Origin of the sequence: Vibrio sp. LaRot3, from assembly GCF_027587025.1 — a bacterium.
Taxonomy (GTDB): Bacteria; Pseudomonadota; Gammaproteobacteria; order Enterobacterales; family Vibrionaceae; genus Vibrio.
Window position 1 is genome coordinate 1 of record NZ_JAPPTI010000017.1, and the last position, 56,491, is coordinate 56,491.

Below are 56,491 nucleotides of genomic sequence, written 5' to 3' on the forward strand. Positions count from 1 at the left end.
GAACGACCACACCACCCACATCAAACACGATAAGCACTTAACCGTCGATAACGACAGTTTTGCGTTGGTGAAAAACAATCAACACACCATCGTAAAAGGTGAAGACCGAACCAAAGTAACTAAAGACACAACCCAAGTGGTTAATGGGTCGTTAAACCAAAAGATAGGTACCAACTACGCACTCCAATCAGGCACAGAAATTCACCTTAAATCAGGCCATAAGCTAGTCATGGAGGCCGGCAGCGAAATCACTATTAAAGCTGGCGGAAGTTTTGTGAAAGTCGATCCAGCGGGCGTCCACATTGTTGGGCCAACCATCAACCTAAACGCAGGAGGAAGCCCAGGTAGCGGCAGCGGCTATGGTGGCAACGAAGCAATAGCACCAAGAATTGTTGAAGAGTTAGTTGCGCCCGAGGAGCTAGTACTTGCTAAATCGACACCGAAATTAATACAACAAGTTCAGGCCGATGTACGAACAGAAATGCCAGTTACAACCATCTGCCCAAACCATACTGGAGAAGACTGTCCAAACTGCAGCTGTCCATGTGAGGAAGGATAATGACCATCTATCTCGATAGGAAAATCAATGATCAAGCTGTTACTTGGTACGCTATTGTTTGCTATTACCGTGGAATGCAGGAAGAAGTGTACCGCTTAGGTTCTCAAAATAATATCGAGCCGCTCTACCTCGATACGGTTCTTTCATCGCTCCTAGCTGAAAGCCCACTTGTTATTCAACTGAAACCAGATCTGTCATTGGCTAGCCATTTACCTAAATCAAAAATGCTATTGCTCGCCGCACCAGCAAAATTGTCGTTTCAAGAGGTGATAGACGATCTCAGGTTGAAACTAATTATTCGCTTCTCCGGAGATCAGCAAGGCTTATTTCACTATTACTCTCCTAGCGTATACAGCTATTTTCTAAATGCTTTATCAACGCAAGATACCGATAACTGGTTGGGCTTGTTTATGACGGCAAAATTTTATTGTCAAAAATTCCGTCAACACGCTCAATGGCAAGCGAGTCCTATTTCTGAAAGCAAGGCTTCATCAAATATTTGGTCAATCACTCCGTCACAAGAAGTCGCTCTGACTCAGATGGTGGAAGACAAGGCAGTCGATAACTGGCGTAAGTTTGAAAAACTATCCAAAGTAAATTGGAGTCAACAACATGCAGTGTCTCAGTTTTGCGCACAACATCATATTGAGGATGAGCAACGTACATTTTTTGTAAGAAACATATTTCACAAATGGGACGTCAGTCCAGATATTCTAAATTTTAACCCTCACGTAATTATTAACCTCCCTCAAGAAGAGAAAATAACCCAACTTGAGTCAACTTTGGCAAGGAATACTGACTATGGCCGTTAAGTACGCATCTAATCACGCTTGCGACGGAAAGACATTTCTAATTGAAGTCACTGGAATTAAACATAGCCCAGAACAAGACTTTCAGTTTTATGACTTAACGGACATGGTGCAACAAGAGAGCCTAGAAAAAAAGAAGAAGATTGATCCTGAATTAGAAGACTCTACGATTTACAGTTGGCATTGGTGCCAACAAAAAGAAAACCGTAATGTCTGGTTAAAAGTAGATGCTGAAGGCGGGCCAATAAAACTTCCGCTATTTCAAGACGTATCATCCGTCGAGCGACAATCCAAGAATCAACGCTACTCAATGCAGTCTATTCTCCCGCTAACGTTACTGCCCACTTATGACGATAAGTTAAAGGAAAAAGACCGACTTGCTCCCGTAAGAAACGGCTACTTCTATATTTTCTATAATGGCAAAGCATGGAGAGAAATTGAAATTCGAACTCAAGATGATTATACGGTCGAATTTAGAGATATTGATTTATTTAAGTATCGACAAGGGAAAGATCAACCTTTCCTTGATGAGCAGCGTAAAGCCGTTGGGAAGACCTTAAAAGAGATCTGGGTACCATACAAAGACAATGGCCGAAATGCCAAGGTACAGGTTGCGTTTTCAGAAGTACCATGGAGTGCACCTTACTTAAACAACTTAGAATCAGACGAAAAAGCACTAGCAAATCGCTGTGAAAGCTTTCAAAGCTTAGTATCAGATCCACTAGAAGAAAACACCATCCCTCCAATTCGTGTTCGAGAACCTGAGCTTGAGTTTTTGTTGGCAGAACCTTCGAAGCTAAATCGCAGCTTAGATGGAAGCTGGCTAACTACCCAATTTAGGGCCGTGACGGAAAACATATCTCAATGTCGAAATGATGGCAAGAAAGCGAAAGAGTCGATGTTTCGTCAACTTTACCATGTTAATGAATATGAATATGGTATGAAACAATCAGCTTTACAACAGGAACTCAACCCTAAGTCCATTAACAAAGAACAGTGGAAGACTAAACCTAGTAAAGATTATCTTGAAGACGCTAAAAAACGTCGACTAAGAACGGTTACACTCGACGACCCATTATTCGACCTCAGACAACGTTCTTTTCTCGTAATGGCAGCAATAGGCTATTTGCAACAAGTCTATGTCGACATGAGCAAACAAGAATATTATGCCTGCGCGGAACTAGTACAAAAGTTTGTATTCCCTAAGAAGTTTGGTAAAAACGAAAACACTTGGCATAAACACAAAAATGATATCAATGGTGATTTAGGAGGAAGGTTCCATAGAACTTTGCGGACAATTGAGCGGGATATATGCCGGATAGACGTAAAAGGCCTACAAAAGCATGTAGAGACGGTCATGAATGATAATCGATTAGCTTTTGTACTAAAAGATATGAGCGCACTAAACGATATTAATGCATCAGCCGCCCACCGTATAGCCGGTTACGGCATGTCAGCACTGAGTATCGATATAAACAGCCTTGACCAAATGTCTAACCCTGACCCGTTATCTAAAAGCCCATGCTTGGAAACTGTAGCGAAGATACTCTCAGAAGATAGCCAACACGCCTTACACGAAATTCTGTTTCCTCCTAAAGATGCAGTAACTCTTGAAGATACATACATACCACCAGCCCCTTTTAATGATGGGACAGGGACTGCGACCCCAGAATCCCTCGCACTATGGGGCAAAGATGATTTTATAGTGAATGAGGAACAGCTTCACGTCATGGATTTAGCCTTTATGACAGAAGCAAATGATAATGGAGAAGATAACTTTGGCGTTGTACGCCGTGCAGCAAACGTACTAGATGGAATTTTGAGAGGTTACTTTGATGCCCTACAAGCATTAAGCGAAGATCTCTCCAAGCATGCAAAAGTTATTCAATTCAATAAAGCCTATGCTCCTGTTTTAGGGCTTTTAAAAGCAACCAATTCTAAACTTTGGGGAGAAATGGTCTATACACCTGTGGGCGGGGCAGAGCTAAAAGGTACGGTGTTAGGCGTGCATGGGCATGGTCTAAGCTACGGACTAACCGCACAAGAGGCACAGACAGTAAGAACAAAAGGTAAAAACGCGCCAATGGCACGACTTCACGACAAATCAGGAAACCTCATTGCGTCAACGGGAAGAAACTCATTCAAAAGTAACGACATCATTTCAGGTATTAACGGCGATTTAGGCAAAAAGAGTGCACTAAAAGTGGTGGTATTGCCGCACGACAGTACTCTAGCCGAGACCTTCAATAAGGAAAGCACCCAAAGAACATTTAAGCATTTGCAGAGTGATTCCGTCAGCATTAGCAATGCCTATGAAAGGCTCAAAGTACCATATTTTATTGTAGTTATAGAAATGATGAACCTGAAACGGAGTTTCGAAACAGTATTGTACGACCATGGAAAAATCAAAGATGCGTACACGCAATCCGTATTAGCCAGTGGAATAATAGACTTAACCCTTGCCATAGTCCACGCTTCTAACCTATATACAAACAATGCATCTACACTAGCGACTGTATCGAATAACACCGCTTTTAAAATGTCAAATAAACTTGTTGATAAATTTACATTTAAGGCAGGCGCAGTCAAACTGGTTGGAAAACTTAGCTATCTTAATGCATTCAGTATCGGAGCTGGTTTCCTTACTGCGGCGATTGCCGGCTGGGATACCATTAAACTGTACCAACACAATGATCTCGATGCCAGCTTAGCAATGGGTATGATCACGGCAGGTACCTTAACCACTACTGTAGCTACTGGTTTTTTCACCACCAGTTCTCCATTTTTATTTGGTATGGGTCCGGTGGCTTGGATAGGTATTGCAATCGCTCTGGTGGGTTTTATGCTTTATCAATGGTTCAAAGACAGCCCGATAGAAACTTGGCTTAAAAATGGGCCTTTTGGCCAAGACCCATCCGATGATTACGCCCATTTACAAGACAACGATATCGCCTTTAACCGATTCATCGGATTAGTCTTTCATCTGACATCGAGCATACATAGGTTAGACTCACAAACCCCATTTTCTACCCAAATTAACAACCTGATGAAAAGCAAAGGCGCTACGCATGTTGTACTATTAGAAACGAACATCGCGTCACTGATTCAAAACACAAAACAAACCACCAGTTTTTTCGCTAGAGAATCAATTTTTGCCATAACCCGGGATCTCACCAAAGCTAACGGTAATAATGAGACCATCAAGCCAATAAAAACTAACCGATACAATAGCCCAATTATCGACATCATTAAGTACGACGCAGGGTATGCATACTTTTTAAGAAATGAGATAAAGAAACCTCAAGAAGCTCCAATGAAGTACAGTCCATCAACAAGAATATCGAAAATAACGCGTTATGGTCATGGATTTATCATTAGAGCCACCATTAAAGTTGGTAATTTAACGCTACCAACACCACCGTTAGAAGAAACACAATCGACAGCGATACCACTTGAGCCTAACTTTAAGAATGACAAACAATGGTTACAAAGCATTGTACTGATTAAATAAAACATTAGGTATATAAATGACAAAAGAAAACATCAACAGTTGCTATAGTATTTATAACTCCAAAAAAATTATGAAACAGCAACCAAAAATGAACAGTAGTTTCCTCCAAAGGTTACTAACTAAAGGTCAGAAATTTGATTTTTCAATTGCAAATTCCAATATACCGATTTCATTCATTGAAGATTTTAAACCTTCCGACATTAGTTCAAAAAGTAAAAATAATGAAAAAAAAACATTCTGGGATGAGGAAAAACTATACAATGAAAGTTTATCTCCCTTATCTCAATTATATTTTATCATTGTTGCTCTAGTTAAAGTGTCACTGATTTTTTTTATACCTTTATTCTACTTATTATCTCTTACAGCGGCAGTTGTAGATAATAGTATTGATAGTCAAGTAGAACAATTAACAAATATAACTATTTATTGGTTCATTCCCTGCATTTTATATTACACTCACTACAAAATGCTTAATCGGGGCTACTTTTTCCTTGCTCCATTTTTAAAGAGCAGATTAAATTTTACTCTAAATAGAAAAACCGGAATGGTCACTCTATATAAAAAACGAAACGAAGTTCAATTCTCACATCCTTTTATTGAATTTGATTGTGTGCTTATGTCTGCACCTACCCCACAAGGCCACTTAAACTACAGCTTAATGTTGGTCCATCGTTATCATGAATACTCTACTGGTGTGCCATTACACAACTTTGTTGGCAGCAACCAGCTCGTATCCGAGTACGCGCTCGTCTGGAATATGATTCAGCGCTATATGGATACCAGTCAGCCAATGCCAGATGTATTGGCATTAGAGCAATCTAGAGACAAAGACCCTGTTACTGCAGCACATGATAAGAAGACCAATCGCCCCCCTCGCTATTGGCGCGATATGACCGATGAACAGTTTGCTGAAACGGTAGAGAAAATGAGAGAGAAGCAAAAAACAATTCCGGCAACAGGGCCAACTATAAACATATTTGCTGAAACCCCTTCTCATACATGATCTACCATTGCATATGTTGCTGAATCGAGATCGAAATTAGGAACAAGCTAACAATCAAATGACTAAGAAGAAAAATGAACAAAGCTAGAAATAACTTTCCGTTCTTTGCTGGAGAAAAAACACCTAAAGAGTTCAGCCATGCCATGGTTCTAAGCCCTTTTCCGATTAGAACAGGAATAAAGAAAAATAACTATTGCGAACAATTGCTCAGTAAAAATAACAACTATATTGAGATTGGCGGAGTCGCTGGTTTGATATTTCAAACTCAGATAGTTTGGCTAATGTTTTTGATATCTTTCGTTATCGTATTTATTCCCGTTTATATCATGCTTGGAGGGATAACCTCAATGTATGAGCTTGCTTACGAAACTAAATTCATTAACGGCATACCTAATAGGACTTTTAGCTACTTCGAGTTTGGTAATGCACTTTTCGCTCTGTTCGGCCCCTTAATTGCTACTTTGGCCATTATTTTCTTAGTTATCAAGAATACAAATAAATCACTACTCAGAACCATTCCTTTTCGCTTTAACCGTCAACGACGTGAAGTCATGTTTTCAAAATGGAATAAGGCCAAAAAACAAACTCAAGTTAAGTTTTTTAAATGGGAAGATATCTGCGCGATGGTTGGCCAAGGGTCAGCTGTGACTACTGTTGGTGTAATATCATCTTCTGCGCTAGTGATAGCAGCTGATGATAACAGCAAATACGGTAACTTTTGGTCTAGCATGACACTCAATGCTATTAACAAGATCGATGCCACTTCAACTTGGGAAATGATTCGTAGCTACATGGAGGAAGGTGAAGAGGCTGTGCCTGAACCAGAGCCTCTGACTTATGCCCATTTACTCAAACAACATTGTGAAGCCAATAACATCAGCCCAAGTGAAGTAACTGGTGGTACCAAACTATGGTGGTACCTCAATGGCACCATGTTGGGCATTTGGCGCACCAATCGCTTAATGAAGAAGATGACTGTTCACGCAGAAAGCTTTCCCGAGGTTGTCGAGTGGAGCAAGCCCTTACCGAAATCTAAATGGGCCAAGCCAAGCGAAGAGCTCGAATTTTACAACCGAATTATCTCACAAAACGAATACGCCAAAGGCCATACTATTTTGTCCATCGGTAATGTCCGTGAAAAATATGGTCATTTAGCACCAAGTAAGCAAAGCGAAGTCCAAGCAGAAGAGACTTTTTAAATTTGATGGCTTCAATGCCGCTACGCTTTGGTTTCACCCCAAATAAGGAACAATTCTTCAACTTCCGTAACTTAGGTTGGGCTAACAGTCATTCGACTGTCGTTTAACCTAATAGGATGGCTCCATTCTACCTATTCAACATCTAAGTAAAATGCGGGTAACAGAACCAACACCGACATGATAGACCAAGAAATGGCGGTGCCAATTAGCAAACCGAAAGTAAGTAGATCATCATGATTGGCCATCACAAACAACGAAAATGCACTGGCAACGATGGTGTTTGAGATAACTAACGGCCTAGATGCAGACGCTAATTTCTTTGAAATTTCGGTGCTGTGATCTTTTTTATTCTTGGATGAGGTAAATGGATGGCTCAGCTTTGTTGGGCGCAAAATTTGTATCACCGCATCAACGATTAGGTAAATCAGCACTGGCGCAAACCCAATTAAACCTACGGTAAGCGGCATCATCGCCATGGCCAACGAACCCAAGGTCGCACCAAGTGTCATCGTCAACACAAGTAAAATCCACATTAACGAAGAGACAAACCCTTTACCTTGCCCCTTAATCAAACCACATAATAAAACACCAGCGAACAGCAGTGACGGCCAAGATACCAAGGTAGAGTTCATTGCCTCATGAGTGACAGTCAACATGGCCAACCCACCGGCCATCAGCAATGTAGCAACAATAAACCCTATCGACCATAGCTTAGGTCTCGCTAGTATGCGTTGTATCGTTTTGCTCAATCCTTTGTCGAGCCAATCAGGTTCAGTCTTTTTTTGGACGAGAGACGGAGCAAAGGCCACCAGCAGTAACAACAATAATCCCTGAGTGACAAGCATCACCGCAATACTTGCTATTGCAAAGCTGTAACCAATGAATGGCCCAATCAGCAAAATTAGCGCAATCGCCCAAATAGTCACTAACCCAATTGAACCCACGTTAGATGTGAGTATCTTCGCTGACGAGCTCATGCTTGGCTGAGGCGTTTCTTTTACAGAAAACTGAACAGCGCTGGTAATCGATACTGCAATGACTAACAGCACAATTTGCAACGTACTAAACAGGGGCAATCCAAGTTGACTGAGCACAATTAAAGTCGAACACAAACCTACGGCGCAAACTAACATAGTAATCAACGTGAGCAACAAGCTACGGCACAACCACCACATTAATAACATTACGGTCGCCATCACTGATACCCATAGGTATAGCGGTTCCTGCAATAGCCAACTAGTGATTTCACCTTGCTGAGAAACTAAATACAAACAAGCAGTCAAACTCACCAACACACATGCAAGCAACCAATATCGGCAACCAGCGACGAAACAGAAAAAGGCAGAATTTGAGGTGTGATTTGACGAAGCAGACGTCCATTCAGCGTGCATGAGCCGTATCCTTATTTCACTACGGTGAGCAAATAAAGACACTCATATTACGTATTAATAGAATCCTGACGACACAACAGAGGGAGAGTTTTTGTCACTTAACGAAGCTTTACTTCAACTAAAAGAGTCACTCAAGCCAACTAGCATGTACCCTGCGGCAAAGAATACCATTACCCTACGGCAACAGACTTACGACGATAGTCTTTTGGACTGCAAGCATACTGCTCTTTGAATTTTTTAGAGAAATGACCAACGTGCTTGAAGCCAATCTTATTAGCAACTTCTTGTACTGATAGCTCCCCTTCCGCCAACAGTTCGCTGGCTTTGGCCATGCGTTTACTATACAAAAAGCCATAAACGGTATCGCCAAACACCAGTTTAAAGTTACGTTTTAGCTTGTTGTCATTAATGCCTACTTGGCGCGCTAGGTCTTGCAGTGAAGGCGGCTCTTGCATGTGTTCTTCAATGATTCGAGCAGCATTTTGAATGCAATCCATATCACGAGATGTCATGCCATCACACTGTTTCACTGGGTGAGTCAGGTTGTGGTAGAGAATGGCTAATAGCTCCATCACCTTACCTTGTAGGTAAAAGTTATTGGCAGATTTACTCAGCTTGGAACGGAAAATGTCATCCACCACTTTCACCATAGGCGCAGTCACAGATACAAGATCGTATTTATTGCATACATTATTAGGATCGACATTTGCGCCAATCAAAGATTCATACAAGGCTTTCGGCACGCAAAAATTTAAGAACTTGGTGCGCTTATCATTGTAGTGAAACTCAAACTCTCCACCCTGACAGACAAAGAACAAGGCTTTTTCTCGAGTAATGGTGACCGCTTTCGCTTGCTCTGGAACTACTAAGTCCATTTCACCTTGTAAGATTAAACAAGCGCCATAGAAGTCTTGAGCTTGCTCTTTGAAACGAGTTGGTGCTTTAAATGTCACGTCACTCAAAGTAACCGACATCCCCTCAGCTAAGTCAAATATGTAACCAGCGCCATCGCATACACTTTCTTCTAAGGTCACTTTAGAGGTTGCAAACTGAGCCAATTGATCATCTTGGGCGCAATCGAGAATGTCGTACATACGAAACGGCGTAGTATCAATGTCAACAAGCTCCATAGTCAGCTCTCCATGCCTGATAGTTAAATCAATAGATGAGCTGAAAACTATAATAAATGAGAATAATTATCAATTAATTTCAGACGATATCACGCACTACCGCATAAGAAATGTCCTCTTTACGGTACGCATAGATAGATTTGAAGCCAAATGGCTATGTCTCATAAACGGCTTATCACTCGGCTAATCACCAATAGTGAGCCCTTAGCTTAACTCAATAACGAATCCTGAATTACAAACACCAACTGGTCGAAGACTGATGATCACACCACAATACTTGGTATGTTTCGCAGCTAGACAATAGATCCTCGTGTTGACCTACCGCTTCAACCTTACCGTTGTTCATCACAACAATTTGATCCACATGGGTGATACTCGATAAATTATGCGCCACCATAATCACGGTCTTATTTTCAACCAAGTGGCTAACCGCTTTCTTCACTTTAAGTTCGTTCTCCGCATCTAACGCTGCGGTTGCTTCATCCAGCAGTATTAATGGCGATTGTTTTAACAATGCACGAGCGATAGAAATACGCTGCTTTTCGCCACCAGACAGTTTGGTCCCACCTTCACCAACTTGAGTATCCAAGCCTTGCGGTAAAGATTGAATAAACTCCCAGCACGATGCCATCTGACAGCAGCGCTCAATCTCAACAGTGGAAATGGATGGATTCCCCATCGTCAAATTATTCAATATGCTGTCATCAAATAGATACACTTGCTGAAATACCACACTGACCAACTGAGCTATCTGAGTTTGGTTTAAGCCATTAATGGGTTGCCCTGATAGCAATATTCGCCCTGATTGCACATCCCAGAATCTTGCCAGTAGATGAATCAAGGTTGATTTACCTGAGCCTGATGGCCCAACGATCGCAGTTACCGAATTAGGCTTAACCGTAAAACTGACTTGGCTGAGAACTTGTTGCTGCTGATATGCAAAACTGACGTTTGTTAGCTCTACTCCCGAGAAAGGATTTGAACCATTATTCGAACTCTGCTTAGGGGAACTCTCAGTAATGTTATCCAGTTCAGGCTCAGACAATACGCCTGCAACACGATCCATCGCTGACTGGAAGAACTGCCACTGAGAAATCAAAATCCCCGCCTGCATGATCGGACGATAAAATTGCGTTGAAAGCAGCAAAAACAGCAACAGAACGGACACGGTCACTTGCCCATCAAGAACCCAGTAAATGCCCAAACTGATCAGCAAAGCAAAGCCTGATTCAGCTAACACAATGAATGCGGCAGGGGCTAATGTTGCACGTTTTTCAAAGCTAAGGTGCGCATCTCGTGCGGATTTTGACTTCTCGTCTAGCGATAAAATCTCTCCCTCAGCGCAACCATGAGCTCGCAAGATTTTAATACCTGCGATGTAATCAAAAATAGTATCCGTTAACTCATCTCCCGCTTGGTACAACTGCGCTTTACTGGCTAAAGAAGCTTTGTTGAACCAATAGAATGCACCACATGCTAATGGAATGCCTGCCGCCATGCTTAGCGCTAAACGCCAATCAAAGTAGGCTAAACCAAGAAGAATCACGCTTAAAGTACATAGCACGGCCATTAAATGACTCACAACATGAGAAAAAGCGTGCTCTACATGGTCAACATCTTTAAGCAATGTGTTGTTCAATGTACCAAGGTCGATGCTTAGTAAACGGCCCATCGGAATGTTAGTCAACTTGCTCAACAAACCATTTCGAGTTTTTTCCCCAACGAGCGTCGCTAAGTAACTTTGTTTGAGGTTAGCGATACGAATCATCACCATCCGCACCAGCACACAAACCGCAATGGCTAAACAGTAATAAGGCCAAGTTTCGGGCAGTTGGTTGTCAGCAATCAATACCGATAACAGCTGAAAAACCAATAGATAAGGCACAAGCGCAAACAATGCATCCAATGCGACCCACAGGGTATTAACCAGCATCGGGCGCAGCGAAATCCCCGTTAACTGTTGATAACGTTTAAGCATGTTGCGCCTCCGGTTGTTTCTCTACCATTTGCGACGGCTTAATTTTCCATTGCTTAGCGGTTTGTTGCGTGTTCCATAACTGTGCGTAATGTCCCTGTTGCGCTAGTAATTGCTGGTGCGACCCACACTCAACCAATAAGCCGTCATTAAGCACTAAAATTTGATCGGCATTGACCACTGTAGAAAGCTGGTGTGCAATCACAACGACCGTTTTACCTTGGGCTAACTCGCTAATAGCGGATTGAACTAGCTTTTGATTGGTCGCATCGGCATGCGCTGTCGGCTCATCCAACACTAGAATAGGCGCATCTTTTAGCATCGCCCTTGCAATGGCGATACGCTGTTTTTGCCCGCCGCTCAGTGAGACACCATCACTCAATAGCGTGTCATAACCTTGGGGTAATTGTTCAATAAACTGATGAGCATTGGCCGCTTTCGCTGCCGCCTCTATTTGCTGAAATGAATACGGCTTACCCATAGTAATGTTGTCTCGGATGGTCAGCTTAAACAAATGCGAATCTTGAAAAACCAACGACATCTGATCCATCAACTGCGCCTCTGAAAAATCACTTAGTGGCTGATCATCAAGATAAATTTGACCACGACTTGGGTGCCACATTCTGGCTAATAGATGAATTAAGGTCGACTTACCCGCCCCAGACCCACCGACAATCGCAGTCACGGTATGAGGCTTGAGTTCAAAACTGATGTTTTGCAGCGCTGATTTGTTTGTTTCTGAATAATGAAAACAGACTTGCTCAAACCGTACCTGATGATTGCTTACCTTAGGCTTAGAAGCCAATTGATTAGAATCATTAGCTTGTGCGATCACTGACTCTTGCGGCAATTGCTCAATCTTGATTAATCGCCCGACGCCTTCAAAAACTTGCCCCAGATAGGTACTCAGCAAGGTTAGATTAAACAACGGCTCCAACATACCGACACCAAGCAACAAACAGATAATGAACTGGGCAATGGTCAACGAACCATCAAGGCAAAAATAGAGACCAATCGGTACTAAAACCGCTAAGCCACTATTTAGAAAAGCTTTGAACGCAGCCATTGGCCAAGCCGCCTCTTTTATCCACTTAGCTAAATATTGTCGATGCTGATCTAAGCCTTGCTCCAACTTAGTATGGCGAGTTTGCTGCATGGCAAACAAGCGAATCACGGGCATCGCTCTGGCGAACTCCGTCACCGCACTGTTGAGCTGCTCCAAGTTATGGTGGTATTGCTGGGCTTTCTCTTTATAACCACGAAACATCATCGCTTGGCTAATGGCAGCAAGAGGAATGGGAATTAGCGCAAATAAAGCCATGCGATAATCTATAAAACAGAGCAAAACAAAAGTGGTCAAAGGCACAAACAGCGCTGTCACAAGATCAGCTAACTGATGCGCAAGAAACACTTCCACTCTGTCGATGTCTTCTGCCAACACCTTCTTTATCTCGCCGCTACTGGTTTGATTAAAGTAACCTAGCGGAATGCGGCTCATGTGCCGAAACAAGCGTGTCCTAATCTGATACTGAATATGAAAGGCGCTGGAATGGGCTAAATAGGTAGATAGCAGTAAACAGCCGTAGCGCAGTAACATGGCCGCCAAAGCTAAGCTAGTAAACCACCAAATAGCTTGTTGATCAGTCACTTGAGTAAGTAAGCTGTCAGCAATCAAATAGACAAAATAGTAAGGCGCAAGAGAAAGCGTCGCTGCAATCGCTGCCAAGCAGACGGAACAAATCAAAATCCATCGATGTTGATGACAAAATTGCAGTAGCCAAGGCAACGCTGAGGGGGAAGATGACGAAGACATCCTTTCCTCCAAATAGAAATAAAAACAGCAGTGATAAGCCATGCTTACCACTGGAAAGAAATCGGGCTTTCAAATCGAATGATGAAAGCCCTTATGATTAGAAGTTAGCGCTTAAATCGACACCAAATCGCACTGGGTCACCATAATTGCTAAAGCCTGTCCCACCCCAGTTAACCGAATAGGTTTTGTATCGCTCGTCGGTGATGTTCACGCCCCAGAGTCGAATTTCAAAGTCATCTCGGTAATTGAATCGAACATTGGCATCAACCACAAAGTAAGGGTCTTGGAAGTTGTTACCTTGCTTATCTAGTGCCATTTCACCATAGAAGCCAACTCCGAGGTTTGGAGTAAACGTCCAGTTGTCGCCAATTTCACCGTAATAGGTCGCTTCAACATTGACCGTATGCTCCGGTGCAAATGGAATGCGTGCGCCTTCAGAGTAACTCGCTCCCGTGTAGCCATCCACTTGAGTGACCTTGGCATCATTGAAACCAAAGCTCAGTGCCGCTTCCCACACATCATTAATGAGTGCGCTGATTGAGCCTTCGATACCACGTGAGCGGACTTCTTTAATTGGTGCAATCGCATTCGCCCCTGTCGTCGGGTCTTGATAAGCGTATTGCAGGTTATTCACACGCATATCGAACACGTTAATATCGGCGATGATAGTACGATCATTCCAATAGCTCTTATAACCAAGCTCGTACACTTCGCTGGTTTCAGGATCATAAGGTAAGCCATGACCTAGATTGCCCGAGCTGTCGCTCGCTTCCGCAATCCATGAACCACCACCACTTAACATGCCTTCACCATAGCTCGCATAGACGGTGTGATTTTTGCCGAAATCTTTGCTGATGGCGAAGTTAGGTAAGAACTCAGAATAGTCTTTCTCGTAGCTGCCCTGCGTTTCAAATGGGAAACGGAACATGCTGTAGAACTGAGAGTCGATCTGGAAATCTTCTTTGGTGTAACGTGCGCCTGCTTTTAGTGTCCATGTCGGCGCAAAACGCCAACTCGCATCCATATAAGCGGTGTAAGTATCTCGGGTATACTTACCAGCGGTCTTGGTAAGCTGCATTTTGTTTAGATCCATCTCGGTGAAGTTGTTGTTATCTTCATGAGAGCGATAAAACGCAGCGCCAAATGTCCAATCAACAGGTAACGCACCTAAGTTAGAATTTAAACGCAGTTCTTGGAAGGTATCTTTTTCACGAATATAGTTATCAAGATAAGCAGACCCAGCGGGAGGCGTGACCACTAAATCGGCATCGAAACGGCCATAAGTATCAATTTCACGAATACCCGTAACTGAGCTTAGTTGCCAATTTTCTAACCCTGTCCAAGTAACATTCAAGGCTGCACCTTTTGAGGTTTGATCGAACAAACCTTCGATATCGGTAGCCGTTTTCAGATCATCACCACGCTCGGTCTTCGGATCATCTTTCACATATGGATATACGCCACTTTCTAATGTGGTGTGGTCAAGGTAAAGGTTCGCTGTCCAGTCACTGCTTGGAGTCCAATGCAGGCTTAACATGGCCGAACGTTGCTCTTTAGGATCTACCGATTTATTAAGGTGAGTATTCTCAACAAAACCATCTCGAGATAAGTAATCTAACGTAACTTTCGCAGTCAACACGTCTTCAATCAGCGCCGTACCCGCAGTCACCGTTCCGCTTTGTTGATCGTAGTTAGCAACACCTAACTCAAAGGACGCAGAAGGATCATTGCCCTGTTTTTTGGTGGTAATAACAATAATACCGTCACGAGCATTACTGCCATAAGTGTTACCTTGGGGCCCACGTAAGAACTCAATCGACTCAACGTCTTTCAACAATAGGTTGAGGCCATATAAACTGGTCTGCGGTACACCATCAACGTAAATTGGCACGTTACTTTGCTCTAAGTGACGTGGTAATCCACGCACTTGAATGTAACTGTAATCGCCCGGTAGCTCTGGTAACACAATGTTTGCGATAGACTTAATCGCATCCGCTACGGTCTTATAACGGTGCTTTTCAATATCCTCAGCAGAGAGATAGTCCATGCTTTGCGAAATATCTTTCATGTCCTTTGCTACACGAGCAGCATGCACAATAACCGTCTCGTCCGCTTGCGGTGCGGCGACGCTTTGTCCATAAGCAAGTGTTCCTAAAATAGCGGCTGCTAGTACTGCTTTATTGTTCACCTAGAGTCTCCCCTAATGACTGGATGATGTGAGATGGCAGTAATGTAAATGAAAACCATTTTCGACTAAATGGAGAAACTAGCAGTAGCGGGAGACAAAACAGCACTAGAGGAATTTTAGTGATATTTGATATTCAATCAGGCGTATTAAAACAAGCTAACACGCCTGAATAGATTAGTATAAAAGCCTTATTTTCAAGCAAATGCTTTGGCTATCTCTTGCACCACAGGAATGACAGATGCCGCAAGCAACAAGGCCATGCTGTAGTTAAACAGCTTGAGATTTCGCTCGGTTTGCAGGAATTTTTTCAACCAAGCGCCAAACATTAACCAGATGCCAACACTAGGAACAGACAACACTAAGAACGTTAAAACTAGAGTCGCAGTCTGAGTCGCAAACGCCTCTCCTGTCGTTGTAAAAGCGGCGATAGCCCCTGTAGCAACAACCCATGCTTTGGCATTGACCCACTGAAACAGTGCGCCTTTTACAAAACTCATTGGCTTCGCATTTTCTGTGGCCTTGAGGCCACCACTTGATGTAGCAATTAACCACGATAAATAGAGTAAATAGGCCGTGCCTACAACCTTAATGACTAAGTGCAAACTGGGAAACAACTCGAATATATAACCAAACCCAACACCCACCAGCATTAGCATGAAAGCAAAGCCGACACAGATACCACTGAGTAAAGGTAAGCTACGTTTTACGCCAAAGTTAAGCCCTGAGGTGAGCACCAAAATGTTATTTGGACCTGGCGTAGCCGAAGAGGCAATAGCAAACAATACCAATGAATAGAAGTAATCCATCTCGCCCCCTAAACGTATATCGTGCCTTTGAGGTACAACACGCCCGTGCCTGACACCAATACACGATCACCCACAAGTTGGCAGTGCAGTACTCCACTACGCTTAGATGCTTGTAAAGCCACCAAATTCTGTTTACCAAGTTGCTCTGCCCAGTAAGGCGCAAGTCCAGTGTGAATCGAGCCTGTCACCGGATCTTCATCACCACCGTTAGCAGGCCAAAAGTAACGTGAGACAAAATCGTACTCACTCCCCTTTGCTGTCACTACCACATCATACGGCGCAAGCTGTTTAAGCTGGTCTGAATCGTACTCTACGTCGAACACATCTTGCTCGCTGGCCAACACCGCCACATAGGCTTGTCGATTCCTTAGCACTTTTACTGGAGCTCGAGACAGCCCATCTAACAATGCACTCGGTGTTTCTTCAATCTCATCTGGCTTTTGATTCGGGAAGCTCATTTCAATTCGGCCATTTTGCTTTTGCTGCACAAAAAGATTCCCGACTTCTTGAGTCAAATATTCGATTTCGCCAGTAACACCAAGCTGATTAAACAGCACAAACGATGCGGCCAACGTAGCATGACCACAAAAATCAATTTCAGTCAGAGGAGAAAACCAACGAATTTGATATTGATTGGAAGAGCTTGTGTAACCAAGCTTTTGATTAACAGGAACAATAAAAGCCGTTTCAGATAGGTTATTTTCTGCGGCGATGGATTGCATCAGCTCCACGCTAGGCCATTGCGTTACCGGTACAACTGCTGCTGAATTGCCCTTAAACTGCTGATCGGTAAATGCGTCGACAACATAAATATCTAGCTCTAACTTTGACATAGCGATTCCTTTCAATGTTCAAATGCAGATTGGTATCCAGACATTCAGTCTATCGAATTCACGCTAGTCATACCGAGCGTAGTTTATAAAACCATTAGTATTTTCAACTACTCCCGCACGATTAGACTGGGTAAACCTTCTCGAACCGCTCTAACACTAGATCAGAAGATGTATCGAACTCTGCGCCAATTTGTTGAGCATATTGAGTAAAAAATTTCACATGGGCATCATGCCACCATTGATAGCTACGATCGCCTTCCCCCTCAGCATACGCAAACTCTGGTGTAACTTGATCGAACGGGCAAACATCCACCTGAGTCAACTTAACGATGCACACCGGGTTCTCTTGCCAATCTAAAATTACGGTTAACCGACCGACTTGTGGCAATGGCTCACCTTCTATCTCATAACCTTGCTTTAAACTGCATGAAGCCGTCTTTATACCCTGATCGATCAGCTTGGCACATTGGTTTGCATTGTATTCATCAGCACAAAAATACTCAGCTACGGTTTGTGGGATTTGACTGCGCTGTTCGGTGGTTAACTGAGACAGATACTGTTCTAAAAATTGCTGGTGATGCGGCTTCATGTTTCTTCCTTGGTTACAAATCATCATCGACCTGATAATGAGCCACGATTATAAACTATTGATTCAATGAAAAAAGGAGCATTTTACTGCTCCTTTCAAACCGTGACGTCTTTGATCATCAGCTAACTTCGTAATACGCGCTCTATCTCGCTGATACTGGATGGGTCATCGATGGTTGATGGAACGGTGTAAGACTCACCATCAGCGATTTGACGAATAGTGCGACGTAATATCTTACCGGAGCGTGTTTTCGGTAATCGCTCTACTACCAAAGCATGTTTGAAGCAGGCCACTGCACCAATAGAATCACGCACTTTAGAGACCAATTCGCCCTCTAATTGCAGCGAATCAATGCTTATCCCGTCTTTTAGCACCACAAAGCCTAATGGTAGTTGACCTTTCAAATCGTCATGGATGCCTACGACCGCACACTCAGCGATGGCTGGATGTGCACCAACGATTTCTTCCATCTCGCCGGTGGATAGCCTATGCCCGGCTACGTTAATCACATCGTCAATTCGCCCCATAATAAACAAATAACCATCTTGATCGAGATAGCCTCCATCACCTGACACGTAGTAGCCCGGAAACTGACTTAAATAGCCTGATTCAAAGCGGTCATGGTTGCGCCATACGGTGGGTAAACAACTTGGTGGCAATGGGCGTTTTAAGGCGATATAACCTTGCTGATTGGCCTGCGCTGACTCGCCTAGCTCATTGAGGATTTCTACTTGATAGCCGGGAATAGGTTTGGTGGCAGAGCCTGCTTTTACCGGCATCATTTCAAGCCCCGTCGGGTTGCCCGCTATCGCCCAGCCAGTCTCCGTTTGCCACCAATGATCCACCACAGGTTTGTCCGTTTGTGATTCTACCCAATCCAGTGTTGGCGGATCGAGCCGCTCCCCTGCCATAAAAATCGTTTTTAATTGGCTGAGATCGTATTGGTTTAAATAATCCCCTTGAGGATCTTCTTTTTTGATCGCTCGAAATGCTGTTGGAGCAGAGAACAGCGCATCGACTCGGTACTCTTCGCACACTCGCCAAAATGCGCCCGGATCAGGTGTACGAACTGGTTTTCCTTCATACAAAATCGTTGTGCAGCCATGAATCAACGGGGCATAGACAATATAAGAATGGCCGACCACCCAACCCACATCGGATGCCGCCCAAAACACACCATCTTGCGGCATGTTGTAAATCGTGCTCATCGAATATTTCATCGCAACAGCATGACCACCATTATCTCGCACCACACCTTTTGGCTTACCTGTCGTGCCTGAGGTATACAAAATATAAAGCGGATCAGTGGCAAGTACTGGGACACAAGCATGAGGTAGCGCATCTTGATAGGCTTGTTGCCAGTCAATGTCACGGTCTTGATTTAGGTCTGCGATTACTTGTGGTCTTTGCAATACAAACACTGTTTCCGGCTTCCAGCGGCTATCCATAATTGCTTGGTCGACCATAGGTTTGTATGGCAGTACTTTGTTAATTTCAATCCCGCAAGAGGCCGTCATGATCACCTTAGGCTCAGCATCTTCAATTCGCACGGCTAATTCGTTAGGCGCAAAGCCACCAAACACCACCGAATGGATAGCCCCCAGACGAGCACAAGCAAGCATGGCCATGGCCGCTTCTGGAATCATCGGCATATAAATCACCACACGATCGCCTTTATTCACGCCTTGCTTAGCCAACATGCCAGCAATCTTCGCCACTTGATCACGCAATTGTTGATAGCTAAAAGTTTGCTTTGCTCCGGTTACCGGCGAATCATAAATCAAGGCAATGTTGTCACCTCGCCCCTGCTCGCAGTGGTAGTCCAACGCCAACCATGAAGTATTGAGCAACCCATCGGGAAACCAACGTTCAATGCCGTTTTCGTCCGTGGCTAAAATGGTATTGGGTGGTTGAAACCAGTCGATCTGCTCGGATTGCTGCCGCCAAAATTGCTCAGGCTCGTTTTTAGCCCAAAGATATTCCTTGTGATACTCAGACATAGTGCTTCCTCCAGTATGTCTCGATACTGCTCTAACTTGGTTTTGATACTGCTTTATCGTTATGAAAATACGTCGGAGGGAACACGCACAACGCCCTCCATCAATATTCGGGCACTGCGGCTCATAGTCACTTTTTCAATTTGCCATTGCTGATCTTGCGAACACGATGCTTGTGCGCCAACTTTGAGCGTTCCGGATGGATGACCAAAAGTAACGGTTTCTCGTTCACCACCTCCCGCAGCCAAGTTCACTAACGTGCCGGGAATTGCGGCAGCAGAGGCTATTGCTACTGAGGCTGTTCCCATCATGGCATGATGCAATTGCCCCATCGAAAGCGCGCGAACCAATAAGTCTACTTGCTCTCGTTCAACCTGTTTCCCACTCGAACTCAGATAACTTTTGGGCGCAGAGACAAACGCGATTTTCGGCGTGTGCTGACGAGTCTTGGCTTGCTCTAAATCTTCTATCAGACCCATTTTTAATGCGCCATGTGCTCTTATCATTTCAAAGCGATCTAACGCAGCAGCATCAGCATTAATCTCCGGCTGTAGCTCAGTGCCTTGATAACCGAGAGCCTGCGCTTGAATGAAGATGGTTGGGATGCCAGCATTGATTAATGTGGCCGGAAACCTTCCTACATCAGGCACATCAAGTTCATCCACTACATTACCTGTCGGGAAAAGGCTGCCTTCAGCCGCAGGACGGACAAAATCAACTGGTACTTCAGCCGCCGGAAAGGTCACCCCATCTAACTCGAAACTGCCCATTTCCTGCACCTCCCCATCGACCATGGGAACGTGCACGACTATGGTCTTTTCAATATTGGCTTGCCAAATACGCACTTGCGCAATTCCGTTTTCTGGCACTCGCTTAGGATCCACCAGACCAGCATGCACAGCGAATGGCCCAACCGCAGCGGACAAGTTTCCGCAATTACCGCTCCAATCAACGAATGGCTTATCAATGGCGACTTGTCCGAATAAATAATCCACATCATGATTTGGCTGACTACTCTTCGACACAATCACGGCTTTACTAGTGCTCGACGTTGCCCCACCCATCCCATCGATCTGTTTCTGATACGCATCAGGGCTACCAATTATCCGCATCAACAGCTTATCGCGCGCTTCCCCTGCCACTTGGGCTGGTGCTGGCAAATCTTGCAGCCGAAAAAATGCCCCTTTGCTGGTTCCACCACGCATATAGGTAGCAGGAATTCTCAGCTGAGATTGTTGTGACTGCTTAATTGACTTTTCCATAACGCTACCCTAAGCCGCTAAGAAGTCTTGGGCGAAACGCTGTAATACGCCGCCGGCTTGATAAACGCTCACTTCATCTTCTGTATCTAGACGGCAAGTCACTGGAACATCCATCTTTTCGCCATTCGCCCGAGTGATAACCAAAGCCAAATCAGCCCCCGGAGTGATGTGCCCCACTACGTCATACAACTCTGTGCCATCTAGCTGTAATGTATGGCGGTCTGTCCCAACTTTGAATTGCAATGGTAATACCCCCATTCCGACCAGATTGGTTCGATGAATACGTTCAAAACCTTCGGCCACAATGGCCTCTACTCCCGCAAGACGCACCCCCTTTGCTGCCCAATCACGAGACGAGCCTTGACCATAATCAGCGCCTGCCACAACGATGAGCGGTTGCTGACGGTTCATGTACGTTTCAATCGCCTCCCACATGCGAGTCACTTTCCCTTCAGGCTCTACACGGGCCAATGACCCCTGCACAACTTTCCCTTGTTGCTTAACCATTTCATTAAACAATTTTGGATTGGCAAAGGTTGCTCGTTGAGCGGTCAAATGATCCCCCCTATGGGTGGCATAGGAGTTAAAGTCTTGTTCGGGCAATCCCATTTTTGCTAAGTACTCACCGGCCGCACTGCTTGGTAAAATCGCATTAGAGGGTGATAGATGGTCAGTGGTAATGTTGTCACCCAAAATGGCTAACGGACGCATAGCCGATAGGGTTCTTTCTCCGGCGAGTGCTCCCTGCCAATAAGGCGGCCGACGTATGTAAGTACTCATTTCTCGCCAATCGTACAGCGGGCTTTCACTTCGCTCTGCATCGTCCAATTTGAACATCTGAATATAGACTTGCTTAAACTGCTCTGGCTTAACGCTTTGCTCGACCACGGCATCAATTTCTTCATCGCTCGGCCACAAATCACTTAGGTAAATTGGCTCTCCTTGAGCATTTGTCCCGAGTGCATCACGCTCTATATCAAATCGAATTGTCCCCGCTAGCGCATAAGCAACCACTAATGGCGGCGAAGCTAAAAACGCTTGCTTAGCATAAGGATGAATTCGGCCATCAAAGTTTCGGTTACCCGAAAGCACAGCGGTTGAATACAAGTCACGGTCAATGATCTGCTGCTGAATGGCTGGGTCTAATGCACCACTCATACCATTACACGTTGTACAGGCATAAGCGACGATGCCAAAACCAAGCTGTTCTAACTCTTTCAACAAGCCAGATTCTTGCAGGTAAAGCTTGGCGACTTTCGAGCCGGGAGCAAACGAAGACTTCACCCAAGGCTTACGCACTAAGCCAAGTTTATTGGCCTTTTTCGCCACTAACCCTGCCGCAACAACATTTCGAGGGTTACTGGTGTTGGTGCAGGAGGTAATCGCAGCAATGATCACAGCCCCATCTGGCAATTGATCATCGGGTAGCTCTTGCTGCCATTCGCCCGCAATACCTCGTTGCGTAAGCTCCGAAGTGGGTAAACGACGATGTGGATTGGATGGTCCCGCGAGATTGCGTGTCACCGCTGATAAATCAAATTCAAGTACCCGCTCATATTGGGCAGTGTTTAGATCATCCGCCCATAAGCCCACTTGTTTGGCGTAGGTTTCCACCAACTGCACCTGTTCATCGTCTCGCCCTGTTAACTTCAAATAGTTGAGGGTTTGCTGATCGATGTAAAACATGCCAGCGGTGGCGCCATATTCTGGCGTCATGTTTGAGATGGTTGCACGGTCACCAATGGTGAGATCGCTCGCTCCTTCACCAAAGAATTCTAAATAGCAGGAGACCACTTTTTGATGACGCAGAAACTCGGTAATCGCCAATACGATATCAGTCGCAGTAATGCCCGCTTGGCGCTGACCTGTGAGTTTTACCCCGACAATATCGGGCAGACGCATCATTGACGGGCGACCAAGCATCACGGTTTCTGCTTCTAAGCCACCCACACCGATTGCGATGACACCAAGAGCATCGACATGCGGGGTGTGACTATCTGTACCAACACAGGTATCAGGATACGCCACACCATCTTTGGCTTGTACAACCGGAGACATCTTCTCAAGGTTAATTTGATGCATGATGCCGTTACCCGCCGGAATCACACTTACATTCTCAAATGCGGTTTTACACCACTCGATAAAGTGAAATCTGTCCTCATTGCGGCGATCTTCTATAGCGCGATTCTTTTCAAAAGCTTTCGCATCACAGCCCCCGTGTTCAACTGCTAGGGAATGGTCGACGATCAGCTGAGTTTCAACCACCGGATTAACTTTGGCAGGGTCTCCCCCTTGTTCCGCTATCGCATCACGTAGGCCAGCTAAGTCAACCAATGCAGTTTGGCCGAGAATGTCGTGGCACACCACCCGAGCCGGATACCAAGGAAAATCTAAATCACGCTTGCGCTCTATTAGCTGCCTTAAACTGGCTTGCAGTTTGTCTGGCTCGCAGCGACGAACCAATTGCTCAGCCAATACTCGTGAAGTGTAAGGGAGAGTTTGATATGAATTAGGCGCGATATCATCAACCGCTTGGCGCACATCGAAATAATCTAAATGAGTGCCCGGCAGCGCCTTTCTGTATAGACTATTCATGCTCATGGCTTTGCTTCCAATTTGTTATTATCGCCACCGGCAAGCGGTGGCATTCGCCGTTTTGAATCAAGAGTTATTGGCGTTGCTCGATAGGCAACCACTCTTGATGCTCTGGGCCAGTGTAATCAGCACTTGGACGAATAATTCGGTTATTCGCGCGTTGCTCGTACACGTGTGCAGCCCAGCCGGTTAAACGGCTCATGACAAAAATTGGGGTAAATAATGGGGTTGGAATACCCATAAAGTGATAAGCCGATGCATGGAAAAAATCCGCATTACAGAACAAGTCTTTCTCACGTTTCATGACCGATTCAACCCGCTCAGACACTGCGTATAAATGCGTGTCGCCAACCTCTTGAGACAACGCTTTTGACCAACGTTTGATCAGCGCATTGCGTGGGTCGCTTTCTCGGTAAATCGCATGACCAAAGCCCATGATTTTGTCTTTGTTGGCCAACATTCGCAGAATGTTTTGCTCCGCTTCATCTGGCGTTTGCCAATTTTGAATCATTTCCATCGCTGCTTCATTTGCACCGCCGTGTAAAGGACCACGCAAAGTGCCGATGGCAGCGGTAATGCAAGAGTGAATGTCCGATAAAGTCGAGGCACAGACACGGGCAGCAAAAGTGGAAGCATTGAACTCATGTTCCGCGTAGAGAATCAGCGAACAATGCATGACCTGTTTGTGCAGCTCACTCGGGGATTTATCCGTGAGCAACTTGAGAAAATAGCCACCAATACAATCTTGGCTTTGATCTTCCGTATCCACTCTTACGCCGTCATGGCTATAGCGATACCAATAGCAAATAATGGCAGGAAAGAGCGCCAACATGCGCTCAGTGGCGACCAACTGTTGGGAAAACTCGGTTTCTTGTTCTAAGTTACCTAGCATAGAACAGCCTGTGCGCATTACATCCATCGGGTGCGCATCAGCAGGAATCAGCTCTAACGCCTGCTTAAGCTGCGAGGGTAAACCTCGAAGGCTGAGCAAATAGGTTTTGTAATTATCAAGCTCTTGCTGATTAGGAAGATGGCCACGCAGCAACAAATGGGCGACCTCTTCAAATTGAGCGTTATTGGCTAAATCAGTAATGTCATAACCTCGATAAGTTAGACCGGTTCCTGATTTTCCGACAGTGCATAGCGCAGTGCTACCAGCGCTTTGGCCACGAAGGCCTGCTCCGTCTAGTACTTTAGAAGGCATGTTGAACTCCTTTTCTGTCTGGTGCGGGCTCTCTTTGGAGCATTTCTGTTTAATTCAGTAATCGCACTCAGACGGTTTCACGTTTATTGGATTTGGTGTTAATTAATGGCTTGCCTAGTTATTTTGAAAACAGCTGGTCGAGCTTATCTTCATATTGGTGATAATTAAGATGGGCATACAACTCAGCACGAGTTTGCATGGAGTCAAGTACCGCCTCTTGATTCCCCTCAGTTAGCAGGTGTTGATAGACCATCTCTGCGGCTTTGTTCATCGCCCTGAAAGCACTCAGTGGGTAAAGCACCATATCCACATTCGATGCGGCTAACTGCTCACAACCATATAATGGCGTTTGGCCAAACTCGGTAATGTTGGCCAAAATCGGCACATGCTTACCCGTTGCAGACTGCAAAGCATTAGAGAACTGAGTGTATTGGTCTAGTTGATTCATCGCCTCAGGGAAAATCATATCCGCGCCCGCTTCAACACAAGCAATAGCACGCTCGATGGCGCTATCCATCCCCTCTACTGCTAGGGCATCTGTGCGAGCCATGATCACAAAGTCATGATCCACTCTGGCATCGACCGCAGCTTTTACTCGATCAGCCATTTCTTGTTGGCTAACAATGGCCTTGTTCGGCCTATGACCACAGCGCTTTTGCGCCACTTGGTCTTCAATATGCACAGCGGCTGCGCCCGCTTTTTCTATCGATTTAATGGTGCGTGCAATATTAAATGCGCCGCCAAACCCCGTATCAATATCCACCAATAACGGTAGATCGCAGGCATTGGTGATTCGGTCTACATCTGCAAGCACATCATTAAGGGTGGTTATGCCTAGATCGGGTAATCCATAAGAAGCATTAGCAATACCGCCGCCTGATAGATAGATCGCTTGATGGCCAACGTTTTTTGCCATCATGGCGCAATACGGGTTCACCGTACCGACAATTTGTAATGGTTGATTGGTTTCTACTGCGAGTCGAAACTTCGCCCCCGGAGACTGACTCATGGCTACTTCCTTATATTTGTTGTTCAATCAGCTTGCGACTGCCTGATATATGGCGTCGCATTAACATTTCAGCGAGTTCTTCATCGCGATTGCGAATCGCTTGAAGAATAAATTGGTGTTCCGCTAGCGCCTCTTTCGGACGAGATTGTGCACGCGGCGATTGGTAACGGTACATACGCAGCAAGTGATACAGCTCATCGCACAATAAGCCGATAAGCTTTTGATTACGGCTGGCTTTTATGATGCGGTAATGAAAATCAAAGTCTCCTTGCTGCTGAAAGTAAGAAGCGCCCTCGACTTGTTCAATATGATTGGAATGCTGGGTAAGCAATAGTTCTAACGCTAGAATTTCATCTTGCTGTATGTGCCTTGCAGCTAAGCGTGCGGCCATCCCTTCTAGCGCTTCACGCACAGCATATAACTCAACTAGTTTTTCTGGGGTTAAGGTAATGACACGAGCCCCTACATGGGCGATACGCTCAATTAAGCCCAACCCTTCAAGACGCATGATCGCCTCACGCAATGGCCCACGACTGACTTGGTAATGCTTAGCCAACTCTGGCTCAGAAATCTTACAGCCTTGCGCTAAATCGCCATTCACAATCGCTTCAATTAAGCTTTCGGTCAACGTCACCGACTTGGTGTTTTCTTTGTCGCCATTACCCTTTGAATCAAGGCTTTTTAAATCACTAGGCTTTAAATTGAGTTCACTGTTCATCTTGTCTATTTAGCCTCTAAGACCACTCAGCCCTGAAGATACTCAGAACAAAGTGTCAACAATCTCTTAACTTGTTTACAAAATAGACGATTAATAAGCGACCTTTCAAGTAAATTGTCGACAATTTAGACTAAGGTATAAGGCGCTAAAACTTGGAAAATGAAAGTGACTGAAGGAGGTATACAGAGAAATGAGTAACAAAAAGCCTCTTTGAGAGGCTTCTAGACTATCAATGTTTTCGCTAAGTTAATGTTCTATCGCTTCTTCCATTGCAAATACGACAAGACACTCAACAATGCGAAAAACGCAGGATCGCTCCAACCAAAACCGACAAAGATACCCGTCACTGCTGCGTAAACCGTAATAATCACCCCAAGCACATTGGTGATTAGCAATGCTTTAAGCAGCTGAGTCATGGCCAAGCCTGACTCAATATTGCGCATCGTTAAGCTCACTGCGGCAACGCCACCCAAGAAAATCGACGTATGTTGAGATAGAAAGTAAGCATATTTATCATTAATCTCTACCCCATACATCGGCCACATCAGGCTAGGAATAAAAAACAGTGCGATGGCAAACGCGGTATAAATAACACCATGGGTGGTAAGAAATTGTTTGTTGTTCATTGCGATACTCTCTTATCTCATATCTCTTTGCTGACTACGATTTACAGTGTTAATCAATACTCTTAGTGAGTAGAAATCGGTCCACGGTTAATGGTACTTAATGGCTGATTAATATCGAAAATCACGCCACGAATGTTTGTCACGCCCATTTGAGTCAAACGTTCAGTGTGCATCGCTAAGTAAGCTTGCGCCGTCGCTTGGTCCTCAAATAAGTATACGCCGCCACCTAATTTGTCTTTTTCACTCTCAGTCCAAATCTTCCAGATCATGCCCGGTTCATGGTTAATTGACTCAGCAAGCCCCACCAATGCGTTCGCCATCTCTTCACCGAATGGGCCCTGAAAATCGAAATCTACTTGTAATAATTTAGTCATCGCTATGTTCCTCTGTTACTTCACATCAAAAAGTTTCACTTAGGACAGCAGTGTTTTCTTTGTTGTCCTCCGTTTGGATGAAATGATTATTACCTTTATAAATTAGACAAAAAAGTTCATAATTTCGCCATTAACTGTCGAATAAATTGACCAATGAGACTAAAAACCACCTTAGAACAATGGCAAACACTGCATCACATCGAGCAAGCAGGAAGCATCCAAGCCGCTGCACACACTCTAAATAAGAGCCATACCACACTGATTTATTCAGTGAAAAAACTTGAGCAGCAGTTGGGCATTGAGTTGGTTACGGTTAAAGGACGCAGAGCTGTGCTTACCGAGCATGGTAAGACGCTATTGAGACGTGCAGATTCAATGCTTGAGCAAGCGCATGAACTTGAGGTAATGAGTGCGCAACTCAACAGCGGTGTCGAGCCTGAAATCACGATTGCGATTGATCACTTGTGCGACCCTCTCTGGCTTTACCAACCAATGAGCAAGTTTCTTGAGAGTAATAGTGCAACTTCCATTCAGGTCGTTGAAACCTCATTGTCCAAAACGACTGAAATGGTAGTCAATGAGCAGGCCGACATTTCTATAATCAATTTACCTATTACCAACTACCCTGCCGAGGCTTTCGGAACTACCACTATGGTGCCTGTCGTTGCAACACACCACCCACTAGCAGCAAAGGAAAACCTGCAATTGACGGACTTTGCCACCACTTGCCAAATTGTGGTGCGGGACTTAGGCCAAGGTTTGGAAACGAGACGTGATGTGGGCTGGCTTAAGTCGAGACAGCGCATCACGGTAGATAACTTTGATCATGCACTACGTGCTGTAGAACAAGGCGTTGGTTACTGTCGCCTGCCAGAACATCTTGTTCAGTATCGAGAGAACCCCAATATTAAAGTGCTACAAATAGAGCAATCTCAACGTTATCAGGTTGCTTTGCATCTCACTCTCCCCAAAGGCGTCAATACTGGCCCTGCGGCGACAGCGTTATATCAACAGCTGTTAGAAACGGTGAAAAACAGACATTAAAAAAGGCGCATAATGCGCCTTTTTTAATTGTTTGAAGTTATTTTAAGCCAAGTGCTTTTTCTAAACCTAAGCCATAGGCTTCATCAGCTTGGTATGCGTGCTCAATGTGTTTCTGTTGAATGAATTCAGGAACACCCGCAATAGAGCGTGCCGTATTGTCGAATAACTGCTGACGCTGCTCATCATTCATCAAGCGGAACAAGTCACCCGCTTGGCTAAAGTAGTCTTCATCAACACGGTGATCGTAATGATCAGCATCACCCGAGATACGAAGTGGTGGCTCAGAATAGTCTGGTTGTTCTGCCCACTCTTGCTTATGGTTTGGCTCATAACCAATGGTTGAACCATAGTTACCGTCCACTCGCATTGCACCATCACGATGATAGCTATGTACTGGGCAACGAGGCGCGTTAACCGGAATTTGAAGGTGGTTCACACCCAAACGATAGCGCTGTGCGTCGCCATAAGCAAACAAGCGACCTTGCAGCATTTTGTCTGGTGAGAAGCTAATTCCCGGAACCACTGCCGCAGGGTTAAACGCTGATTGCTCAACTTCAGCATGGAAGTTTTCTGGGTTGCGATTTAACTCAAACTCGCCCACAGGGATCAACGGGTAATCTTTTTGCGACCATACTTTGGTTAAATCGAATGGATTAAAGTTAACTTCATCCGCTTCTAGCTCTGGCATGATCTGTACATACATCTTCCATTTAGGGAAGTCCTGACGTTCAATCGCTTCATACAAATCACGTTGGTGACTTTCGCGGTCTTTACCAATCATTTGCTCTGCTTCTTGGTCGGTCAGGTTTTTAATGCCTTGCTGAGTTTTGAAATGGAACTTAACCCAAAAACGTTCGTTTTCAGCATTGATGAAACTAAAGGTATGACTACCAAACCCATGCATGTGACGGTATGAAGCAGGAATACCACGATCACTCATTACGATCGTCACTTGGTGGAAGGCTTCAGGCAAAGATGTCCAAAAGTCCCAGTTGTTAGTCGCACTACGCATGTTAGTACGCGGGTCGCGCTTTACAGCATGGTTAAGATCTGGGAATTTTAGCGGGTCACGCAAGAAGAAAACTGGCGTGTTATTACCTACCAAGTCCCAGTTACCTTCTTCGGTATAGAACTTCAACGCAAAACCGCGAATATCACGCTCAGCGTCGGCTGCACCTCGCTCACCAGCCACTGTGGTGAAGCGTGCAAACAGATCTGTCTTCTTGCCGATTTCAGAGAAGATTTTAGCGCGTGTATATTGGCTAATATCATGGGTTACCGTGAAAGTGCCGTAAGCACCGGAACCTTTCGCGTGCATACGACGCTCAGGAATCACTTCACGATCAAAGTGAGCCAGTTTTTCAAGAAACCAAACATCTTGAAGCAATTGCGGGCCTCTTGGCCCTGCGGTCATGACATTTTGGTTATGCGCTACAGGGCAGCCCGCAGCAGTAGTGAGCTTCTTACTCATAGTTATTTCCTTCCAGAGATATTTATTGCTTTATCGGCGATTTCCGCCTTGTTTATCTTTAGAAGATTAGACCTAAGTTAGCGCTTTATAAAACTAGATATTCTTATTAATTCAATAGGTTTTAGCTATGGTTTAAATTAAAGTAAAATCAATGAATTACAATGAGTTAGACATATTCACCCGATCACTAAATTGATAAATAAACCATTCACTAGAGCATCAGAGAAAGCTACCTCTCCCCATGAGTTATTTTCCCAATTTCTATCGACAGTTCATTCATTAACTCAGTGATTTTCTCCAGCTTTTCTTCACTTATGCTTTCAAGCAGTTTGCCTGCTACCATCGCATGGTGAGGGCGGATTTTGTCAATGGCCTCTAAACCCTTTGCTGTCACTTCAAATAAACTTGCTTTTCGGTGTAATGGATTATCGATCGCTTGCAAAAGGCCATCTTTCACTAGTTGATTTGCTGTTCTCTGAACACTCTGTCTACTGATCCCCATCCGATGAGCGATCGCTGTTTGAGTTAAAGGTTGTTCCAGTACCGCCCCCAACACTTGCCAACGAGTTGCCGTTATCCCCCCATGACTTGCTATACTTTCAGCCAGTTCAAGAACACGACCATTTAGAGCAAAACTTGCGAATGCCAAGTTACCAAGGACTTTTTGCTTTTCACTCACTCTTACAACCCTCCATAAAACGAAAAAACGCACTCGCATCTTGGTGCTTAAATAAATCAAACCAAGCGCTTAAAGCCATTTCGCTATACACCTCTAATTGACGAAATACTTCCACACTAAACTCAACTGGAGCAAGACCTGACGCAGTAATAATATTTCCGTCAGATACTGCTGGCACATCTCTGTACAGATGAGCACCTTGATAACTCTTTCCTTCTAAGAAAGCTTTCATGTTGCTAGTGTGCTCAACATCATTGAGCAGACCGTTTCGCGCCAACATAGCCGTAGCTCCGCAAATCGCCGCCATGGGTATTTTCGCCTTCTTATATTCAAATGTTTTGGGGGCAAACACATCGATTTCATGCGAATTGTCTGCTCCTGGCAAAATTAGTATAGCGCTATGTTTTACATCGAGTTGTTCCAAGGAGATATCGGGCAAGATCGTCATCCCACCCTTAGTTCTGATCGGTGCAAGACTCTTAGCGACAGTCACAATTTGGAACTGTTCTTCTCCACGTTGAAACTGCGAAGAATTGATATGAGCGCTGAGCAAACCGATCTCCCAATCGGCCAATGTCGGGTAGACGGCTATATGAACGGTTCTAATCATGATATTTACTCCTTTTGACAACAGACTGTCATCTTGACAGCAAGCTGTCAAAGGAAGTAAATCAAGAGCTCGTTAAAGGTCACACTTCTGTTCTCTTATCCAATGGCTTAATGGTATGCATCTGGATTTATAACCATTTTAATTACAAACATTCAGCCACTGATTCGTCGCCATTACCCAACCATCAGGAAAACTGATGAATAAACCACCAAATTAGAAAATTTCATAAATTTAGCTAAAACCTATGCACTCTAACTGAATTTTTTTGCTAGTCTTGGCAACCTAATTTTACAGATTAATCTGAAATTATTTTCGCTAAGGGTATTTTCTTTTGAATATGAAGTTGTTTGGCAGTGCCTTAATCTTATCTGGCACCGCTCTTGGAGCAGGTATGTTGGCCATCCCGATGGTACTTGCACAGTTTGGGTTTATGGTCAGTGCTATTTTGATGCTAGTGATCTTTGTAGGTACGACCTATTCAGCCCTGCTGCTAGCTGAAGCTTGTACCAAAGCTAAAGACAATGTGGGTATGAGTAGCATCGCTTACCTCACCCTTGGCCGCAAAGGCATGCACTTTATCAACTTCCTGTTTTACCTCTTGCTAGTGTGCATGTTGATCGCTTACATCATCGGTATTGGTGATCTGCTGCATAAGATGTTGCTCGACCTCGGCTTAGAACTCTCTCCAAGCCAGTGCTATACAGTATTCAGCTTAGTGATGGGTTTTGTCGTCGTCGCAGGTAAAAGCTACATTGATAAGCTCAACCGTGGCTTATTCATCATCATGGTGGTGATGTTGTTTGTTGTCATCGCTTCGCTTCTAAGCAACGTTCAATGGGATTACCTAAGCCAAGCCAGTAATTTCACCAGTGGCGATGTGGTGCAATACAGCGCCGTGATCTTCACGAGTTTTGCCTCAATGGTCGTCATTCCTTCTTTGGTGATTTACAACCATGAAGCGAGCGCCAAACAAATTCGCAATATGATTCTGCTGGGTTCGATCATCCCTCTGGTTTGTTACCTTACATGGCTATTTGCCATCATTGGTAACTTAGGCGCCGAGGCGGTGAGTCAGTTTAATAATATTTCTCAGCTTATTGGGGCTTTCAGTGGCCAAGCTGCCATGTTGAAACCGATTATTGCCATTTTCTCTGCGCTTGCTTTGGTGACATCGTTCCTTGGTGTGTCGATGGCACTGTTTGATCAAAACAAAGACGCACTGACAGAAAACAAATTGGTTGGCTACGGTCTAACATTCGTCCTGCCACTCGTACTGGCTAAATTGTTTGCGAATGAGTTTGTGAGCATGCTTGATTACGCGGGAATGGTATTGGTGTTCTTAGCGATTTGGGGCCCACTAGCGATGGTGTTAAAAGTAAGAAGCCCTCGCTTTGAACATCTAAAAACCGACAATGCCTATACCGCTGGCGGCGGTAATGTTGCTCTAGTGCTTACCTTCAACTTTGGCGCGCTGATCTTCATCTCTTGGTTCATGGGTTAAGCGTGACTTAAATAATAAGCAAAAAAAGAGAGCTGATTACAGCTCTCTTTTTTCATTTGCTAAGCTAAATTACCCGATTTTTGATGGGCATTTCGGTCATGCAGATCGAGTATCATCTGAGTCTCCTGATCCACTCTCGTTGAACCAAAAGAAGCCATATACTTCACTACTGAATATCCCGCAGAAGCTGACTGATAACGACTCAGCCATATCTGAAACGCTTGTTGATCAGACTCATTTTCACGAGGAAAACGACTCGTTGGACGTGACATATTCAAACGCCAAGGCTTAGGTGTCATACGTGCTCGATAGCACTCTTGTTGCTGGCACAAGCGACTATAAAGCGGATCAACATGAAGTGCCTCAAACAAACGTTTTATCGCGCCATCTTTAGGAGCATAACGCTTATTCGTAAGGATAAATCTTACGCCAGAATGAGTTTCGTATACCCGAAATGCTAGATGTGAATGCGCTTTTTGATACTTCTCGATCAATGATAAATAATACGACTTATCTTTGATTTTCCGACCAAAAACTCGCATTAGACGATCAGTAAAACTAGGAGGATAAACGTCAATATCACCAAATACGAGATGACTAGTATTTAAAATGGTTGCACCATAATTGTTGCGGCTTAATACCGCGATGGTCTCACCTGCTTGAGATTTAACTTCGTCAACAATTTCTTCTTTGACGAAATCAATCCAATAGTCATAGTCATCGCCTTTAGAAAAGTCGCCTTGAATAAACGCGCTCATCTTAGAGACTCGGCTTGCGGCACTTTGCTGCGCGGCTTGCTCACTCTCGTTCGATGCTCCCCATACCATGATATGGTCGTTTCCAAATACCTTTCTATCAACAGACACTCTCTGTTTTTGCCAATATTTTGCGAACTTCATACTAGCCTCCGAGCCCAGCATACAAACTAATCCGCTGAGCGCATTATAAAATAAAACTCGACAATCATTATTTCATACAAACGAAATGCTCATTTGCTGTTTTCATTTATATCGATCGCAAAAACAAAGGAACACATTCACACAACAAATACACTGAGGTGTCTTATATAAATTAAACCAAATGCTACTTCCATTCAGCATTTGATATTTCGATGTGCGGCATTTGATATTTCATCACTACGTTTATTAATAATATTGAGCGCAATTTGTCACCTGTCGACATGGAGTCGCTCAATGATGTTTCCCCGCTTACCTTTCGCTTTAACTGCCATTAGCAGTGCGTTTTTAATCGCTAATATCGCTCAAGCAGAACAATCTGCTGATGAAACCTATGTGGTGACAGCTCGTCATTGGCAAGAGCCCACATTGCTTGTTCCTGCGAGTGTAGAAAACATGGAGATTGAAGAACGGAAAGCAAGCCTAGAAACCTTAGAACAACAAACGAGTAATGTTCGTGTTGAGCAATCATCGGTGCAAACTCGTGTCGCTATTCGTGGCAGCACTGGCTACGACACGAGCTTGCAACAACCGGTCGGTTACTACCTCGATGATATTGCCTTACCGCTAGGCGGCACTCAGCTACCTGTGCTGTTTAACCTAGAGTCGGTAGAGGTCATCAAAGGACCACAAGGTGATTTATATGGACGTCATTCAGAAGCCGGTGTCGTCAAATTACAAAGCAAATCTCCAACTTGGCAACCGAGCGTAACGGCGCAGCTATCCTCGGGTATTACAGATGGTGCCAACGACTATCAACCGTCGAATGTACTCATTTTGCGTGGTAGCAACACATTAATAACCGATACATTGGCAGGGTCTGTCGCCATACGTGCAGAGCAAACCACAGGGCCACAAATCAACTTACTCGATGGCAATGAAGAAGATGGAAAGCAAGATAACTTCTCAGGCGCTATTGGTTTTGATGGGGTAATCGGAGAGAACACCGAATGGCAATGGAGAAGTCATATTAGTCGCCAAGAGCTGGGTAAAGCCCAAATGCGCTACCTCACTGGTTTAGCGGCAACCGAGCGCTTCACGACCAACTACAACAGCGATAGCTTTGAAAACCGAGATTCAGATATTCATTCTCTGCGTATTAACCATGACTGGAATGGATTAACCTTCACCTCAATTACTGGCGGCACACTATTTAAGCGCGACTTTTCAACCGACTTAGACCTGACTCCGGCCCCCATTCCCTCCACCGAAATGGACATGCAGGATGAGATGCTTTCGCAAGAGTTTCGACTCACTAATGAGCCAGAAAGCCAATATCTACGCTGGCTTGCAGGCCTGTATTTATACCAACAAGATAGCGATATAGATTTCACTATTGGCGGCAGTATGATGATGCCCCGTAGCCAGAGGATCACCCATATCGAACAGTCTGGTATTGCTGGATTTGGTCAACTCGAATGGCAATTCCAACCCAATTGGGCACTCACCTTAGGCTTACGTGCAGAACACATCAACAAGAGCGGGAAACAGCAATTTAATGGTCTGTTTACGAGTGATTATCAGGCGGACCTTGACCATACCATTTGGTTGCCTAAAGCAAGTTTAAGCTATCAATTGTCTTCACTAAGCCAGCTCTATTTCACCGCAGCTCAAGGTTACCTGCCTGCTGGCTACAATTACGCTTCTGCGCAAAATCTCGCTTCGTTCACCTACGATGAAGAAAAGAGTACGAACCTTGAGCTAGGCTATAAAGCACTGTTATTAAACAACAAGCTAAGCCTATCTGGTGCGCTGTTCCATATTGAAACCAAAGACAAGCAAATCACCGATCTACAACCTGGGTTTGTACAAACAATCTCTAACGCAGCACAGACCACCAGCTACGGTTTAGAGTTAACCGCCGACTACCAATGGAATCAGGCCTTGAACAGTTTTATTCGTTTAGGGTCGATGAAAACAGAAGCGGACCAATACATAGTGCATAGCTTTAATGGGTCTGGCTTTGTTGCCAATGATTTAGCGGGTAACGAATTACCATTAGCGCCTGAGTTTACTTACTCGCTTGGTCTTGAGTACTTAACACAGCAAGGTTGGTTCGCAAGAATCATCGGCTCAGGCAGTAGTGAATACTATTTTGATTCTGCCAATACACTGACTCATCCAAGCTACTTTACCCTTGATGCAGAAATCGGCTACCAATTTAGCCAACTATCTATTGCATTAATTTCGACAATGCCTTTGATGAGCATCGTTACAGCCGATCCGTCAGCACGCCAACAGGCATCGTGGTTGAAGATAGCCATGAGCGTTACTTCGGCTTAACGATAAAAATGGATTGGTAATGATGACTTTTTCTAACCAAACCAAAATGTTTAATATGCTGCATAGTGCCCTAGAATGGCCATTGATCGAGGCAGGATTACGAAGTAGGGTATTTGACGTACTTTCAACGCCTCATACCGCTAAGCAGGTTGCCAGCGAGTTTAATTGGCAACTAAACCAAACCACTCTGTATTTAGATGCTTTGACCAGTTTGAGCGTAATCCGCAAGCAACAAATGGTCTATCTGATAGCCCCCCAATACTCAGAGCTACTGATATCAAATCAACCTAAATCGATGGAACGCACCTTGCTTCATCTTAGCGCAATCAAGATGACCACAGCTGCCCAAATCCTATCAATGCTAAATAGTGATGAGCCACCTAGCCAAGCAGTACGTTTCGACGATGCTAACTTTTGGCAACAGTCGACCGCAAACTTGCGCTCATTCCATCGCAGTTTTGCTAGTGATTACTATGCTGCCCTGCTGCAAAACCAACCCTTTTGGCCACATGTAAACAGTTTACTAGAAATTGGGGCAGGCTCTGATGAGTTGGCTCAAGTTCTCACTCGTAGCAATCCCAAACTTGATTACCATATTTTCGATTTGCCCCAAGTGGTTGAACAACTCTCCCTTCAGTTCAACGACAACGGGCAAATCATTTTTCATTCCGGCGATTATAACCATGCTCCGCTCCCCCAAGGTTATGATCTGCTGTTTGCTTCAATGTCACTCTATTACGCTAACGATCTATCGAAGTTGATGATACAAGCCAAGCAAGCCATCAATGACGGAGGCTGTTTTGTCAGCATTCACGAAGGTTTGACCGAACAAAGAACTCAACCTCGACACCACGTAATTGGTCGATTTATCCCTGCAATGCGCGGTAATGATGTCTCCTTTCAACATGGCGAAATTGCTCAGCACATGATGAAGGTCGGATTTAAACAAGTGCGTAGCCAAAGCATCACCACCCCATTTGGGCCTATGGAACTCGACATAGCATTCAAATAAGGAAATATAACAATGCAGCAAACTCGACCATTACTTTTTGCCTTAATCGCCAATGGCGCTGGCCACGCCTACTTTGCGATTAGTCTGCCAACAATGGTGAGAAACATGGCTATATCGGACATAAGTGTCGGTGTGATAATGAGTCTATCAGCGCTACTCCTGATCATTACTGGCCCTATTTGGGGTTGGGTGTGCGACAAATTCGGTCGAAAACTTGTACTAGCCATAGGGCTGCTTTCTAGTGCCATCGCCACATTTATGCTGGCCATGTTGATCGAGTTCGTCACGTTACTGCCCGCACTGTTTGCCAATCTGTTGTTTACGATAAGAGCAGTGCAAGCCGGATTGAGTGCAGGGTTAAAACCAGCAACCCAAGCAACTGTCAGTGATATCACTCAGCCTAACAATCGCATGCAAGCGATGGGAGTAATGGGCGCAACGTTTGGTGCTGGAACCGTGATTGGCGGCTTAATGGCGATGCTTAGCGGACAATCTTGGCTCGTCGAAGGCTTTATCGCTCTTAGCGCAATTATGGCTATCTCGTCGTTTTGGGTTATCGCTAAGCTACCAGAAACTCATAATCAAACCGTCACTGCAACCCGCCACTTTAATCTTAGAGCTGTTGCGCTCTATTTAGCTTCTACAACGCTCTGCTTGACCATTTATAGCGGCTTACAGCCTATCACCAGTTGGATACTGCAAGATCAGTTTGCTCTTAATGGCGACCAAACCATTAAGTTTACCGGCGTTATTATGATGAGCAGCATGTTGGCGATGATAATGACTCAAATCGGCTTAAGCCGCTGCAAAACCTTTCATGCAGATAAGCAAAGTTCGATAAGAAAAATCGGTAGCCTGATTTCGTCCATCGCACTGATTGCTTGCGTGTTTAGCTCAAGCCCGCCGTTATTTGCCGTCTCAATGGGATTATTGGGTATTGGGTTGGGACTGTTCTTACCCGCTAATTTGGCATTAATGACCGAGGCGGTCAGCCATCAACAACAAGGAAAGCTAGCGGGGATAAACGGCTTATGCCAAGGGCTTGGACTCGCTCTTGGGCCAATAATGGCCAGTTTAGCTTACCAATATCACCATCAATTTGCCTATTATCTCTCGGCAGCAGCAATGGGGGCTTTACTGCTAATAGCCCAAGGTCAGGGCAAACCATCTCGCCAAACCTCCCACTCTGTTTAAATCGAGGCTATTTCCCCTTACTCAGCTCTATACCCTTACGATACTCGGTTGGTGTAATACCATATTGAGTCTTAAAAGTTTGGGTAAAGTGGCTAGCACTGCTAAAACCACAGTTCAACGCAATATCGGTAATGGCTTGGTCTGGATTCGCTAGATAGTTTTTTGCTCTCTCTAAACGGTGCTGACGCAGCCACTCAAATACCGTTTTGCCAAACCGGGATTTAAACTGACGATTAAGCCGAGCATGACTCATTCCCACTTGTTTTGCCAAACTGTCTAAAGATGGAGGCTGAGCCAAGTTCTGGATTAATGCATCAATCACAGGTTGCAGGCTCGATTCTGATTGTTCATTTTGCGCTTGGTTGACTGGCGTTAACCAACGAGCGATCAATTCTAATGCTCTAGCTTCTGCGAACAACCTATCACTCACTGATAGCATCGGATTGCGCACTAGCTCAGCAATCCATTCCTCAGGTGATTGTTGAAACCCAAGCCGAATCATTTGGCTACCACGTAGCTGCATAGGTTGCTCATCAGCTTGGTGAAACGCTTGGTTGATTCGCTCTGTGGCGTACTTAATCACCGTCATTTTCGATAAAGTGTTTGCTGGAGTAGTTCGCAAAAGCCCATCTTTTGCGGTGCTCAATAACCAAACATCTCCGGGTCTCACAGTACAGCCTAACTGAGAGGTAACAAACTCAAACTGGCTGATACCTTCAACTCCGAAAACCAGCAAAGTGGTAGGTTGGGAATAAACAATACGGGAATGATAAGGTTGGGAAAACTGACATTCACTGACAGTACAGCTAATATCAGGGCAAATATGGGCGCTTAGAAACTCAGTTTGTTGAGTCTGCAAGGGAAGTGAGTGCTTACGCCATCTCCCTTGCTCCCCTGTCGGGCAATCTAAGTATTGACCATCAATCAACCAAGGCTTATCCACCGAGCTACCCATAGCCACATCCTTGTTACTACTTCAATAACCAACAATATTATTGAGAACAGATCTCATTTGCAAGGAACAAGAAAACCGCTTTGCCCCATCACCAATTTAAGTTCTGCATTCTCGATAGGTGGCAATGGCTCAACAACTGACGCAAAAAAAAGCCCAGCTATTGGCTGGGCGAAATACTAAAACGACAAGGGATTTTCCTAGGAAAGAAGGGACTAAATTGATGTCTGATTAATTCCATAATTAATCAAGTTGCCCACTCACCCTAAGGTGAACAAAAAGAGGAGTGGGCATTCACTTCGATTAGAAGTTGTAGATGAACGCAAGCTCGATACGAGCAATATCATCGCTCGACGCACCGACTACATCACGGGTGTAATCACTTTCTAGCGCGTAGTACATATTCACTTCGCTCTTCAGGTTACCCGTTAGGTAGTTATGGAACTGTAGGTAGAACTGAGTGTATGCGTATTTTTCGTCTGAGTTTTCACCAAACAACACATCTTGGTTCAGCGTGTAGATCGCGTCTTCGGTGTTTGCACGCCATGTCGACATGAAACCAGTAATGATGCTTTGTTTTGGTGCGTATTCGATCACTGAGTAACCACCAAACTGCATTGCGTTACCGTAAGCGCCATCATGAGCGAAACCTACAGGGTCACCTGTCCATAATGGGTTGAAGGTATTTACTTTATCACTGTCTGCGTCAGAGCCTGATGCATAGTGCAAGTTCATACCTACACGGTAGTTCCAATCTGCTTTCCAGTTGTAGTTGAAATCAGCGTATGCCATGTAAGCTGAGATATCTTTACCTGCATGATCACCGAACTGGTAAACACCATCCACCATGTAGCCGAAGCCTTCACTTACGAAATCATGAGCATGAATACCCAATACTTGAATATCGACATCACCGTCTGGTGCGTTAACAAAGCTTGAGTTAGTGAGCTCATTGCTCATTACGTATGCTTGCATTGCGCCAAAACCCATACGCCAGTTAGCAAACAGACCCGTCGATTTCTTACCGTTGGTTTTATCATCCCAGTTGCCTGCAAAGCTGCCATCTTCAAACAGTGGGAAGACTTCTTCACCGTAGTAAGCATCAAAGTTAATGCCATTGACTTTGTACTTCGCACTCACCGCATTCCAGCTTGATTGCACAGGGGTTGGTTCGCGGTTCATCATCTGCCATTCGTTTAGGTAGATTTCTTGGCGGCCAAGACGTGTGCTGAGGTATTGCTCACCGTCATCAAGCAGTTTGAATTCAGCGAAGAACTGGTGGAAGTCAGTACCAGCATCATCTACCGGGCCTGCTGCATCAAGGTTGGTATAGTTGGTGCGAATTTCACCAAACATACGCGCCCAGTCTTGGTAAGTCACATCCGCAGAGAACTGCATGCGTGAGCGCAATTCATTGTCTTTACGAATGTCAGAGTCGTACATGTGATTCCAACGGTTATCCAAAGACACTTTCACGTTACCAGCAAAAGAGACTTTCCAATCGCCATCGTCTGAAATATCAAGACGCTTAAGTTTTTCAGAGAAGCTCTTATCTGCTTCTGCTAGGTTATCCACGTAGCTCCAATCTTCATTGGCACGGTCGCCCCAGAACACCATTGGGCTGCGCTCTGGCCATGTTGAAGTTGGCGTTTCTGCCGCATGTAAAACACCCGAAACACACACTGCAAGTAGAGATAACGAACATTTAGTTAGAGTTTTCATCTTATAATTTCCATATTTTGGGCACAGGGATCCCGCCCTATGACCTATGGCCATAGGAGGGAGCTTGTTATTGTTTGCGTTTAATTTGGATTTGAGGCGATTAAGAATCGACGCCTAATGCTTCTTTAATACCCGAGGCAATGGTGATGACGTTCGCGCCGTAGATAACTTGGATACCTTTAGGCATACGTACCACACCGATAGCACTCAGCTCTTTTTTCCACACATCGTCACTTGCTGCTAAGTTTTCGTCATGCAGTGACACACGTAGTCGAGTTGCACAGTTAGAGACGTTTTCAATGTTCTCTGCACCGCCAAGAGCTTTGATGATCTCTACAGGTAAACCTGCTGTGTTTTGTTGTTGCTTCTTCTTGAAGTCTTCTTTTGAGTACAGTGCGATATCGCCTTCTTCCTCTTCACGACCCGGAGTTTTCGAATCGAACTTCAAGATGAAGTATTTGAAGGTGTAGAAGTAAACCACAAAGTACAGTGGAACAATCCATAATAGTGCCCAAGCATGTACCTTCTCAGGTTGCAGTAGGTTTGGCACCATGAACAGTAACTGGTTACCGTGGATTGATACGCCAAACATCTCTGTAATTACATACGCTAGACCGTTTAGTGGCACGTGCACAGCAAAGAACAGGAATGGTTGAACAAATAAGAATGTGTATTCTAGTGGCTCAGTGATACCGATAACCGCTGCAGTGAACACTGCTGGTACCATGATTGCCGCGACTTTCTTACGGTTTTCAGTTTTCGCCGTCACGTACATCGCGTACGCCGCACCTGTTAGACCACCAATTTGGATTGGAATACGACCACTGGTGAAGTTGTGCGTGATGTAACCTGTCGCGTCTGGTGAGCTCATTTGGCCGTTCATGATGTTACGAACACCTTCGTAAATCACACCGTCGATTTCCATAACGCCACCCACACGAGTGTACTCGATTGGAAAAGCAATCAGGTGGTGAAGACCGAATGGCAATAGGCCTTTATCAAACACACCAAATAGGAAAGAGCCAAAGATGCCAGAGCTGGTGATAAGCGTTGTGATAGATTGCAAGCCGCCCGCAATTGGTGGCCATGCGTAGTATGCAATCAAGCTGATTGGCATAATCGCCATGTAAGCAAAAATCACGACCGCACGTGGGCCAGAGAAGAAGCTTAGCATTGAAGGCATTTCAAACTTGTAGAAACGGTTATGCAGTGCTGCCGTGATACAACCAACAATGATACCGCTGAAGATACCCATGTTGTATGAGAACACGCCTAAGTTTTCACCCCATAGAGAGTTGAAGTTTTGCGCAGCTACTTTTTCATAGCCCATGTTGTTGACTAGGTAGTCAACACTGATTGTGTCTGGCGTCCAACCGTTGAAAGCGGCAATAGAGCCAATCGCAACGTTGAAACACATAAACATGGTGAAACCAGTGAAGGCTGCCCAGCCTTTTTCTGCTTTCGCCAGAGCGAATGCCAAACCAATGGCAAAAAATGGTGGTAGGTTACGCATTACCATCAAACCAAGATCTAACATTAGTTTGAAGAATGCATAGATTACAGAGTCTTGCGCTGACATCTGGTTAACAACGCCTGCACCTACCCCGATGTAGATACCTGCGATGACAAGTACGATGATGGATACCATCATACCACCGGCAAGTGCTTGAACCTTATCTCTCATAATTTACTCCTGAAATGATATGAGAACTTTCACGTATATCGTTATTGCTTTTATTAGTGACTCCAGGTTGAGCTGTTCATTAGGCTCGTGCACAAAAGTCACTTCTCCAGGGAAAGTTGGTCCAAATGCCACCCCATGCTCTAACGCACGCGCATACGAGGCCGCGCCTTTGCTAAAACATTCTGCGTCCATTCCTGTAACGTCGGAATAAGCTTTCCCCATCGTTTGGATAAGGGCACTTTCGGGTGAGAGGTAAGATAAGGGTAAGTACTGCTGCTCGATAAAGTTCACTCCAGCTTGTTGGGATAAAGCACGGAGTTGGGAACGAACTTGTTCGATCGTCAGGCCTTTAGGAAACCGAAAATCAAAATCCAAGTTGTAGCCATGAGAATCCAAATTGATGGCTGACACGCAACTGGTGGTTGGCCCCATTTCATCATCTTGGTGGTTAAGCCCTAACTTGTGGCCATCGTGGCTATTTGCAAAGTGGGAGTTAAGCAAATTGACCAAATGTGCCGAGTTAGCATCTAACCCATCTACATGGCGCATAATGTCGACAAACTTGTCCATACAATTATCGACTCTATGCGGGTTGCGGGATTTCTCCCACGGCGTTGATAACTCAACGCGATGATATGACTGACAATCAATCACATCAGCAAAAGCAGCAAATTGCTGCGCTACTTTTGCAGCTTCGGAGCCAGCCAATTCAACTATTAGGCGATGGCAAGTCGAGGTACGATCGCGCTCACTCTCTAGCTTAATGATTTGGCAAGTGCCTTTGGTGCTAGCTTGAGGAAACTTCCTCTCTAGCGTCGCATACAGAGTGCCTTTTTCACCATTGACGATTGGGAAGTCGCCATCAGGAGAAAAGCCAAAATCTGGCTGCGGATTGTGTTGAAAATAATGCTCAACACATTCCCAAGTTGTCTCTTCTGCGCCACCAATGATCACGCGGATCTTTTTGGTTAACGGCACATCCATTTGCTTAAACAACTTGAGGATGTACAAGCTGGCCATCAATGGCCCTTTGTTATCTGTCACACCTCGACCAAACAGCAAATTACTTTCGCGGGTCATTTGGTAAGGTGGTGTACGCCACTGTGTTTCATCCCCTGCTGACACCACGTCTACGTGATGCAGCAGAGCGATTTCTTGATCGCCTTGGCCAACACTAATGTCTAGAGCATAGCCTTGGTGATCGCGCACTTCTAACCCATTTTTTTTAGCGAATTCAATTAAATAATCGAACGCTTGACGAATTGGCTGACCAAATGGAGCGAACTCAGTTCGGCTTGCTAAATCGCGTACTGATGGAATCGCAATCAAACCTGATAAGTCATTGAGCAATTCATCAATATGAGGCTCAAGATACTCGATAAATTGGTCTGAAAACTTGCTGTCCATCATGTTTATTTCCTCAAATGCTTAGCCAAAATAGGGTTATTGATAGAGTTGTAATCAAGGTCTCATTTTGACGCTATCCAATGCACGCCAAGTGAGTTAGAAAACGCCATAAAGTTCGCCTTTTGATGAGAAAAAATGCCATTCTCAATCACACCCGGAATACTATTGAGTGCAGTTTCCAACTGGGATGAATGGGTCATATCCAATCCAGAAACATCAAGAATAATATTGCCATTATCGGTAACACAATTCGCGCGCTGAACAGGCTCTCCGCCAAGCGCTTTTAGTGCCAAAATGGCCGGCATTTTCGCAGCTGGAAGCACTTCTATCGGCAATGGGAATTTACCGAGTGTTTCCACCAAACGACCTTCATCAGAAATGGTGATAAAGCAGCCCGCCATGGTGGCGATCACTTTCTCTCTGGCTAGTGCCGCGCCACCACCTTTAATGGTAGTGCCATCACTTAACCCTTCATCAATGCCATCAACGTAAAAATCAACATGCTCGCATTGCGCCAAAGGCAGCTCTTTAAGCCCTGCTGATTGAATAGCATTGGATGAACGATCAGAGCTTGATACGCAGTAAGCGAAAGACAATTGGCTCTCTGCAAGTAATTGGACGAATACTTCTGCGGTGGCACCTGTGCCAATACCAATCACAGTGTCCGCATGGATGTGTTGCTTAATGTGGTTTAAGGCAGCCTTTGCTGCCTTAGTTCTTAAGCATTCATCCACTTGATTAGCGATGAATGATTCCATTATGCGCGCTCCATCAACTGTTGAGCCGTTTTAACAACGTTCGTAACAGTAAAGCCATACATTTCAAACAACTGCTCTGCTGGCGCTGACTCACCAAAGCTTGTCATGCCGATGATTTCGCCTTGCAAGCCTGCATACTTGAACCAGTAATCTTTAATGCCCGCTTCAATCGCAATACGCTTAGTCACGTTACTAGGCAGCACTTGTTGTTGATATTCCGCACTTTGCGCATCAAAAACATCGGTTGCTGGCATAGACACTACGCGCACTCGTACATCTGATAGTTGCGCTTTGGCTTCCATCGCTAGGGCAACTTCTGAGCCAGTAGCGATAAGAATCAGCTCTGGCTCGCCCTCACAATCAGACAGGATGTAACCGCCTTTCGCGACGTTCGCTAGCGTTGCTTCATCACGTTCAAATTGAACTAAGTTCTGACGTGAGAAGATCAGCGATGTTGGGCCATCTTTACGCTCAACCGCGGCTTTCCAAGCAACCGCCGTTTCAACTTGGTCACACGGACGCCATGTACTCATGTTTGGTGTCAAACGCAGTGAAGCAATTTGCTCTACTGGTTGGTGCGTTGGGCCATCTTCACCTAGGCCAATCGAGTCATGGGTGTAGACAAAGATACTGCGCTGCTTCATCAATGCTGCCATGCGCAGCGCGTTGCGAGCGTATTCCATAAACATCAGGAACGTGCCGCCATAAGGGATAAAACCGCCATGCAGTGCGATACCATTCATCATCGCTGACATCGCAAACTCACGTACGCCGTAGCTCAGGTAGTTGCCTGATGCATCTTGCGCGGTAATCGCTTTAGAACCAGACCAGTTAGTTAGGTTTGACGGCGTTAAATCTGCCGAGCCACCTAAGAACTCAGGTAAGTGTGAACCAAAGGCTTCAATCGCGTTTTGTGACGCTTTACGCGTCGCAATCGTTGCTGGGTTAGCTTGCAAAGTCTTAATGACATCTTCACTAATTTGCGCCCACTTTTCTGGCAGCTCACCATTTACACGGCGGTTAAATTCAGCAGCAAGTTCAGGGTATGCTGCTTGATAGTCAGCAAAGCGGTTAGCCCATTGTGCTTCAGCATCTTTACCGGCTTGTTTTGCGTCCCACTCTTGGTAGATTTCATGTGGAATTTCAAATGGAGCGTAATCCCAACCTAGATTTAGGCGTACCAATGCCACTTCGTCTTCACCTAACGGTGCACCGTGACAATCGTGGCTTGCCGATTTGTTTGGTGAGCCAAAACCGATGATGGTTTTGCAACAAATCAGCGTTGGCTTACCTGTTTCTGCTTGCGCGTCTAAAATCGCTTGGCGAATCGCCTCTGCATTGTGTCCATCGACATCAGAGATAACGTGCCAGCCGTAGGCTTCAAAACGTTTTGGTGTATCGTCCGAGAACCAACCTTCCACATGGCCATCAATTGAGATGCCGTTGTCATCCCAAAACGCGATCAATTTACCTAGGCCAAGTGTGCCCGCCAGTGAACACGCTTCATGAGAGATACCTTCCATCATGCAGCCATCACCCATAAACACGTAAGTGTGGTGGTCAACAACGTCATAACCCGGGCGGTTAAACTGCTCAGCCAATACTTTCTCAGCCAATGCCATACCTACGCCGTTAGTGATTCCTTGGCCAAGTGGGCCAGTCGTCGTTTCTATACCCGGCGCGTAGCCATACTCTGGGTGGCCAGCGGTTTTAGCGTGAAGCTGACGGAAAGATTGAATATCTTCCATGGTTAAATCGTAGCCTGACAGGTGCAGCAAGCTGTAAATCAGCATAGAGCCATGACCATTAGAAAGAATGAAACGATCGCGATCAGGCCAATTTGGGTTCGTTGGGTTATGTTTTAGAAAATCACGCCAAAGCACTTCGGCAATATCCGCCATACCCATAGGTGCACCAGGGTGGCCAGAGCCCGCCTTTTGCACCGCGTCCATACTGAGTACGCGAATCGTATCTGCAAGTTTATTACGAGAAATCATACCAATACTCCTTACAGACGCGCTTCAATCATGGTTTCTAACTTGCCTTGGTCTACCGCAAAGTTACGAATACCTTCAGACAGTTTTTCTGTCGCCATTGGGTCTTGGTTCATCTCCCAACGGAACTCTACTTCTGTCATTGCAGTTGGCGCTGGTTGCACGCTTGCACGTTCTGCGTGAAGAGTCGGCTCAACCTCACCTTCTTGTGCTGCTAGTTGGTCAAGGATTGCCGTGCCGATGGTTAAGCGGTCACAACCAGTAAGTGCAAGCACCTCTTCCCCATTACGGAAGCTCGCCCCCATCACCACGGTGTTGTAGCCATGATCTTTGTAGTAGTTGTAGATGTTTGAAACCGACACCACGCCTGGATCTTCATGCGGTAGATATTCTTTCTTATCGGTATTGTTTTTGTACCAGTCCAGAATTCGGCCTACGAAAGGCGAAATTAGGTACACGCCAGCTTCCGCACACGCTTTGGCTTGAGCGAAGTTAAATAGCAGAGTGAGGTTACAGTTGATGCCTTCTTTCTCCAGCACTTGTGCTGCACGGATACCTTCCCACGTTGAAGCCAGTTTGATCAGAATGCGTTCTTTCTCAATGCCCGCTTCTTGGTACATCGCGATCAGTTTACGTGCTTTAACTAGGCTCGATTCTTTATCGAACGATAGGCGAGCATCCACTTCTGTTGAAATACGGCCCGGTACGGTTTTTAAGATTTCTACGCCGATGTTGACCGCAAGTTTATCGCTCGCATCCACGATTTGTTGCGCTTTGTCTGCGCTCTGTTTTTTTGCCCATTCGATCGCATCAACAATCAGGTGATCGTATTGAGGCATCTCAGCCGCTTTTAAGACCAATGAAGGGTTGGTGGTTGCATCTTGTGGTTGGAATGCAGCAATCGCGTCAATGTCGCCTGTATCAGCAACGACTGTGGTGTATTTTTTCAATTGTTCTAGTTTGTTCATTGTTCTATCTCGATAAGTTGAATTATCAATTGCGCTAGCGATATCTGACTCATAGACGACAACGCAATAATGGCGTGTGAAACATCTAGGTGTTGAGTCAGTAGGTTGGTTACCGCAACCGTTGGAATACCTGCCGATCGAGCCGCTGTGATCCCCGGAGGTGAATCTTCAAAGGCAATGGCTTGATGGGCAGAGACTCCCAATTTGTTCAGGCTGGTTAAGTAAACATCTGGCTGAGGTTTACGACGCTCAATGGCAATTTCTTCTGCGCCGGTATAACTCTCGAAGTAATGTTCTAACTTAAGGCGTTTAAGAATCGGCATGTAATGCTCATATTCAGAACTGGTTGCTAACGCCAGCTTAAGCCGAGCGTTCTTCGCCGCTTCTAAATAATCACGAACACCGTCTCTTTCGCTTTGTTGTTCAATAAATTGGTAGGCAAGGTCTAGAACACGTTGGCGAATCTCATCATCTGAAATTGCCTCGCCCGAGTGAGTTCTAAATAGATTGAAAAGGGCGGTTGCTGGCACTGAGCTCCCAACTAGGCCAGCAACCTGGAGTGGCGAAACGTCCACACCGTACGGTTTCATCAAAGCTTCCCAGGCCTTGAACATACAGGTTTCTGTATCGACTAATAGACCATCGAAATCGAAGATTAACGCTTTGATCTGGCCGCAGTGGATGTCCTCTCTTTCCGCATTCGCTGCTGCTCGGTCAAGGTGGTTAACGCCGTTTTCCATGTTCTTATCTCCGTTACATTCTGCTAAGCCAAACTAGCGCGCAGAATGGTTTTCATTTCTTCACCAGATGTAAGTGGTAAGTTGAAACAAAACGCTGGTTCTAAAGCTGTTACGTCTTCTTCCGTTACCCCTACTTGGCTTAAGTTATGTTCCAAACCGATTTGTTGTAGAAACGTCACCAAGTGCTGTGCCAATGATTGTGCTTTCTCTTCAGTGCTTCCCACGGCACCAAACAGTTCAGCCACTTTGGCATAGCGCTCTGGCTGTTTACGCCATTGCAGTTGGACATAAGCTGGGTAGACGACCGCCAACGTTAAGCCATGAGGCAAGTTGGTTTTGCGGCTACCTAGAATCTCACCCAGTGGATGCGGAGCACCTGCACCGCCATTCGCCAATGAAATACCCGCTAGAGTATCGGCGCTGGCTAAGCGGCAACGACCTTCAAGGTCTGAGCCGTCTTTCACCACATTCGCAAGGTTCTCAACCACCAGCTTCATTGCTTCTAGCGCTAGGCTGTCGACAAGTGGTGATGGCTTAGTGCCTGTGTATGATTCAAATGCGTGAGAGAAAGCGTCAAAGCCGGTCATCGCTGTCATGCGTGGTGGTAGTGTAAGCATCAACTCTGGGTCAATAATGGCTTCACGCGGGTAGAAATCGGGATGGAATAGCGTCAGTTTTGAGTGGCTTTCCAAATCCGTGATAACGGCTGCGTGAGTCACTTGTGAACCTGTACCCGATGTGGTCGGAATCGCAAGCAATGGTACAGGTGTCGCTGGCAGAGCTTTAATCTCACCAAATGGTGAATCGTAATCTGCAAACCATTGTGACCACTGGATTTTTTCTACCTTCATCGCGGCAGCAATGATTTTTGCAGTATCAATGGATGAGCCACCACCGATGGCCAAAACCACATCACAGCCAGCTTCTACACCAACTTGACGCCCCAGTTCCACAACTGTGGTTGGTGGGTTTGGTACCACACCATCAAAATGGGTCACTTCAATATTGTGTTCAGCAAGCAAAGCAAAAATGCGGTCATAGGCTGGTTTTACGGCTTCAAAGATTGGCTCTGAAACCACCAAGCAACGCTGACCATATTGCGCCACCATTTGACCAATTTGGCTCACATTGCCCGGGCCAAAGCTCAGCTTAGTCGGTTGATAGTGATTAAAATGTGTCATGGTTAATCCTTGGTTGGTGTCGAGCCGGAGCATTTCGAGGGTGAATCAGCCCGACACCTTTATCTGTTAGTGACAGTGTTGATTAAGCGATTTCAGCAGCAACAGCTTCTTCTGCTTTGTCTAGCGCTTCACGGAAATCATGAACGCCCGCTGTGATACCATCTTTGTGACCAAAGATGTTGGTTGAAGCAACCATGACATCGATGTCTTCTTTTAGTAGCGCTTCTAGGTTGTGGTTACGGATACCGCCATCCACACATAGTTCACAGTTAGGGTTGCGTTCGTTGATTAGCTGACGCGCTTCGCGAATCATTTCGATTGCAGATTCACGCCATAGCCACTCGTCGTTGTTCACACCGTGGATTACGATGTGTAGACGGTCTAAGTAGTAAATCGCTTCTTTAACGAAAGAAACCGGAGTAAAACAGCCAACGGTTAGACCAAACTTCATGTTGTAGTCACGGCAGTACTTCATCATGTATGCCAGAGGTGCACCTAAGAAGTTTTCTGCTGGAAGAATCAGCATGTCTGCACCCGCTTTCGCGATTTTCTCTACGAATAGACGGTCACAATCTTTGAAGTAAGCGTGCACTTCGATTGGTTTATCCGTGTATTGGCGAATACCTTCAACGATTTGGTGGCCACCCATTAGCTGCATGTTTTTCAGATCGTGCATATCTGCTGCATCACAGTGGATGTAGTCTGCGCCTGCATCAGACACTTCTTTAACGATGTCAGCGATGTGGCCGTAATCTACGTGTGCAAGACCTGCTGCGATTTTTACTTTTTTCATGGTATTTCCTTAGTAGCAATATGAGTGTTGGCAAGTGTGTTGACCTTCAGACACAACCAGTCTGAGATACTGTCCAATGCCGCAACCGTTGTTATCTGTGATAATGAGGTTTGCTAAGCCGCGCAAAGCAGGGCTAGCGTTAGCCATGGCGACAGGCTCTCCAACCACACGGAACATTTCCGCATCGTTGTCACCATCACCAAAGGCGATTGTTTGTTTCGGTTTGATGTTGAATTGATTTAGCCAACAGAGCGTTGCTTGACCTTTGTTAACACCATCAGCGGTAATATCCAGCTTGTTTGGTGTTGAAAGATCCGCTTGTAAGTCAGCTTGAAGAGCATCGCGCAGCTGACAAAGTGCGACTTTGTCTTGGCTCGATACTAAAACTTTGTACACGTCACCACATTGGTTCAGTAGCTCTTGAACGCTCGCCACAATCTGCATGTTGCCCGTTGCGCCTAATTGAGCGATTTGCTGTTTTAAACCATTGAAGTGAGAAGACTCTTGAGTCGCGTAAATGCCGTTCTCGCAATAAAGCGTAAAGTAGAATTGACCAAGGTTTAAGGTATCGAGTAAAGATGCCATGACCTGAGGTTCAATCACTTGGCTATTGAGCACGCGCTGTTGCACAGGATGGTACTGATACGCACCATTACAACAGATAAGAGGTAACTCTATACCCAGTTGCTTAGCGAAAGGCTGCATCAAGTTGTGTGGTCGACCGCTCGCCAATGTGATTTGATATCCCTCGCTAAGAGCAAGTTTTATCGCCTCTATATTGTTGTCGCTGATCTGATTGTGGTCATTTAGTAATGTGCCATCTAAATCAATAATGATTGCTTGATACTTCACCTTGGCCTCCTGTGACTCTTTGTGACGCAAAATGAATATATATGACCAATTAGCGTCACGTAAAGTCATTTTTGACTTTTTATGACTAAAAACATGCCAAGGATCACAATAAACGCTCATTTAAAAATCAAAAAACGTCATAATGATTTTTAATTTGCTCAAAACGTCAAATTCGGTCAAAATAGACCAATCAAAAGATCAAGGACTTACTTATGAATGAAGCACAGCGTCATAGAAGGCTACTGGAGTATCTTGAAAACCATACTTACATCAGCACCAATGACTATGTAGAGATGCTCGACATCTCTTTATCTACCGCACGTCGCGATATCACCAAACTGGCTGAAGATGGAAGGCTGACTAAAATACGCAACGGTGCAGAAGTCATTCACACTGAAGAAAACCATAGCCACGCTCATGCGGCTTCACATTTCATTCCTTCAGAACGTGATATTCACAATTACGCCGAGAAAATTCGTATTGCACGCGCGGCTTATGAGCTGTGTGACGAAAATGACAGCATTGTGGTAAGCGGCAGTAACACTACCTTTTTAATGGGTGAGTATTTAGCAGGCCATAATATTCAAGTCGTGACTAACTTCATGCCATTGGCTTATCAGTTGATCCAAAAGAATCACCCAAGCTTGATTGTATTAGGTGGTCAATACTTGCCTGAACGTCATATCACACTCTCACCAGATACTGAATCAACCGATGATCATTCGAGTCGCTTTGTGTTCTTTACAGGCACGGGCGTCTCTAAAGCCGGTGTGCACACCTCAGATTTAGTGGTGTATATGGCAGAGAAAAAGCTGCTTGAATACGGCGCGCGATTAGTCGCTATGGTTGATAGCTCGAAAATTGGTAAACCGGGCGGAAAGCTCCTCGCCTGCGCAAGTCAACTGGATACTTTGATCACCGATCAAAATGCGGATCCGGAAACACTGACAGCTCTAGAAGAAGCCGGAGTCAACATCATCCTCGTTTAAACACGATTTAGATGCACCTAAAAACCCAAAAGCCCTGAGCGTGATTCGCTTGGGGCTTTTTCGTTAGTGACGGCAGTACTATTCGCAGCAACTAACGTGATTAGCGCCGCAATATAAACTCAGCTTCAAACTTATTTCACCCTTGCAGAATTTGGCACTTTTTCGGCAGATTTTGGCTAGTTATCCCTGAGTGATTGATGAATTATTACTGGGTAAATCGCAATGAGTACCCTTGGGTTACCACTCTGAATCCCTTTAGATATAAGGCTCAAGGACAATCACATAAGGAATACTGATGCTAACAGGTTACTGGTCAATCGATGCGTTCATCATCGCTAACATACTGTTGTGGATACTTGTTCTTGCTGTCTACTTCAAGTACGAAAAGTCTGGTGATGGGGTGCTCGAAAAGGTCTCCAAAGTATCAAAAACCTAAGGAGTCAATTATGAACACCAAAACGCTAGGTTATACGACAATGATCGTGTCAGCCGCTTTAATGGGCTGCGTCGGACTTTTTGCACGGAATATTAATACAAGTGGTGATGTCATCGCCTTCACCCGAATGATGGTAGGGGCAATCTGTATTCTTGCCATTCTTATCTATCAAGGAAAAGCCAACTTAATTAAAGGAACTAAACTCACACCAGCCGTGATTGCAAGTGGCGCATGTCTGGGGCTTTGCTTGGCTGCTTACGTCTCTTCAACCAAGTACACCACGTTAGCAAATGCAGTTTTTCTCATTTACACCGGTCCCGTTTTTTCCACCATTTTGGCCGCCATTTTCTTAAAAGAAAAAATCTCTAAACTCACCGGTGCACTGCTCACCGCGGTATTCATCGGCTGTCTATTTATCATTGGTATTATTAGCTATAGCCCAGAAGGCGGTTTAACAATCTCGCTCTCATTCTCAAAAGAGAACTTCTTAGGAGACATGCTCGGTTTGGCCTCTGGTATTGGCTATGGTCTCTATCTTTTCTTAAGCCGCTACCGCACAGACGTTGGCTCTGATACTCGTTCTTTCTTTAACTTCGCATTCGGCGCCATCGCTATTGGTATCTTCTTCGTGTTCAATCCACCGTCACTGGCTGAAATGGATACCAGCTCTTGGGTATGGCTAATTTCAATGGGCTTCTTTATTGGCTTTGGGGCACTTTCACTACTGACGATTGCTGCCAAGCATCTAAAAGCCGCTGAGCTCGCGTGTGTTTCTTACTTAGAAACCGTGGTGGGTGCAGGTATCGGTATCATGATGTTCGGCGAAAGCTTAACGGCTCTGCAAACCTTAGGTGGCATCTTGGTTATTGGTGGTGGTATGGGCGAAATTGTCTTTACGATGAACAAGAAAAGACAAGCTAAATCTGCAGCCGTTCAGGCAAATCAATAACGCCAAAACACAATAAGACAAGGATGCAGCAATGAATATAACGCTCAATTGGATATTACTTCTCATCACTGTCGCTGTGATGGTCGCTCTGGCTTTGTACAGCAATAAGCTGATGAAAGCTGACGAAGGTGAAGGCGGTTTTCTTCTTGCTGCAAATTGTCTTGGGCCTTTCACTGGGGCGGCCACCATTGTCGCCACCGGTTTCTCGGGGTGGGGCTTTATGGGCTCCCCCGGAGTGGCCTACAAATATGGTGCAATAGAACTACTCGGTAATTTCTTCTTTGCACCAGCTATGGTACTCGCCGTGTTATTTTGCGCGCGATTTCTCCATCAAAAAGCACAGGCTATGGGCAGCTTAACCATTCCCGAATATATTGCGAAGAACCACCAAGGTCCTGAGTCAATCAAAAGGCTCACGCAAGGTTTCGCTGCCCTCATTACCATCTTGTTACTGTTGGTCTTTATGATTGGGCAAGTCAAAGCGCTGGGATTACTCGCAGGTCAGTGGCTAGGTATCTCTCCCACGACGGCATCACTGATTATGGTTGGTATCATTATCTTGTACACCTCTATCGGCGGGCTGGCTGCCGTCGCCTTTACTGATACCATCATGGTGATCGGAATGTGCGCCTCAGCGGCAATCATTGTCGTCACCGTGTTTTCAGACATTTCACCGACTGCCCTTATCGACGCTCTGCATTCTATCGACCCACACTTAGTTGAGCCAACCAATTCCGGGCCCTATGGCGCGAGTACTTGGCATGTCTTTTTAGTCTTACCCTATGCTTTCATTTATGCGACCACTCTTCCTTATATGTCAGTTCGTTTCATGGCGCTCGCCAAAACAACCAAACTGCATTTAATGGCGGCCTACATGACACCGATGGCTTGCTTATTGAGCCTAGTACCACTAGCTGGCTTATATGTCAGGGTGAAAGTTCCTGGGCTAGAAAACGCAGACAACGCAATGCCTATCTTCTTAACAACGTTTCTCACACCAACCACGTCAGCCGTCATTACCCTGTTTATTCTCTTTGCTATGAAGTCGACCGCGAACTCAGTGCTACACGCCATCGCAGGCTCGGTATCACACGATTTACGCCAAGCGATTTGGCCTAAATGCCGCATGACAGAAACACAATTGCTAGTGTTCAATCGCACTGCGGTATGGGGACTTGGAATGGTTGGATTTGTCGGAATGCTCTACGCTCCGCCGTTTATGCTCTCTATGCTTGCCATTCTTGGCTCAGGAACCTTAATGGCAACCCTAGTCGCGCCAATGATGCTGAGTCGTTATATCGAAGGTAATATTTACGCCGCACTGTTCTCAATGCTGATTGGTTTCACATCGGGCAGCGTATTGTTCTTGATGTTTGATATGGGATGGGTAGAAGCGCCTATCTACGCTACGGTGATCTCCAGCATCAGCTACATTGTGATTGCCAAAGTCTTCGCAGCCCAAGGTAAGGCGCATTTTTGGGTCTCAAACCATTAAAGTCCTGATTCTCTTAGTGTCTATGCCAATTAAAACAAAGAGGCATGTGTATGAAAGTTCTCTTTATCATTGCACTGCCTCTGAACTTGTCCAGCTATCGAAATAGAATCCGTAATTTCAGCACGCATATCAATATGATCGCTGCGGTATTTTTTAGGCGTCACTCTAAGTAAATTTTTAAACTTTGAATTAAAATTAGAAAGTGAAGAGAAACCCACCTCAGCACTAATTGTTGCAATACTCCAATCGGTACTAACCAAATATCTTGCAGCTTGTCTTACTCGTTGCTCAATTAAATATTGTTTGAAAGTCACGCCTTTATTTGAATGGAAAAATCGAGAAAACGTACTTTCAGCCATATGTACTTGCTTTGACACCTGAGCAACCGAAAGAGACTCTGATAAGTTTCCATCAATATAATCCAGTGCTATTTGAAGTCTATCTTCTGCTTTCTTAGCACTATTTATTTCTAAGTGTTCTTCTAATAACCTCTCTTTGTTATCTTCTTTGGCTAATGTATTTAAAAGCTCTAAGAAATAAATAACATGAATGAAATCAAATTTATTTTCCATCTGATTAAGTTGCTGCCTGACTTCATTAACCACCTCTCCGGTAAAAAGAGAGCCCCACTTTGCTTCCTCTAACATTTCGCGCACCAGTCTAAACTGTACGCTATCAACAAACGTCTGGCCTAGCGCGTGTAATCTGAAGTGTAAGATGTTGTATTGGTTGTTTATTTGATTCTTTACACTGCTTTCGACAGTCAGTCTAAATGGATTGAATGGCGCGAGTAAGACTGCGTCAGTTTTTTTCAGTTTATATTGCTTATTCGCCAAATGAAGTGTACATCCATCACTATTTGGTTGAATGAGAATATAATCTGCGCCAAAAATCATGTGTTGTGATTCTTCTACTTTCTGAAGATCAAATAAATGAAACTCAGGGGTGTTCGCCATTATTTTTTGGTGCATCACCGTTAACTCCATGACAAAGAGACACCTTAGATTTGCATTGAGGTGATTCGCCATCAACTAGAAAAAATCGAAACGTGATTAAAGTCTTGCTGTAGCCTAATCTATAGTTTTATTTTTTGAAGCACGGCAATCAAATAGTCTTTCGTACTTTATATTATGCATAATATTCGTTTAATTGGGATAAATATCCAAGATTTAAACAAAGCAGGTTTTCGCTATTTTCAAGCATTATTTGGCTATTTTGAAATCATTATTT

Annotated in this window: 46 protein-coding genes; 14 read left to right on the plus strand and 32 right to left on the minus strand. The window is 44.9% G+C overall.

The features are described 5' to 3' along the window. The 5 genes from OH461_RS18905 to OH461_RS18925 all read left to right on the plus strand — a co-directional run. On the plus strand, window positions 1-559 hold a 559-nt coding region (locus tag OH461_RS18905), incomplete at its 5' end, for a bacteriophage T4 gp5 trimerisation domain-containing protein (RefSeq protein WP_443088481.1). Beyond that, entirely contained in the window at window positions 559-1,371 is an 813-nt protein-coding gene (locus tag OH461_RS18910; RefSeq protein ID WP_270022096.1) for a DUF4123 domain-containing protein, read from the plus strand. The genes OH461_RS18905 and OH461_RS18910, both read left to right, overlap by 1 nt. After that, window positions 1,361-4,879 (plus strand): toxin VasX, encoded by a 3,519-nt coding sequence (locus OH461_RS18915; RefSeq protein ID WP_270022097.1) that lies wholly within the window; start codon window positions 1,361-1,363, stop codon window positions 4,877-4,879. Before OH461_RS18910 ends, OH461_RS18915 begins: the two co-directional genes overlap by 11 nt. Window positions 4,880-4,895: 16 nt before the next feature. Next, window positions 4,896-5,882, plus strand: a complete 987-nt coding sequence (locus OH461_RS18920; RefSeq protein ID WP_270022098.1) for a hypothetical protein — start codon at window positions 4,896-4,898, stop codon at window positions 5,880-5,882. A gap of 74 nt (window positions 5,883-5,956) precedes the next feature. Beyond that, window positions 5,957-7,081, plus strand: a complete 1,125-nt coding sequence (locus OH461_RS18925) for a DUF6708 domain-containing protein (protein WP_270022099.1) — start codon at window positions 5,957-5,959, stop codon at window positions 7,079-7,081. Window positions 7,082-7,212: 131 nt separating this feature from the next. Here the strand turns inward: OH461_RS18925 and OH461_RS18930 are convergent, their stop codons facing one another. The 16 genes from OH461_RS18930 to OH461_RS19005 all read right to left on the minus strand — a co-directional run bounded on the left by OH461_RS18930 (window position 7,213) and on the right by OH461_RS19005 (window position 27,591). Further along, complete coding sequence (locus OH461_RS18930; RefSeq protein WP_270022100.1) at window positions 7,213-8,472, minus strand: hypothetical protein; 1,260 nt, start codon at window positions 8,470-8,472, stop codon at window positions 7,213-7,215. Window positions 8,473-8,642: 170 nt separating this feature from the next. Next, entirely contained in the window at window positions 8,643-9,602 is a 960-nt protein-coding gene (locus OH461_RS18935; protein ID WP_270022101.1) for a helix-turn-helix domain-containing protein, read from the minus strand. Between the two features lie 232 nt (window positions 9,603-9,834). Further along, window positions 9,835-11,580, minus strand: coding sequence for an ABC transporter ATP-binding protein (locus OH461_RS18940; RefSeq protein ID WP_270022103.1), 1,746 nt, complete (start codon window positions 11,578-11,580; stop codon window positions 9,835-9,837). Continuing rightward, on the minus strand, window positions 11,573-13,390 hold the full coding sequence (locus OH461_RS18945; RefSeq protein ID WP_270022104.1) for an ABC transporter ATP-binding protein: 1,818 nt from the start codon (window positions 13,388-13,390) through the stop codon (window positions 11,573-11,575). Before OH461_RS18945 ends, OH461_RS18940 begins: the two co-directional genes overlap by 8 nt. Window positions 13,391-13,487: 97 nt before the next feature. Further along, a complete protein-coding gene (locus OH461_RS18950; protein WP_270022105.1) occupies window positions 13,488-15,578 on the minus strand; it encodes a TonB-dependent receptor in 2,091 nt (696 codons plus the stop codon). A gap of 194 nt (window positions 15,579-15,772) precedes the next feature. Beyond that, entirely contained in the window at window positions 15,773-16,384 is a 612-nt protein-coding gene (locus OH461_RS18955; RefSeq protein WP_270022106.1) for a LysE family translocator, read from the minus strand. An 8-nt stretch (window positions 16,385-16,392) separates the two neighbouring features. Beyond that, the gene (locus OH461_RS18960) at window positions 16,393-17,217 is read right to left on the minus strand and encodes a PhzF family phenazine biosynthesis protein (RefSeq protein WP_270022107.1); all 825 of its coding nucleotides are present in this window, start codon (window positions 17,215-17,217) and stop codon (window positions 16,393-16,395) included. Between the two features lie 121 nt (window positions 17,218-17,338). After that, window positions 17,339-17,806, minus strand: a complete 468-nt coding sequence (locus OH461_RS18965) for an ASCH domain-containing protein (RefSeq protein ID WP_270022108.1) — start codon at window positions 17,804-17,806, stop codon at window positions 17,339-17,341. Window positions 17,807-17,928: 122 nt separating this feature from the next. Next, window positions 17,929-19,806: a propionyl-CoA synthetase gene (locus OH461_RS18970; RefSeq protein WP_270022109.1), complete on the minus strand. Its 1,878-nt coding sequence runs from the start codon at window positions 19,804-19,806 to the stop codon at window positions 17,929-17,931. A gap of 59 nt (window positions 19,807-19,865) precedes the next feature. Next, window positions 19,866-21,065, minus strand: coding sequence for a 2-methylaconitate cis-trans isomerase PrpF (gene prpF, locus OH461_RS18975; protein ID WP_270022110.1), 1,200 nt, complete (start codon window positions 21,063-21,065; stop codon window positions 19,866-19,868). A 9-nt stretch (window positions 21,066-21,074) separates the two neighbouring features. After that, window positions 21,075-23,666: a Fe/S-dependent 2-methylisocitrate dehydratase AcnD gene (gene acnD, locus OH461_RS18980; protein ID WP_270022111.1), complete on the minus strand. Its 2,592-nt coding sequence runs from the start codon at window positions 23,664-23,666 to the stop codon at window positions 21,075-21,077. A 67-nt stretch (window positions 23,667-23,733) separates the two neighbouring features. Then, the gene (gene prpC, locus OH461_RS18985) at window positions 23,734-24,864 is read right to left on the minus strand and encodes a bifunctional 2-methylcitrate synthase/citrate synthase (protein ID WP_270022112.1); all 1,131 of its coding nucleotides are present in this window, start codon (window positions 24,862-24,864) and stop codon (window positions 23,734-23,736) included. A 118-nt stretch (window positions 24,865-24,982) separates the two neighbouring features. Next, entirely contained in the window at window positions 24,983-25,873 is an 891-nt protein-coding gene (gene prpB / locus OH461_RS18990; RefSeq protein WP_270022113.1) for a methylisocitrate lyase, read from the minus strand. 10 nt (window positions 25,874-25,883) lie between these two features. Then, window positions 25,884-26,591 carry a GntR family transcriptional regulator gene (locus OH461_RS18995; protein WP_270022114.1) on the minus strand — a complete coding sequence of 236 codons (708 nt, stop codon included), beginning with the start codon at window positions 26,589-26,591 and terminating at the stop codon, window positions 25,884-25,886. 254 nt (window positions 26,592-26,845) lie between these two features. Then, window positions 26,846-27,217: a hypothetical protein gene (locus OH461_RS19000; protein WP_270022115.1), complete on the minus strand. Its 372-nt coding sequence runs from the start codon at window positions 27,215-27,217 to the stop codon at window positions 26,846-26,848. Between the two features lie 62 nt (window positions 27,218-27,279). Further along, entirely contained in the window at window positions 27,280-27,591 is a 312-nt protein-coding gene (locus OH461_RS19005) for a monooxygenase (RefSeq protein WP_270022116.1), read from the minus strand. A gap of 153 nt (window positions 27,592-27,744) precedes the next feature. On the opposite strand from OH461_RS19005, the gene OH461_RS19010 reads away from it, so the two are divergent. After that, the gene (locus OH461_RS19010; RefSeq protein ID WP_270022117.1) at window positions 27,745-28,635 is read left to right on the plus strand and encodes a LysR family transcriptional regulator; all 891 of its coding nucleotides are present in this window, start codon (window positions 27,745-27,747) and stop codon (window positions 28,633-28,635) included. A gap of 37 nt (window positions 28,636-28,672) precedes the next feature. Here OH461_RS19010 and OH461_RS19015 read toward each other — a convergent pair whose 3' ends face one another. From OH461_RS19015 to OH461_RS19025, 3 genes are all read right to left on the minus strand, one after another. After that, window positions 28,673-30,106 carry a catalase gene (locus OH461_RS19015; RefSeq protein ID WP_270022118.1) on the minus strand — a complete coding sequence of 478 codons (1,434 nt, stop codon included), beginning with the start codon at window positions 30,104-30,106 and terminating at the stop codon, window positions 28,673-28,675. 229 nt (window positions 30,107-30,335) lie between these two features. Beyond that, on the minus strand, window positions 30,336-30,785 hold the full coding sequence (locus OH461_RS19020; protein ID WP_270022119.1) for a MarR family winged helix-turn-helix transcriptional regulator: 450 nt from the start codon (window positions 30,783-30,785) through the stop codon (window positions 30,336-30,338). Further along, window positions 30,778-31,395: a DJ-1/PfpI family protein gene (locus OH461_RS19025; protein ID WP_270022121.1), complete on the minus strand. Its 618-nt coding sequence runs from the start codon at window positions 31,393-31,395 to the stop codon at window positions 30,778-30,780. Before OH461_RS19025 ends, OH461_RS19020 begins: the two co-directional genes overlap by 8 nt. 337 nt (window positions 31,396-31,732) lie before the next feature. Between OH461_RS19025 and OH461_RS19030 the strand changes: the two genes are divergently transcribed. Then, window positions 31,733-32,896: an amino acid permease gene (locus tag OH461_RS19030; RefSeq protein WP_270022140.1), complete on the plus strand. Its 1,164-nt coding sequence runs from the start codon at window positions 31,733-31,735 to the stop codon at window positions 32,894-32,896. A 59-nt stretch (window positions 32,897-32,955) separates the two neighbouring features. Here OH461_RS19030 and OH461_RS19035 read toward each other — a convergent pair whose 3' ends face one another. Then, window positions 32,956-33,795 (minus strand): hypothetical protein, encoded by an 840-nt coding sequence (locus OH461_RS19035; RefSeq protein WP_270022122.1) that lies wholly within the window; start codon window positions 33,793-33,795, stop codon window positions 32,956-32,958. Window positions 33,796-34,089: 294 nt separating this feature from the next. Between OH461_RS19035 and OH461_RS19040 the strand changes: the two genes are divergently transcribed. The 3 genes from OH461_RS19040 to OH461_RS19050 are packed head-to-tail and all read left to right on the plus strand — an operon-like array spanning window position 34,090 to window position 38,341. Continuing rightward, on the plus strand, window positions 34,090-36,135 hold the full coding sequence (locus OH461_RS19040) for a TonB-dependent receptor (protein WP_270022123.1): 2,046 nt from the start codon (window positions 34,090-34,092) through the stop codon (window positions 36,133-36,135). Between the two features lie 19 nt (window positions 36,136-36,154). Next, on the plus strand, window positions 36,155-37,147 hold the full coding sequence (locus tag OH461_RS19045) for a methyltransferase (protein WP_270022124.1): 993 nt from the start codon (window positions 36,155-36,157) through the stop codon (window positions 37,145-37,147). 12 nt (window positions 37,148-37,159) lie between these two features. After that, window positions 37,160-38,341 (plus strand): MFS transporter, encoded by a 1,182-nt coding sequence (locus OH461_RS19050; RefSeq protein WP_270022125.1) that lies wholly within the window; start codon window positions 37,160-37,162, stop codon window positions 38,339-38,341. A 7-nt stretch (window positions 38,342-38,348) separates the two neighbouring features. Here the strand turns inward: OH461_RS19050 and OH461_RS19055 are convergent, their stop codons facing one another. From OH461_RS19055 to OH461_RS19105, 11 genes are all read right to left on the minus strand, one after another. Beyond that, the gene (locus tag OH461_RS19055) at window positions 38,349-39,296 is read right to left on the minus strand and encodes a helix-turn-helix domain-containing protein (protein ID WP_270022126.1); all 948 of its coding nucleotides are present in this window, start codon (window positions 39,294-39,296) and stop codon (window positions 38,349-38,351) included. 300 nt (window positions 39,297-39,596) lie between these two features. Continuing rightward, a complete protein-coding gene (locus tag OH461_RS19060; protein ID WP_270022127.1) occupies window positions 39,597-41,015 on the minus strand; it encodes an alginate export family protein in 1,419 nt (472 codons plus the stop codon). 100 nt (window positions 41,016-41,115) lie between these two features. Then, window positions 41,116-42,699: a PTS transporter subunit EIIC gene (locus tag OH461_RS19065; protein WP_270022128.1), complete on the minus strand. Its 1,584-nt coding sequence runs from the start codon at window positions 42,697-42,699 to the stop codon at window positions 41,116-41,118. A 3-nt stretch (window positions 42,700-42,702) separates the two neighbouring features. Continuing rightward, complete coding sequence (locus OH461_RS19070; protein WP_270022129.1) at window positions 42,703-44,109, minus strand: Sapep family Mn(2+)-dependent dipeptidase; 1,407 nt, start codon at window positions 44,107-44,109, stop codon at window positions 42,703-42,705. A gap of 59 nt (window positions 44,110-44,168) precedes the next feature. Then, window positions 44,169-44,864 (minus strand): ribose-5-phosphate isomerase RpiA, encoded by a 696-nt coding sequence (rpiA, locus tag OH461_RS19075; protein ID WP_270022130.1) that lies wholly within the window; start codon window positions 44,862-44,864, stop codon window positions 44,169-44,171. Further along, window positions 44,864-46,861, minus strand: coding sequence for a transketolase (gene tkt / locus OH461_RS19080; protein ID WP_270022131.1), 1,998 nt, complete (start codon window positions 46,859-46,861; stop codon window positions 44,864-44,866). Before tkt ends, rpiA begins: the two co-directional genes overlap by 1 nt. An 11-nt stretch (window positions 46,862-46,872) precedes the next feature. Next, the gene (tal, locus tag OH461_RS19085) at window positions 46,873-47,826 is read right to left on the minus strand and encodes a transaldolase (protein WP_270022132.1); all 954 of its coding nucleotides are present in this window, start codon (window positions 47,824-47,826) and stop codon (window positions 46,873-46,875) included. Then, complete coding sequence (locus OH461_RS19090) at window positions 47,823-48,566, minus strand: HAD family hydrolase (protein WP_270022133.1); 744 nt, start codon at window positions 48,564-48,566, stop codon at window positions 47,823-47,825. The genes tal and OH461_RS19090 overlap by 4 nt, the downstream gene beginning before the upstream one ends. A 23-nt stretch (window positions 48,567-48,589) precedes the next feature. Next, a complete protein-coding gene (locus OH461_RS19095) occupies window positions 48,590-49,747 on the minus strand; it encodes an iron-containing alcohol dehydrogenase (protein WP_270022134.1) in 1,158 nt (385 codons plus the stop codon). Between the two features lie 82 nt (window positions 49,748-49,829). Continuing rightward, on the minus strand, window positions 49,830-50,540 hold the full coding sequence (locus OH461_RS19100) for a ribulose-phosphate 3-epimerase (RefSeq protein ID WP_260260777.1): 711 nt from the start codon (window positions 50,538-50,540) through the stop codon (window positions 49,830-49,832). 9 nt (window positions 50,541-50,549) lie between these two features. Then, a complete protein-coding gene (locus tag OH461_RS19105; RefSeq protein WP_270022135.1) occupies window positions 50,550-51,392 on the minus strand; it encodes an HAD family hydrolase in 843 nt (280 codons plus the stop codon). A gap of 212 nt (window positions 51,393-51,604) precedes the next feature. Here OH461_RS19105 and ulaR point away from each other — a divergent pair, with 212 nt between their 5' ends. The 4 genes from ulaR (at window position 51,605) to OH461_RS19125 (ending at window position 55,261) form a co-directional block, all read left to right on the plus strand. Further along, a complete protein-coding gene (gene ulaR, locus OH461_RS19110; protein WP_270022136.1) occupies window positions 51,605-52,381 on the plus strand; it encodes an HTH-type transcriptional regulator UlaR in 777 nt (258 codons plus the stop codon). A 295-nt stretch (window positions 52,382-52,676) separates the two neighbouring features. Continuing rightward, window positions 52,677-52,817 carry a hypothetical protein gene (locus OH461_RS19115; protein WP_270022137.1) on the plus strand — a complete coding sequence of 47 codons (141 nt, stop codon included), beginning with the start codon at window positions 52,677-52,679 and terminating at the stop codon, window positions 52,815-52,817. Window positions 52,818-52,827: 10 nt separating this feature from the next. Beyond that, the gene (locus tag OH461_RS19120) at window positions 52,828-53,766 is read left to right on the plus strand and encodes a DMT family transporter (protein ID WP_270022138.1); all 939 of its coding nucleotides are present in this window, start codon (window positions 52,828-52,830) and stop codon (window positions 53,764-53,766) included. A gap of 31 nt (window positions 53,767-53,797) precedes the next feature. Then, window positions 53,798-55,261: a sodium:solute symporter family protein gene (locus OH461_RS19125; protein ID WP_270022139.1), complete on the plus strand. Its 1,464-nt coding sequence runs from the start codon at window positions 53,798-53,800 to the stop codon at window positions 55,259-55,261. 29 nt (window positions 55,262-55,290) lie between these two features. Here OH461_RS19125 and OH461_RS19130 read toward each other — a convergent pair whose 3' ends face one another. Further along, window positions 55,291-56,232, minus strand: a complete 942-nt coding sequence (locus OH461_RS19130) for a helix-turn-helix transcriptional regulator (RefSeq protein ID WP_270022141.1) — start codon at window positions 56,230-56,232, stop codon at window positions 55,291-55,293. Between the last annotated feature and the right edge of the window lie 259 nt (window positions 56,233-56,491).

Bases quoted from the DNA above. Each gene is read 5' to 3' on its own strand.
- OH461_RS19025 (WP_270022121.1), bottom strand. From the start codon at position 31,395: ATGATTAGAACCGTTCATATAGCCGTCTACCCGACATTGGCCGATTGG.
- OH461_RS18965 (WP_270022108.1), bottom strand. From the start codon at position 17,806: ATGAAGCCGCATCACCAGCAATTTTTAGAACAGTATCTGTCTCAGTTA.
- rpiA (WP_270022130.1), bottom strand. From the start codon at position 44,864: ATGGAATCATTCATCGCTAATCAAGTGGATGAATGCTTAAGAACTAAG.
- OH461_RS19015 (WP_270022118.1), bottom strand. From the start codon at position 30,106: ATGAGTAAGAAGCTCACTACTGCTGCGGGCTGCCCTGTAGCGCATAAC.
- OH461_RS19055 (WP_270022126.1), bottom strand. From the start codon at position 39,296: ATGGGTAGCTCGGTGGATAAGCCTTGGTTGATTGATGGTCAATACTTA.
- OH461_RS18910 (WP_270022096.1), top strand. From the start codon at position 559: ATGACCATCTATCTCGATAGGAAAATCAATGATCAAGCTGTTACTTGG.
- OH461_RS19065 (WP_270022128.1), bottom strand. From the start codon at position 42,699: ATGAGAGATAAGGTTCAAGCACTTGCCGGTGGTATGATGGTATCCATC.
- prpB (WP_270022113.1), bottom strand. From the start codon at position 25,873: ATGAGTCAGTCTCCGGGGGCGAAGTTTCGACTCGCAGTAGAAACCAAT.
- OH461_RS19095 (WP_270022134.1), bottom strand. From the start codon at position 49,747: ATGACACATTTTAATCACTATCAACCGACTAAGCTGAGCTTTGGCCCG.
- OH461_RS19060 (WP_270022127.1), bottom strand. From the start codon at position 41,015: ATGAAAACTCTAACTAAATGTTCGTTATCTCTACTTGCAGTGTGTGTT.
- OH461_RS19010 (WP_270022117.1), top strand. From the start codon at position 27,745: ATGAGACTAAAAACCACCTTAGAACAATGGCAAACACTGCATCACATC.
- OH461_RS19045 (WP_270022124.1), top strand. From the start codon at position 36,155: ATGATGACTTTTTCTAACCAAACCAAAATGTTTAATATGCTGCATAGT.
- OH461_RS18970 (WP_270022109.1), bottom strand. From the start codon at position 19,806: ATGTCTGAGTATCACAAGGAATATCTTTGGGCTAAAAACGAGCCTGAG.
- OH461_RS19130 (WP_270022141.1), bottom strand. From the start codon at position 56,232: ATGCACCAAAAAATAATGGCGAACACCCCTGAGTTTCATTTATTTGAT.
- acnD (WP_270022111.1), bottom strand. From the start codon at position 23,666: ATGAGCATGAATAGTCTATACAGAAAGGCGCTGCCGGGCACTCATTTA.
- OH461_RS18935 (WP_270022101.1), bottom strand. From the start codon at position 9,602: ATGGAGCTTGTTGACATTGATACTACGCCGTTTCGTATGTACGACATT.
- OH461_RS18920 (WP_270022098.1), top strand. From the start codon at position 4,896: ATGACAAAAGAAAACATCAACAGTTGCTATAGTATTTATAACTCCAAA.
- OH461_RS18945 (WP_270022104.1), bottom strand. From the start codon at position 13,390: ATGTCTTCGTCATCTTCCCCCTCAGCGTTGCCTTGGCTACTGCAATTT.
- tal (WP_270022132.1), bottom strand. From the start codon at position 47,826: ATGAACAAACTAGAACAATTGAAAAAATACACCACAGTCGTTGCTGAT.
- OH461_RS18925 (WP_270022099.1), top strand. From the start codon at position 5,957: ATGAACAAAGCTAGAAATAACTTTCCGTTCTTTGCTGGAGAAAAAACA.
- OH461_RS19050 (WP_270022125.1), top strand. From the start codon at position 37,160: ATGCAGCAAACTCGACCATTACTTTTTGCCTTAATCGCCAATGGCGCT.
- OH461_RS19030 (WP_270022140.1), top strand. From the start codon at position 31,733: ATGAAGTTGTTTGGCAGTGCCTTAATCTTATCTGGCACCGCTCTTGGA.
- prpF (WP_270022110.1), bottom strand. From the start codon at position 21,065: ATGGAAAAGTCAATTAAGCAGTCACAACAATCTCAGCTGAGAATTCCT.
- OH461_RS19005 (WP_270022116.1), bottom strand. From the start codon at position 27,591: ATGACTAAATTATTACAAGTAGATTTCGATTTTCAGGGCCCATTCGGT.
- prpC (WP_270022112.1), bottom strand. From the start codon at position 24,864: ATGCCTTCTAAAGTACTAGACGGAGCAGGCCTTCGTGGCCAAAGCGCT.
- OH461_RS19035 (WP_270022122.1), bottom strand. From the start codon at position 33,795: ATGAAGTTCGCAAAATATTGGCAAAAACAGAGAGTGTCTGTTGATAGA.
- OH461_RS18940 (WP_270022103.1), bottom strand. From the start codon at position 11,580: ATGCTTAAACGTTATCAACAGTTAACGGGGATTTCGCTGCGCCCGATG.
- ulaR (WP_270022136.1), top strand. From the start codon at position 51,605: ATGAATGAAGCACAGCGTCATAGAAGGCTACTGGAGTATCTTGAAAAC.
- OH461_RS18955 (WP_270022106.1), bottom strand. From the start codon at position 16,384: ATGGATTACTTCTATTCATTGGTATTGTTTGCTATTGCCTCTTCGGCT.
- OH461_RS19100 (WP_260260777.1), bottom strand. From the start codon at position 50,540: ATGAAAAAAGTAAAAATCGCAGCAGGTCTTGCACACGTAGATTACGGC.
- tkt (WP_270022131.1), bottom strand. From the start codon at position 46,861: ATGATTTCTCGTAATAAACTTGCAGATACGATTCGCGTACTCAGTATG.
- OH461_RS19115 (WP_270022137.1), top strand. From the start codon at position 52,677: ATGCTAACAGGTTACTGGTCAATCGATGCGTTCATCATCGCTAACATA.
- OH461_RS19090 (WP_270022133.1), bottom strand. From the start codon at position 48,566: ATGGAAAACGGCGTTAACCACCTTGACCGAGCAGCAGCGAATGCGGAA.
- OH461_RS18930 (WP_270022100.1), bottom strand. From the start codon at position 8,472: ATGCACGCTGAATGGACGTCTGCTTCGTCAAATCACACCTCAAATTCT.
- OH461_RS19120 (WP_270022138.1), top strand. From the start codon at position 52,828: ATGAACACCAAAACGCTAGGTTATACGACAATGATCGTGTCAGCCGCT.
- OH461_RS19070 (WP_270022129.1), bottom strand. From the start codon at position 44,109: ATGATGGACAGCAAGTTTTCAGACCAATTTATCGAGTATCTTGAGCCT.
- OH461_RS19125 (WP_270022139.1), top strand. From the start codon at position 53,798: ATGAATATAACGCTCAATTGGATATTACTTCTCATCACTGTCGCTGTG.
- OH461_RS18960 (WP_270022107.1), bottom strand. From the start codon at position 17,217: ATGTCAAAGTTAGAGCTAGATATTTATGTTGTCGACGCATTTACCGAT.
- OH461_RS19040 (WP_270022123.1), top strand. From the start codon at position 34,090: ATGATGTTTCCCCGCTTACCTTTCGCTTTAACTGCCATTAGCAGTGCG.
- OH461_RS18915 (WP_270022097.1), top strand. From the start codon at position 1,361: ATGGCCGTTAAGTACGCATCTAATCACGCTTGCGACGGAAAGACATTT.
- OH461_RS19000 (WP_270022115.1), bottom strand. From the start codon at position 27,217: ATGAACAACAAACAATTTCTTACCACCCATGGTGTTATTTATACCGCG.
- OH461_RS18995 (WP_270022114.1), bottom strand. From the start codon at position 26,591: ATGAACAGTGAACTCAATTTAAAGCCTAGTGATTTAAAAAGCCTTGAT.